53 protein-coding genes (1 of these 53 only partly in view) are annotated in these 55,782 nt (G+C 72.7%); 23 read left to right on the top strand and 30 right to left on the bottom strand.

The window, feature by feature from the left end:
- On the bottom strand, nt 1-577 hold the beginning of the coding sequence (locus ACWPXV_RS04840; RefSeq protein WP_454084165.1) for a M14 family zinc carboxypeptidase. Its footprint begins 1,229 nt before the window's first position; 577 of the gene's 1,806 nt are visible here — the first part of the coding sequence; the start codon lies at nt 575-577; the stop codon falls past the left edge of the window.
- A 253-nt stretch (nt 578-830) separates the two neighbouring features.
- A complete protein-coding gene (locus ACWPXV_RS04835; protein WP_454084164.1) occupies nt 831-2,285 on the bottom strand; it encodes a glucose-6-phosphate dehydrogenase in 1,455 nt (484 codons plus the stop codon).
- Between the two features lie 111 nt (nt 2,286-2,396).
- Between ACWPXV_RS04835 and ACWPXV_RS04830 the strand changes: the two genes are divergently transcribed.
- Complete coding sequence (locus tag ACWPXV_RS04830; RefSeq protein WP_454084163.1) at nt 2,397-3,224, top strand: sulfurtransferase; 828 nt, start codon at nt 2,397-2,399, stop codon at nt 3,222-3,224.
- Here ACWPXV_RS04830 and ACWPXV_RS04825 read toward each other — a convergent pair.
- The 5 genes from ACWPXV_RS04825 to ACWPXV_RS04805 form a co-directional block, all read right to left on the bottom strand.
- Nucleotides 3,184-3,747, bottom strand: coding sequence for a hypothetical protein (locus ACWPXV_RS04825; protein WP_454084162.1), 564 nt, complete (start codon nt 3,745-3,747; stop codon nt 3,184-3,186). The two genes, ACWPXV_RS04830 and ACWPXV_RS04825, sit on opposite strands and share 41 nt — an antisense overlap.
- A complete protein-coding gene (locus ACWPXV_RS04820) occupies nt 3,740-4,072 on the bottom strand; it encodes a hypothetical protein (protein ID WP_454084161.1) in 333 nt (110 codons plus the stop codon). Before ACWPXV_RS04820 ends, ACWPXV_RS04825 begins: the two co-directional genes overlap by 8 nt.
- Nucleotides 3,969-5,465, bottom strand: coding sequence for a hypothetical protein (locus tag ACWPXV_RS04815; RefSeq protein WP_454084160.1), 1,497 nt, complete (start codon nt 5,463-5,465; stop codon nt 3,969-3,971). Before ACWPXV_RS04815 ends, ACWPXV_RS04820 begins: the two co-directional genes overlap by 104 nt.
- A 3-nt stretch (nt 5,466-5,468) precedes the next feature.
- The gene (locus ACWPXV_RS04810; protein ID WP_251302670.1) at nt 5,469-6,188 is read right to left on the bottom strand and encodes an ATP-binding cassette domain-containing protein; all 720 of its coding nucleotides are present in this window, start codon (nt 6,186-6,188) and stop codon (nt 5,469-5,471) included.
- 88 nt (nt 6,189-6,276) lie between these two features.
- Entirely contained in the window at nt 6,277-6,549 is a 273-nt protein-coding gene (locus tag ACWPXV_RS04805; protein ID WP_454084159.1) for a hypothetical protein, read from the bottom strand.
- Between the two features lie 230 nt (nt 6,550-6,779).
- Between ACWPXV_RS04805 and ACWPXV_RS04800 the strand changes: the two genes are divergently transcribed.
- Nucleotides 6,780-7,637 (top strand): SDR family NAD(P)-dependent oxidoreductase, encoded by an 858-nt coding sequence (locus tag ACWPXV_RS04800; RefSeq protein WP_454084158.1) that lies wholly within the window; start codon nt 6,780-6,782, stop codon nt 7,635-7,637.
- On the opposite strand, the gene ACWPXV_RS04795 is transcribed toward ACWPXV_RS04800, so the two are convergent.
- From ACWPXV_RS04795 to ACWPXV_RS04785, 3 genes are read right to left on the bottom strand one after another with little or no spacing between them, the layout of a single operon-like run.
- Nucleotides 7,630-8,508, bottom strand: coding sequence for a carbohydrate ABC transporter permease (locus ACWPXV_RS04795; RefSeq protein ID WP_454084157.1), 879 nt, complete (start codon nt 8,506-8,508; stop codon nt 7,630-7,632). The two genes, ACWPXV_RS04800 and ACWPXV_RS04795, sit on opposite strands and share 8 nt — an antisense overlap.
- Nucleotides 8,508-9,383: a carbohydrate ABC transporter permease gene (locus ACWPXV_RS04790; protein ID WP_454084156.1), complete on the bottom strand. Its 876-nt coding sequence runs from the start codon at nt 9,381-9,383 to the stop codon at nt 8,508-8,510. Before ACWPXV_RS04790 ends, ACWPXV_RS04795 begins: the two co-directional genes overlap by 1 nt.
- Nucleotides 9,380-10,603 carry an ABC transporter substrate-binding protein gene (locus ACWPXV_RS04785; protein ID WP_454084155.1) on the bottom strand — a complete coding sequence of 408 codons (1,224 nt, stop codon included), beginning with the start codon at nt 10,601-10,603 and terminating at the stop codon, nt 9,380-9,382. Before ACWPXV_RS04785 ends, ACWPXV_RS04790 begins: the two co-directional genes overlap by 4 nt.
- Before the next feature lie 572 nt (nt 10,604-11,175).
- Between ACWPXV_RS04785 and ACWPXV_RS04780 the strand changes: the two genes are divergently transcribed.
- The gene (locus ACWPXV_RS04780) at nt 11,176-13,368 is read left to right on the top strand and encodes a DUF222 domain-containing protein (RefSeq protein WP_454084154.1); all 2,193 of its coding nucleotides are present in this window, start codon (nt 11,176-11,178) and stop codon (nt 13,366-13,368) included.
- Between the two features lie 130 nt (nt 13,369-13,498).
- Here the strand turns inward: ACWPXV_RS04780 and ACWPXV_RS04775 are convergent, their stop codons facing one another.
- The 5 genes from ACWPXV_RS04775 to ACWPXV_RS04755 all read right to left on the bottom strand — a co-directional run bounded on the left by ACWPXV_RS04775 (nt 13,499) and on the right by ACWPXV_RS04755 (nt 18,009).
- Nucleotides 13,499-14,566: an LLM class flavin-dependent oxidoreductase gene (locus tag ACWPXV_RS04775; protein ID WP_454084153.1), complete on the bottom strand. Its 1,068-nt coding sequence runs from the start codon at nt 14,564-14,566 to the stop codon at nt 13,499-13,501.
- Nucleotides 14,567-14,593: 27 nt separating this feature from the next.
- Complete coding sequence (locus ACWPXV_RS04770) at nt 14,594-15,208, bottom strand: M15 family metallopeptidase (RefSeq protein WP_454084152.1); 615 nt, start codon at nt 15,206-15,208, stop codon at nt 14,594-14,596.
- A gap of 55 nt (nt 15,209-15,263) precedes the next feature.
- Nucleotides 15,264-16,205 carry a phosphoglycerate dehydrogenase gene (locus ACWPXV_RS04765; protein WP_454084151.1) on the bottom strand — a complete coding sequence of 314 codons (942 nt, stop codon included), beginning with the start codon at nt 16,203-16,205 and terminating at the stop codon, nt 15,264-15,266.
- 276 nt (nt 16,206-16,481) lie between these two features.
- Nucleotides 16,482-17,174, bottom strand: a complete 693-nt coding sequence (locus tag ACWPXV_RS04760; RefSeq protein WP_454084150.1) for a hypothetical protein — start codon at nt 17,172-17,174, stop codon at nt 16,482-16,484.
- A gap of 142 nt (nt 17,175-17,316) precedes the next feature.
- Nucleotides 17,317-18,009 (bottom strand): dienelactone hydrolase family protein, encoded by a 693-nt coding sequence (locus ACWPXV_RS04755; protein WP_454084149.1) that lies wholly within the window; start codon nt 18,007-18,009, stop codon nt 17,317-17,319.
- Nucleotides 18,010-18,209: 200 nt separating this feature from the next.
- Here ACWPXV_RS04755 and ACWPXV_RS04750 point away from each other — a divergent pair, with 200 nt between their 5' ends.
- Nucleotides 18,210-19,454 carry a globin domain-containing protein gene (locus tag ACWPXV_RS04750; RefSeq protein ID WP_454084148.1) on the top strand — a complete coding sequence of 415 codons (1,245 nt, stop codon included), beginning with the start codon at nt 18,210-18,212 and terminating at the stop codon, nt 19,452-19,454.
- Between the two features lie 8 nt (nt 19,455-19,462).
- On the opposite strand, the gene ACWPXV_RS04745 is transcribed toward ACWPXV_RS04750, so the two are convergent.
- Nucleotides 19,463-20,665 carry an MFS transporter gene (locus ACWPXV_RS04745; RefSeq protein ID WP_454084147.1) on the bottom strand — a complete coding sequence of 401 codons (1,203 nt, stop codon included), beginning with the start codon at nt 20,663-20,665 and terminating at the stop codon, nt 19,463-19,465.
- A gap of 252 nt (nt 20,666-20,917) precedes the next feature.
- Here ACWPXV_RS04745 and ACWPXV_RS04740 point away from each other — a divergent pair, with 252 nt between their 5' ends.
- From ACWPXV_RS04740 to ACWPXV_RS04725, 4 genes are all read left to right on the top strand, one after another.
- A complete protein-coding gene (locus tag ACWPXV_RS04740) occupies nt 20,918-21,730 on the top strand; it encodes an alpha/beta fold hydrolase (RefSeq protein ID WP_454084146.1) in 813 nt (270 codons plus the stop codon).
- Nucleotides 21,731-21,815: 85 nt separating this feature from the next.
- Nucleotides 21,816-22,298: a pyridoxamine 5'-phosphate oxidase family protein gene (locus ACWPXV_RS04735; RefSeq protein WP_454084145.1), complete on the top strand. Its 483-nt coding sequence runs from the start codon at nt 21,816-21,818 to the stop codon at nt 22,296-22,298.
- A 158-nt stretch (nt 22,299-22,456) separates the two neighbouring features.
- A complete protein-coding gene (locus tag ACWPXV_RS04730; RefSeq protein ID WP_454084144.1) occupies nt 22,457-23,926 on the top strand; it encodes an MDR family MFS transporter in 1,470 nt (489 codons plus the stop codon).
- Nucleotides 23,927-24,021: 95 nt separating this feature from the next.
- A complete protein-coding gene (locus ACWPXV_RS04725; protein WP_454084143.1) occupies nt 24,022-24,963 on the top strand; it encodes a hypothetical protein in 942 nt (313 codons plus the stop codon).
- A 16-nt stretch (nt 24,964-24,979) separates the two neighbouring features.
- Here the strand turns inward: ACWPXV_RS04725 and ACWPXV_RS04720 are convergent, their stop codons facing one another.
- A complete protein-coding gene (locus ACWPXV_RS04720) occupies nt 24,980-25,258 on the bottom strand; it encodes a hypothetical protein (RefSeq protein WP_454084142.1) in 279 nt (92 codons plus the stop codon).
- Nucleotides 25,259-25,555: 297 nt separating this feature from the next.
- Between ACWPXV_RS04720 and ACWPXV_RS04715 the strand changes: the two genes are divergently transcribed.
- Nucleotides 25,556-25,957, top strand: a complete 402-nt coding sequence (locus tag ACWPXV_RS04715; protein ID WP_454084335.1) for a four-helix bundle copper-binding protein — start codon at nt 25,556-25,558, stop codon at nt 25,955-25,957.
- 114 nt (nt 25,958-26,071) lie between these two features.
- On the opposite strand, the gene ACWPXV_RS04710 is transcribed toward ACWPXV_RS04715, so the two are convergent.
- Complete coding sequence (locus ACWPXV_RS04710) at nt 26,072-26,386, bottom strand: hypothetical protein (RefSeq protein WP_454084141.1); 315 nt, start codon at nt 26,384-26,386, stop codon at nt 26,072-26,074.
- Nucleotides 26,387-26,509: 123 nt separating this feature from the next.
- Between ACWPXV_RS04710 and ACWPXV_RS04705 the strand changes: the two genes are divergently transcribed.
- Complete coding sequence (locus tag ACWPXV_RS04705) at nt 26,510-28,720, top strand: SpoIIE family protein phosphatase (protein ID WP_454084140.1); 2,211 nt, start codon at nt 26,510-26,512, stop codon at nt 28,718-28,720.
- Nucleotides 28,721-28,762: 42 nt separating this feature from the next.
- On the opposite strand, the gene ACWPXV_RS04700 is transcribed toward ACWPXV_RS04705, so the two are convergent.
- From ACWPXV_RS04700 to ACWPXV_RS04690, 3 genes are all read right to left on the bottom strand, one after another.
- Nucleotides 28,763-30,904 carry a DEAD/DEAH box helicase gene (locus ACWPXV_RS04700; protein ID WP_454084139.1) on the bottom strand — a complete coding sequence of 714 codons (2,142 nt, stop codon included), beginning with the start codon at nt 30,902-30,904 and terminating at the stop codon, nt 28,763-28,765.
- A gap of 207 nt (nt 30,905-31,111) precedes the next feature.
- On the bottom strand, nt 31,112-31,645 hold the full coding sequence (locus tag ACWPXV_RS04695; RefSeq protein WP_454084138.1) for an acyl-CoA thioesterase: 534 nt from the start codon (nt 31,643-31,645) through the stop codon (nt 31,112-31,114).
- Nucleotides 31,646-31,664: 19 nt separating this feature from the next.
- Nucleotides 31,665-32,471, bottom strand: a complete 807-nt coding sequence (locus ACWPXV_RS04690; protein WP_454084137.1) for an arginase family protein — start codon at nt 32,469-32,471, stop codon at nt 31,665-31,667.
- Nucleotides 32,472-32,622: 151 nt separating this feature from the next.
- Between ACWPXV_RS04690 and ACWPXV_RS04685 the strand changes: the two genes are divergently transcribed.
- The 9 genes from ACWPXV_RS04685 to ACWPXV_RS04645 all read left to right on the top strand — a co-directional run bounded on the left by ACWPXV_RS04685 (nt 32,623) and on the right by ACWPXV_RS04645 (nt 40,860).
- Nucleotides 32,623-33,726, top strand: coding sequence for an excalibur calcium-binding domain-containing protein (locus ACWPXV_RS04685; protein ID WP_454084136.1), 1,104 nt, complete (start codon nt 32,623-32,625; stop codon nt 33,724-33,726).
- 189 nt (nt 33,727-33,915) lie between these two features.
- Nucleotides 33,916-34,332: a CBS domain-containing protein gene (locus ACWPXV_RS04680; protein WP_454084135.1), complete on the top strand. Its 417-nt coding sequence runs from the start codon at nt 33,916-33,918 to the stop codon at nt 34,330-34,332.
- A gap of 284 nt (nt 34,333-34,616) precedes the next feature.
- Nucleotides 34,617-35,645 (top strand): zinc-binding dehydrogenase, encoded by a 1,029-nt coding sequence (locus ACWPXV_RS04675; RefSeq protein ID WP_454084134.1) that lies wholly within the window; start codon nt 34,617-34,619, stop codon nt 35,643-35,645.
- Nucleotides 35,642-36,067 (top strand): PaaI family thioesterase, encoded by a 426-nt coding sequence (locus ACWPXV_RS04670; RefSeq protein ID WP_454084133.1) that lies wholly within the window; start codon nt 35,642-35,644, stop codon nt 36,065-36,067. The genes ACWPXV_RS04675 and ACWPXV_RS04670 overlap by 4 nt, the downstream gene beginning before the upstream one ends.
- Nucleotides 36,064-37,536 (top strand): class I adenylate-forming enzyme family protein, encoded by a 1,473-nt coding sequence (locus ACWPXV_RS04665; RefSeq protein WP_454084132.1) that lies wholly within the window; start codon nt 36,064-36,066, stop codon nt 37,534-37,536. Before ACWPXV_RS04670 ends, ACWPXV_RS04665 begins: the two co-directional genes overlap by 4 nt.
- Complete coding sequence (locus tag ACWPXV_RS04660) at nt 37,533-38,324, top strand: ABC transporter permease (protein WP_454084131.1); 792 nt, start codon at nt 37,533-37,535, stop codon at nt 38,322-38,324. The genes ACWPXV_RS04665 and ACWPXV_RS04660 overlap by 4 nt, the downstream gene beginning before the upstream one ends.
- Nucleotides 38,321-39,067, top strand: coding sequence for an ABC transporter permease (locus ACWPXV_RS04655; RefSeq protein ID WP_454084130.1), 747 nt, complete (start codon nt 38,321-38,323; stop codon nt 39,065-39,067). The genes ACWPXV_RS04660 and ACWPXV_RS04655 overlap by 4 nt, the downstream gene beginning before the upstream one ends.
- A gap of 1 nt (nt 39,068) precedes the next feature.
- Entirely contained in the window at nt 39,069-39,875 is an 807-nt protein-coding gene (locus ACWPXV_RS04650) for an ABC transporter ATP-binding protein (protein ID WP_454084129.1), read from the top strand.
- Nucleotides 39,876-39,885: 10 nt separating this feature from the next.
- Nucleotides 39,886-40,860 (top strand): ABC transporter substrate-binding protein, encoded by a 975-nt coding sequence (locus ACWPXV_RS04645; protein WP_454084128.1) that lies wholly within the window; start codon nt 39,886-39,888, stop codon nt 40,858-40,860.
- Here ACWPXV_RS04645 and ACWPXV_RS04640 read toward each other — a convergent pair.
- A complete protein-coding gene (locus ACWPXV_RS04640) occupies nt 40,841-41,533 on the bottom strand; it encodes an SDR family oxidoreductase (RefSeq protein ID WP_454084127.1) in 693 nt (230 codons plus the stop codon). The two genes, ACWPXV_RS04645 and ACWPXV_RS04640, sit on opposite strands and share 20 nt — an antisense overlap.
- Before the next feature lie 34 nt (nt 41,534-41,567).
- On the opposite strand from ACWPXV_RS04640, the gene ACWPXV_RS04635 reads away from it, so the two are divergent.
- Nucleotides 41,568-42,215: a VOC family protein gene (locus tag ACWPXV_RS04635; protein ID WP_454084126.1), complete on the top strand. Its 648-nt coding sequence runs from the start codon at nt 41,568-41,570 to the stop codon at nt 42,213-42,215.
- Here ACWPXV_RS04635 and ACWPXV_RS04630 read toward each other — a convergent pair.
- Nucleotides 42,205-43,104 (bottom strand): cytochrome b/b6 domain-containing protein, encoded by a 900-nt coding sequence (locus tag ACWPXV_RS04630; RefSeq protein ID WP_454084125.1) that lies wholly within the window; start codon nt 43,102-43,104, stop codon nt 42,205-42,207. The genes ACWPXV_RS04635 and ACWPXV_RS04630 overlap by 11 nt on opposite strands.
- A gap of 310 nt (nt 43,105-43,414) precedes the next feature.
- Here ACWPXV_RS04630 and ACWPXV_RS04625 point away from each other — a divergent pair, with 310 nt between their 5' ends.
- The 3 genes from ACWPXV_RS04625 (at nt 43,415) to ACWPXV_RS04615 (ending at nt 46,529) form a co-directional block, all read left to right on the top strand.
- Nucleotides 43,415-45,265: a stealth family protein gene (locus ACWPXV_RS04625; protein WP_454084124.1), complete on the top strand. Its 1,851-nt coding sequence runs from the start codon at nt 43,415-43,417 to the stop codon at nt 45,263-45,265.
- A gap of 104 nt (nt 45,266-45,369) precedes the next feature.
- Nucleotides 45,370-45,846, top strand: coding sequence for a hypothetical protein (locus tag ACWPXV_RS04620; protein WP_454084123.1), 477 nt, complete (start codon nt 45,370-45,372; stop codon nt 45,844-45,846).
- Between the two features lie 167 nt (nt 45,847-46,013).
- On the top strand, nt 46,014-46,529 hold the full coding sequence (locus ACWPXV_RS04615) for a Uma2 family endonuclease (RefSeq protein ID WP_454084122.1): 516 nt from the start codon (nt 46,014-46,016) through the stop codon (nt 46,527-46,529).
- A 10-nt stretch (nt 46,530-46,539) separates the two neighbouring features.
- On the opposite strand, the gene ACWPXV_RS04610 is transcribed toward ACWPXV_RS04615, so the two are convergent.
- The 7 genes from ACWPXV_RS04610 to ACWPXV_RS04580 all read right to left on the bottom strand — a co-directional run bounded on the left by ACWPXV_RS04610 (nt 46,540) and on the right by ACWPXV_RS04580 (nt 55,772).
- On the bottom strand, nt 46,540-47,700 hold the full coding sequence (locus ACWPXV_RS04610; protein WP_454084121.1) for a Wadjet anti-phage system protein JetD domain-containing protein: 1,161 nt from the start codon (nt 47,698-47,700) through the stop codon (nt 46,540-46,542).
- Nucleotides 47,697-51,056 carry an ATP-binding protein gene (locus ACWPXV_RS04605; protein ID WP_454084120.1) on the bottom strand — a complete coding sequence of 1,120 codons (3,360 nt, stop codon included), beginning with the start codon at nt 51,054-51,056 and terminating at the stop codon, nt 47,697-47,699. The genes ACWPXV_RS04610 and ACWPXV_RS04605 overlap by 4 nt, the downstream gene beginning before the upstream one ends.
- Nucleotides 51,053-51,748: a DUF4194 domain-containing protein gene (locus ACWPXV_RS04600; protein WP_454084119.1), complete on the bottom strand. Its 696-nt coding sequence runs from the start codon at nt 51,746-51,748 to the stop codon at nt 51,053-51,055. The genes ACWPXV_RS04605 and ACWPXV_RS04600 overlap by 4 nt, the downstream gene beginning before the upstream one ends.
- Nucleotides 51,745-53,196 (bottom strand): DUF3375 domain-containing protein, encoded by a 1,452-nt coding sequence (locus ACWPXV_RS04595; protein ID WP_454084118.1) that lies wholly within the window; start codon nt 53,194-53,196, stop codon nt 51,745-51,747. Before ACWPXV_RS04595 ends, ACWPXV_RS04600 begins: the two co-directional genes overlap by 4 nt.
- Nucleotides 53,197-53,442: 246 nt before the next feature.
- The gene (locus tag ACWPXV_RS04590) at nt 53,443-54,396 is read right to left on the bottom strand and encodes a TIGR03557 family F420-dependent LLM class oxidoreductase (RefSeq protein WP_454084117.1); all 954 of its coding nucleotides are present in this window, start codon (nt 54,394-54,396) and stop codon (nt 53,443-53,445) included.
- A 31-nt stretch (nt 54,397-54,427) separates the two neighbouring features.
- Nucleotides 54,428-55,096 (bottom strand): DsbA family oxidoreductase, encoded by a 669-nt coding sequence (locus ACWPXV_RS04585; protein WP_454084116.1) that lies wholly within the window; start codon nt 55,094-55,096, stop codon nt 54,428-54,430.
- A gap of 58 nt (nt 55,097-55,154) precedes the next feature.
- On the bottom strand, nt 55,155-55,772 hold the full coding sequence (locus tag ACWPXV_RS04580; protein WP_454084334.1) for an alpha/beta hydrolase family protein: 618 nt from the start codon (nt 55,770-55,772) through the stop codon (nt 55,155-55,157).
- Nucleotides 55,773-55,782 lie beyond the last annotated feature (10 nt).

Raw genomic sequence — 55,782 nt, 5'->3', positions numbered from 1 at the left:
TGTTGATCGGCCGGTCCTGGAGCGTGCGTCCGATCTCGACGACGCGGACCCGGTCGCTCAGCTCGTCCAGCTCCTCGGTGTACTCGGCCTCCTCGACGTCCGTGGTGAAGCGCTCGCCGAAGGTCTGCTCCCAGCCGGTGCGCAGACCCTCACCGGGCACGTCGAGGTCGCCCCACTGCGGCAGGGTGGTGTCGTAGACCGGCTCGGAGAAGTCCCCCTCGATGCCCACGCGCCAGCGGAAGCGGTCGCCGGGGTCGAAGTTCGCGTCGGCGAAGGCGGGCACGCTCTGGTCGACCTGGCGGTTGGGCCGCCAGATGCCGGTGATGACCGGCTCGCCGACCGGCTCGTTGCTCTCGTCGACCGGCGTGCGCTCGATCTGGTACTCGGTGATCCCGGGGACCGGCTCCCACGTCAGCGTGGCGAAGCCCATCTCCTGCTCGACCTCGAGCCCGTTCACCGCCGCCTCCTGCACCTGCGCCACCGACGGCGGCGTCGCCACCAGTGAGGCGAGGAGTGCGGCGCCGGCGGCTCCGACGACCGCGATCCTGCGTCTGTCACGTACTGCGGAACGTTGCATGTCTTTTCCTCTTCTGCTCAAGCCTGCGTGGTCAACTCCACGGTGAGAAGAAAGCGCCGTTCACCCCCTCGAGAACGCGGGGACGCGGGAAAAGACGTCGAGGACACCAGGTTCCACACCCCCATGCGGACTGCCGACATTCCGGGGTGCACAGCCCGGCCGCCGTGCGGCGACATCACCACACGGCAACGGCCTACTTTGGCCTCGCAAGGCCCCCCGTTGAGTCGGACATTAACGACGGCGTACCTGGCCGTCAAGGAATGACAGAAGTCTCCGCCTTCGCCGTCGCCGCGGTGGCGGGCGAGCCGGCCGGGTACTCCCCCAGCGGCACCCGCCCCTCGCTCCACGCCGCGAGGACCGGCTCGACGACGCGCCAGCACTCCTCGGCCACGTCACCGCGGACGGACAGGAGCGGGTCGGCCTCGAGGACGCCGGCGAGGACCTCGCCGTACGCGGGCAGCTCCGCCCCGCCGAAGGTCGTCGAGAGGGTGACACGGTCGAGGGACCACGGGTCGCCGGAGCCGTTGACGTCGAGCTCGAGGTCCAGGCACTCCGGGCCCAGGCCGATGCGGACCCGCGCCGGCTGGGAGGTGCCCTCCAGACCGACGGGCAGGTGCGGGACCGGCTTGAAGGTCACGACGACCTCCTTGCGGGTGGGCGTGATGCCCTTGGCGCTGCGGAGGGTGAAGGGCACGCCCTTCCACCGCCAGTTGTCGATGAAGACGGTGACCTCGGCGAGCGTCTCGGTCTCCCGCGAGGGGTCGACACCGGGCTCCTCGGCGTAGGCCGGGACCTCCCGGGCGCCGATGCGGCCGGCGCCGTAGCGGGCGCGGCGGCTGTGCTCCTCGGGCTCGCCCGCGCGGGTGGCGCGCAGCACCTCGGCGATGCGGTCGCGGACGTCGCGGTCCCCCAGCGTGGTGGGCGGGTCCATGGCGACGAGCGCGAGGACGTGGAGGAGGTGGCTCTGGATCATGTCGCGCAGCGCACCGGAGCCGTCGTAGTAACGGGCGCGGCCCTCGAGGGCGAGGTCCTCGTCGTAGACGATCTCGACGCTCTCCACGTGCGTGGCGCGCCAGATCGGCTCGAAGATCCGGTTGGCGAAGCGGAACCCGAGGATGTTGAGGACGGTGCTCTTGCCGAGGAAGTGGTCCACGCGGTGCACCTGGTCCTCGGGCACCAGCCTGCCGACGACGGCGTTGAGCCGCCGCGCGGACTCCCCGTCCGTCCCGAAGGGCTTCTCGATGATGAGACGGGTCCCCTCCGGCAGCCCGATCTCCTCGAGAGCGAGACACGCGCGCTCGGTGACGGCGGGCGGCAGGGCGAAGTAGATCCCGATGGGTCCCTCGCACTGCTCGAGCACCCCGCGCAGCTCGTCGGCCCGGGTGACGTCGGCCTGGACGTAGACGGACTCACGCTCGAGGCGTCGCAGCGTCTCCTCGCCCGGCTCGTGGGCGAGGGAGGGGAAGGCCTCCCACGGCGCCATCTCGATGCTCGGCTGGACGGCGAAGGCCTCGGTGAGCCGCTTGCGCCACTGCGCGTCGTCCCAGTCGTCGACGCCGGAGCCCACGAGCCGCAGCTCCGGGGCGCGTCCGGTGGCGAGCAGGCGACCGAGGCCGGGCAGCAGGAGGCGGCCGGCGAGGTCGCCGCTGGCTCCGAGGACGAGCAGGGTGCGGATCTCCTCGCGGGCGGCGTGGACCGTCTCAGCCATGACTTCCCTTCCGAGCGTGGGCGCCGCGGCAGCGGACACCTGCCGTCCATCATGGCGGGCGGGCGCGCACCTGGCCGCTCGGACGGGCGGGCGCGTGGAAGAGTTGGCGCCATGAGCGCACTCGTGAGCCCGGAGCTGCTGCTGTCCGAGCGTGGCGACCCGCTGCTGCTGGACGTCCGGTGGACGCTCGCGGGCCCCGACCGCGCCGGCTACGTGGCCGGGCACCTGCCGGGCGCCGTCTTCTGCGACCTCGACGCCGACCTCGCGGGTCCGCCCGGCGCCGCCGGCCGCCACCCGCTGCCCTCGCGGGAGACGCTGGCCGACGCCATGGAGCGGCTCGGCGTGCGTCGGGGGCGCCGCGTCGTCGTGTACGACGGCGGGGTGGCGGCCGCCGCGGCGCGCGCGTGGTGGTGCCTGCGCTGGCTCGAGCACGAAGACGTGCGCGTGCTCGACGGCGGACTGCCGGCCTGGGTCGCGGCGGGCGGTGAGCTCGAGGCGGGTGACGTGACTCCGACGACAGGTGACGGGCCGACGCAGGCCGCCGCGCCGTCGTCGTCCACGATGCCGACGGTGACGGCCGACGAGCTCCTCCCCTACGACGGTGTCCTCCTCGACGCCCGCGCCGCCGAGCGCTTCCGCGGCGAGGTGGAGCCGGTCGATACTGTGGCCGGGCACATCCCCGGCGCGCGGTCGCTGCCCACGAGCCGACTCCTCGACCCGGGCGGCCGCTACCTGCCCGCCGCCGAGCTCCGGGCCCTGCTCGCAGAGGCGGGTGCGGACTCCGGCCGCCCGGTCGCCGCCTACTGCGGCTCGGGCGTCACGGCCGCCCAGCTCGTGCTCGCCGCCCACGAGGCGGGGCTGGACGCTGCCCTCTACCCCGGCTCGTGGTCGCACTGGATCACCGACCCGGCCCGCCCGGTGGCGACGGGGACGGACTGACCGGGGCGCCGTCGTCGTCCACGAGCCCCCGGCCCAGGGCCGCGTGGACCAGCGCCCGGCCGTCGCCGAAGACGGGAAGCAGCTGGAGGGCGTGGGCGAGGTGGACGGTGGCGACGAGGGCGTCCACGGGCAGGAGCACGAGCCCGAGGAGCACGCACGCGAGCGGCCCGGCGAGCGCCGTCGTCGCCACCTGCCGCGGCGTCATCGTGCCCACCGGCGTGAGGGACACCCGCCACCGGTCCCGGGCCACGACGACCGTCCGCACCGTCCCCACCCGCCGGAGCACGACGAGGTGCATGGTTTCGTGCAGGACGAAGGAGCCGACGAGCCCGAGCACCGCGACCCTCACCAGCCACCACGCGGCCTGGGCGGTGGCGATCCCGCCCGTCGTCACCGCGACGACCGCGGAGGCGAGGACCGCCACCGCCGCCAGCGCGAGCAGCGGCCACACCTGGGTGACGACGAGCCGCGCGGCCGCCCACACCGGCACGTCCGCGCGCGGGTGGACCCGGACGTCAGGCACCACTGCCCGACTGCGCGCGCTCGCGGATGAGGTCGTCGCGGTAGCGCTTGAGGCCCACGTAGGTGATCTGCACGAGCGCGATGAGGCCGATGCACACCCCGAGCACGACGAGGACCCCGACGGTGTTGTTGATGCCCATCGTCGCGTCGACGCCGCCACCGGTGACGCTCGTGGCCTCGAAGTACAGGGCGCCGAACAGCCCCTCGCGGCGGCCGAGCTCCTCACCCACCGAGAACATGAGGAACAGCAGGCAGAGCACGACGACGGCGAGCGTCAGCAGTGTTCCCCCGACGACGGAGTTGATGACCAGCATTGCCTTCTTCATTGCGTCTCCTCTTCTCGTCCTGACGGATGCCCTCGATCGCGTAGACCACGAACAGGGCGGTGGCGCCGAGCAGACCGGCGGGCACGGGCAGCTGGAGCATCCCGAGCCCCAGTGCGATGAGGGTGAGGACGACCGCGGCGGTCGCGAGTGCGACGAACGCCGCCAGCGGGTTGTCCTTCTCGCTCGGGACGATGATCCCGAGACAGGTGGTGAGCGCGGCGCTGATGAGCGCCGAGAGGACGACGACGACGGTCCCCTCGGCCCGTCCGAACGCGGCCGTGAGCAGCAGGGCCGGCGCCCCGACCGCCCCGATGAGGAGCAGCTGGGGGCGCAGGGACAGCAGGTAGATCCGCCAGGCCGGCTGCCGCTGCCCGGTCAGCTCGCGCAGCGGTGCGGTCGCGCTGAACAGGTACAGCCCGCCGATGGTGAGGGTGCACAGGCTCCACAGCGGGTTGAGATCGGTCGCGGCGAGCAGGTAGCCGAAGAGCGCGACCCCCACGACCGTGCCGATGAAGGTGTGCTGGCTGCGCAGCAGGCACCAGTCGTAGGGGGTGAGGTGCGCCGCCACCCGCCGCGGGAGGCGGATGTCGAGGTACTTCGCGGTGCGCAGGTGCCGGCTGGGCATGACGTGGACGATGACGACGAGCAGCACCGCGCACACGACGACGACGGCGGCCATCGCCGCGCCCAGGCCGGCCCGCTGCGCGAGCCAGGCGATCGCCGTCGGCCACACGAGGGCGCCGCTCGCCGCGGGGTCGGTCATGTGCCACATGAGGTCGGTCATCTGGCCGGCGTAGGCGACGATGAGCGCGAAGATGCCGAGCAGCGCGAGCAGGTCCGCCACCGGCCGGGTCCGCATCGCCGACAGCAGCCGGGTGGCCACCACGTGGCACAGGCTCAGGGCCAGGTAGGCGACGCCGATCGGCGCGAGCATCGAGGTGAGGATCTGCCCGACGGCGGAGGGGCCCATGAGGAGCACCGCGCTCGTCATCACGGGCACGGCCGTCGCCAGGGCCACGCCCAGGGTGATGGCGGCCTCGAAGAGGAGGAACGCGACGGAACGCTCCTTGTTCGTCAGCGGGAGCTGGTAGGTCAGCTCGAGCACGCCGTCGGAGCTGAGGAAGAGCACCTTGACGAAGATGAAGGCGACCATCACCCACAGCACGAGCGAGACCGTCGACGTCGCGAAGAGCAGGTCCCAGACCTCGCGGTCGGCCGAGTAGGGCAGCAGGAACTGCCGGGCGACGGCGGTGAGGGAGACGAGGAGGACGACGGCGGTGCCCAGTGCCGCGAACCGCACCGACCGCAGGCGCAGGGCCCCGACGCTGAGGACGCGCCGGCCGAAGAACGCGAGCAGCATGCGCGCGACGACGAGGGCGTGGGACAGGCGCACGGCCTACCTCACCTCCGACTCGATGTGCTCGAAGACGATCGACTCGAGCGACCCGCCCTCGCGGACCAGCTCCTTCGTGGGGCCGTCGAGGACGAGGAGGCCGAGGTCGAGGAACACGACGTCGTCGGTGAGCCGCTCGAGCAGGGTGAGGTCGTGGCTGCACAGCAGGACAGCGCGGCCGTCCTCGTGGAGGGCGCGCAGCTCGCGCTCGGCGATCCGCATGGCCTCGAGGTCGACGCCGTTGAGCGTCTCGTCGATCACCGTGAGCGGGCGGCGCAGCACGAGTGCGGCGACGAGCTGGGTCTTCTTGCGCATGCCGTGGGAGAAGCCCGAGATGAGGTCGTCGTAGCGGCCCGGCATGGAGAAGTCGCGGAAGTAGGCGCGCGCCCGCTGGTGGTCGAGCGTGACGCCGTAGAGCTTCCCGAGCATCGTGTAGTACTCGCGCGGGCTGAGGAACTCCGGCAGGTAGTCGTTGCTCGCGAGGTAGACGGCGTCCTGCTTGGCCTCGATCGTCGTGTGCTGGTGGCCGTTGACGGTGATCCGTCCCGACTGCGCCTTGAGGAGGTCGAAGACGTTCCTGATGAGGGTGGACTTGCCCGACCCGTTGGGGCCGATGAGGCCGACGATCCGCCCTCTCGGCACGTCGAAGGACACCTCCTGGACGGCGTTGACGACGCCGTCGTAGGAGTAGGTGAGGTCACGGACCTCCAGGACGTTGCTCATGTGCGGCCTCCTTGCGTGGTGGGGCGGTGGGCCGGCGGCAGCACCTCGGCACCCGTGCCGGGGTGCTGCCGCCGGTCCGGTGGCTAGATCAGCGGCACTCGATCCAGAGCGAGAAGCCGTTCTTCCAGGTCATGCCGCCGGTGAAGCGGCGCCCACCGGCCTTGGTGAGGCACCAGATCGCGGCGCCGGCGACGAGGACGAAGCCGAGGGCGAGGAGGACGGCGACGAACACGAGCCACCAGGCGTCGTAGCGGACGACAGCGTTGTCGAAGCGGGTCTTGGCCGTGTCGACCAGGTGGTGCTGCTTCTCGACCAGGGAGGCCGAGAGCTGCGCGGGCAGATCGGTGAGGACAACGGACATGGGAGTTCCTTTCACGTTGAGGCAAGGCTCGGAACCCGGGTGGGCGGTGCGCTGGGGCAGCCGCCTGGTACCAGTCTTCGGCCGGCACGGCCCGTGGGTGAACGGGCCTTTGACTAGACGGCGCTCGACGTTCGTCTACGTGGCCCTCCGCTGGCGGCGGGCAAGGAGTGACTGTTCGATGAGGCGGTGCACGTTCGTCGAGCACGCTCACCCACGCCTACGGAGGCCCCATGCCGGGTAAGACCATCGTCCTCACCGGTGCCAGTGACGGGATCGGGGCGGCAGCCGCTCGCCGGCTCGTCTCGGACGGGCACACCGTCGTTCTCGTGGGCCGGTCCCCGGAGAAGACCCGGGCGGTCGCCGAGGAACTGGGGGCGGACCACTTCCTCGCGGACTTCACCGAGCTCGCCCAGGTCCGGTCCCTCGCGGCCGCGCTTGGTAGCGCCTACCCGCGCATCGACGTCCTGGCGAACAACGCCGGCGGCATCTTCGGGGACAGGGCGCGGACCGTCGACGGCTTCGAGAAGACCCTGCAGGTGAACCACCTCGCCCCCTTCCTGCTCACCAACCTCCTCCTGGACTCGCTGACGGCGAGCGGCGCGTCGATCGTCAACACCTCGAGCGCGGCCGCTCGGCTCTTCGGGAAGATCGACCTCGACGACCTCCAGAACGAGGCGCGGTACTCCGCGAACAAGGCCTACGGCGACGCGAAGCTCGCCAACATCCTCTTCACCAAGGAGCTCCACCGTCGCTTCGGTGCCCGCGGCCTCTCCGCGGTGGCCTTCCACCCCGGGGTCGTGCGGACGAACTTCGCCTCGGACACCACGAGCCTCATGCGGCTCATCTACCGGACGCCCCTGCGTCACCTGAGCGGCGTCGTCAGTCCGGAGAAGGGGGCCGAGCTCCTCGTCCACCTCACCGAGGGCACCCCAGGGCGCGACTGGGTGTCGGGTGAGTTCTACGTGAGGCACAAGATCGCCAGGACCAACCCGCAGGCTTCCGACGCCGCTCTGGCGGCCGCGCTCTGGGACAGGAGTGCCGAGATGGTGGGGCTGGCGGGGTCGCCGTCGTCGTCGTCGGCTACTTGATCGCGCCGCGCGTGACGCCGGAGATCACCCACCGCTGGGCGACGACGTAGACGACGAGCAGCGGCGCCATCGCCATGAGGTAGGAGGCGAAGGCGAGGGTGTAGTCGGCGGAGAACTGGCCCTGGAAGACGTACTGGGCGAGCTGGATGGTGGCGGCGTCGGGGTCGGAGAGGATGACGAGCGGGAGCAGGAAGTCGTTCCACGCCCACACGCAGGTGAGGATCCCGACGGTCGCGTTGATCGGCGCGAGCAGGGGGAAGACCACCCGCCAGAACACGCCCCACGTGCTCGCGCCGTCGATGCGGGCGGCCTCCTCCAGCTCGGCCGGGATCGAGCGGACGTAGGCGGTGTAGAGGAAGACGTTGAAGGACAGGCCGTACACCGTGTACAGCAGGATGAGGCCGGCCTGGTTGTCGAGGCCGAGGATCGCCGCCTGCTTCGCCGCCGGGAGCATGAGCACCGGGAACGGGATGAACAGCGCGGCGATGAAGTAGTAGAACAGCGCCTTGAACAGACGCCGGTGCATCTGGCGCGCGATGGCATAGGCGACCATCGAGTTGGTGAGCAGCGTGAGGACGACGGCGCCCACGGTGATGAGCCCGGTGTTGAGCAGGCGCGCCGGGTAGTCGATCGTCCGCCAGGCCTCGGCGAAGTTGCCCCAGGCCCACTCGGTGGGCGGGGCGAAGCCGGTGCCGCCGAGCTGGTCGGGCGTCTTGAGCGCCGTCACCACCGTGAAGTACAGCGGGACGAGGACCGTGAGGGACACGACGAGGAGCAGGGCGGTGAGCCACCAGTTGACGCCGCTGGGCTTGCGCCGTCGTCGTCCGCGGTTCTCGCGCGGCGGGGGCATGGTGACGGCGTCCGCGGACATCAGGCCGACACCTCCTCGCGCCGCAGGATGCGCAGCTGGAAGAAGGCGAAGGCGACGATGACGATCATGAAGATCACGGCGTTGGCGGTCTGGTAGCCGAACTCGCCGCCCTCGAAGCCGCCGCGGTAGATGAGCACGCCGATGGACTCGGTCGACGTGCCGGGGCCGCCACCGGTCATCGCGATGATCTGGTCGAAGACCTGGAGGAAGTTCTTCAGCGCGAGGACGACGTTGATCGTGAAGAAGCCCCAGATCATCGGCAGCGTGATGCTCCAGAACTGACGCCAGCGGGTGGCGCCGTCGAGGGCCGCGGCCTCGTACAGCTGCTCGGGGACGGTTTGCAGGCCGGCGAGGAAGATGATGATCGTGAAGGCGGCGCCCTGCCAGACCGTCATGACGACGATCCCGATCCACGCGCGCTCCGGGTCCGCGAGCAGCGAGCTGCTCAGCGCGTCGATGCCCAGCGCCTGTCCGATGGAGGGCAGGGAGATGTTGAACAGGTAGGAGAAGACGTAGCCGATGACGAGCAGGGCCAGCACGTAGGGGATGAAGTAGATCCCGCGCAGGGTGTTCTTCAGCTTGATGCGGGCGTTGAGACCCAGGGCAATCGCCAGGCCGATGACGTTGACGAGGATCGTCGTGACGATCGCGAAGCGGAAGGTGAAGAGGTAGGCGTCGACGACGCGTGGGTCCTGGAAGAGCGCCGCGTAGTTCGACAGGCCCACGAAGCTCCACGTCCCGTAGCCGGGTGAGTCGGTAAAGCTGTAGAAGATGCCCTGGAGCACCGGGACGGTGTGGAGGACGAAGAAGAGGACGAAGGCGGGCAGGACCATCCAGTAGTAGGCGCGGTCGATCTTGCGGCCGTCGTTCCTCATTGCTCCTCCACCGCCCCGAGGCCCCAGGTGCGGCGCTCGGCCACCCGGTCCCAGTTGGCGTCGAGCTCGGAGAGGAAGGCGTCGAGGTTCCCGTCGAGGAGGAACTGCTGGAGCAGCGGGCCGAGCGGGATCGCCTGGATGAACTGGTGGTCGGTGAAGCCGACGATCCGTCCCTCGTCGATGTACGGCTGGATGCCGGCGAGGGCGGGGTCGTCGTTCTGCTGGTCCTGCAGGGTGGGGATGGCGACCTGCTGCTCCGCGTACTCCTGGACGACGTCCGGCTGGAGGAGGTACTCGAGGAAGCGCTCGACCTCCTCCTGGTGCGGGCCGTCCGCGCGGGCGGCGAGGACGATGTCGACGCCGGAGACGAGCGTGGTCTGCTCGGGGTCGTCGGTGGCGGGCAGGGCGAAGGACCCGACGGTGAAGTCGGGCTCGAAGCTGCGGATCTGGGGGACGGCGTAGCTGCCGATGAGGAGCATCGCGGCGTCGCCCGCCGCGAAGGCGCGCGTGCCCTGCTCGTAGCCGTAGGCGGCGGGGTCCGGCTGGGTGAGCTCGAAGAGCTCGGCCTGCTTCTCGAAGGCCTCGCGCCAGCCCTCCTGGAAGGTCACCTCCCCGGCGAAGCGGTCCTCGAAGAAGCTCTCGGGCTGGGTCTGGGCGGTGATCGGTGCCATGGGTGCCTGGGCGGTCCAGGCGTCGGCGAGCATGGCGAAGTGGGGCACGATGCCTTCGCCCTCGAAGTACTCCGCCGTCTCGAGGAGCTCCTCCCACGTGGTGGGGACCTCGCGGCCGTGCTCCTCGAACATCTCGACGTTGTAGAGCGCGCCGGAGGCGTTGGCGGCGAAGGGGATGCCGTTGACGGCGCCCGGCTCGGTTGCGCCCAGTGCCTGGACCACCTCGACGTACGCCTCCTGGGCGCCGTCGAGAAGAGAGCTGCCGGCCCAGTCGTGGAAGACGCCGGCCGAGGCGAACTCCCCGAAGGTGCCGTTGGCGTTGAAGGTGAGGACGTCGGGCGGGTCCTCCTTGACGAGCCGGATCCGCATCGCGGTCTCCGCGCTCGGCACGTTGTCGACCGTCACCCGGACGTCCGGGTTCTCCTCCTGGAAGCGGGCGGCGACGTCGGAGAAGAACGCCGTGGCCTCGGGCTTGAACTGGAAGAAGACGATCTCGACCGGCTCGTCCGCGGACGCGGCGCACCCTGCCAGCGCGGCTGCTGCGCTCACGGCAGCAGCGAGTCCGGCAGCCCTCGCCAGTCCTGTCCGGCCCATCTCGGCTCCCCTCGGCAACGGTGCACAACGAGGTGGCACACATGGTGGCACTGGGGACTGACACCGGCGAGCCGGGCCGCGGCCGACGGCGTGGGTCGGGGTGGCGGGACACGCGGCGGTCGTCGTGGGGGCCTGTTGACCGTCCGCCACCGGCCGCCACTCGGCCAGCCTCCGGCGAGGTCACCATCCGTGCCTGCACCCGACACCCGAGCCGTCGCCATCCGCACCGGGCTCACCGTCCGCCGTCGCCGGTCGGACGCGGCCATGCCCCCGCCGTCGCGGTCCCGCACCGGCCCCCGCCGTTGCCATCGACACCCGGCCCACCACCCGCCGTCGCCACCCGCACCGGCCCACCACCCGCCGTCGCCACCCGCACCGGCCCACCACCCGCCGTCGCCACCCGCACCGGCCCACCACCCGCCGTCGGCCCTACCTATCCCCGCCAAAGGCACCGCCGCCGTCGAATGTCAGAGGTCGGTGAGAGGGTTCGAGTAGTGAGGTTCTCGCCGTGACGGGGAGGTGACGAGATGGACCTCGAGGGGGACGGGACCGAGCCGGAACGGCAGCCTGACGCGGTCGTCCCGGCGCCGGCTGAGCACCGCGAGGAGATGCTGCCCGGCGACTGGAAGCCGGTGCCCGAGGCCACCACCACCCCTCTCCCTGTGCCCAGCGCGGCCGACGAGCTCTTCGGTCCCACGGGGTCGACCTCCTGGCCCACCGACCGCCTCGCCGAGCTGCTTCCCGTGGAGGGAGCACTCGGCGACTACCTCGCTCCCCTACCTCCCGGCCCGCGGCTGGGCATCCTGCTCGCCGCGATCGATCCCACGGAGGTGGACGAGTACTCGCTCGTGGAGCTGACGGCGGCGTACAAGCGGATGGAGTCCTACGCCGCGGCGCAGGCGGTAAAGGTGGCGGCGGAGCTGGCTGAGCGACCGGCACTCAACCCCGACTGGCCGGGCACCCTCCGCGGCCGAACCCGGGGCGAGTGCCTCGCCGGCCACGAGCTCGCGATGCGGCTGAAGATGAGCAAGGTTGCCGCGACCCGGATGGCGGCCAGCGGTCGGGCGTTCGGCAACCTGCTGGAGGCCACGGGCGAGGCACTGGAGCAGGGCCTCATCGACTACCCGCGATCGCAGGTCATCTTCACCATGCTCGATGGTCTGCCGCCGGAAGTCGCCCTCGCCGCCCAGTGGGAGGTCATCGAGACGGCGCCCGGCCGTACCCTCCGGCAGCTCAAGGACGACCTCGAGAAGGCGGTCATCTCCGTCGACCCCGAGGAAGCGGACGCCCGTCATCGGGCCGCCCGTCAGAAGCGCACGGTCTACCACCCGCGGGCGCTGCCCGACGGCATGGCGAGCCTGACCGCCGTCCTGCCTGCGGCCGACGCCGTTGCCGTCGACCTCACGCTCGAGAGCGCGGCCCGCGCCGCCAAGCACGCGGGCGACGGCCGCACCATCGACCAGTTGCGTGCCGATGCCTTCTCGCTCATGGCGTACGGCGCCCTCGCCAACGGGTACATCGGGGTGCTTCCCGAGCAGCAGCTCGCCTCGGCGGCGGCCGCGGGAGCTGACGACGGCGCAGCTGGCGTGGCGGAGCCGACCGCAGCTGGTGGTGAGGTGCCAGCAAGGCGTGTGGCCGATCCGCCGTCCGGTTCGAAGGGGCCTTGTGTGCCCGCAGACGAACTACCGCGCGGGTCCGAGGGGCCAGGTCTGTCCGCAGATGAATCGGCGCCCGGGTCCGAGGTGCCAGGTCTGCCCGCAGACGAAGCGGCCACCGACTCCGACGAGCCACCTGCGCCCGGGGCTGGTGCCGCGGAGGCGAAGGCAGCCCCCGGCCCGAAGCGAGCCGGACGAAGGAAGGGCACCGAGGTGCCCTACGGAGCGGCGCCGCCGGTCCCAGGGCAGCGTCTGCCCGGTGGCCGGCTGCCCGCGGTGCGTCTCGGCACCATCGGCGGGCTGCCCGTCGAGGTCCGCCTCAACGTCCCGCTCGCCGTAGCACTGCCTGACCTCAACGCTCCGGCGCGCAACGCGCTCGAGCGGGATCCCGAGCCGGTCGCCGAGCTTGAGGGCTACGGCCCTATCGCCCCCGAGGTCGCCCGGGCGCTCGCCGCCGGCGGTCAGTGGCGGCGGATCGTGAGCGACCCGGTGACCGGGCAGGTGCTCGACGTCGGCCGCACCCGGTACGAGCCGCCCGCCGCCATGGCAGACCTCGTCCGCGAGCGCGACCGGACGTGCATCGAGCCGAGCTGCTCGACCCCGGCCCGCCACTGCCAGCTCGACCACATCTACGAGTGGCAGGACGGTGGGGAGACCTCGGTGTGGAACCTCGGACCCCAGTGCACCCGCGTCCACGCCGTCAAGAGCCAGGGCGGGTTCACCGTTGCGCGTGCCTCAGACGGCACCTACGCCTGGACCACCATGACCGGCCACGGCTACCTGCGGCGCACTGACGGCACGGTCATCCCGATGCCGCGCGAGACGGCAGCTGGGCTGCGCCGCATCGGCAAGGAGATGCGCCGCACCGGCAGTAGCGTGCCCGCCGAGGTGGTCGACGCGGTTCTGGCCGAGGTCGCCGCGGGAAGCGCCGTGACTGGCGCATGGACGCCACCGCCGTTGCCCCAGCGCTCGTTCCCGGCATGGGGCGACGGTGACGCCGGCCCGGGGTTGGGCGACAACGCGGCCGGCCCGGCGTGGAGCGCCGGAGAAGAGCCTCCATTCTGACCTGATGGGCACGGCGACCGACCAGACGACGGGCCGCTGATACGGGACCGTAGGCGGGACGGGCACGACGACTGACTCAGTGACGGTCAGCCGCCACGGGCCGGACGCAGGACCCCGCACCTTGCACGCCTCAGCCCGCGAGCAGCTCCCGCACCCGCGGGATGACCTCGGTGCCGTACAGCCGGATCGCCTCGAGGCTGTGGCGGTGGGGCATCGGCCCGTTGCTGTACTTGAGGTCGAAGCGGCTGAGCCCGAGCTGGCGCACCGTCTTCGCGATCTTCTGAGCGACGGTCTCGGGTGAGCCGGCGAACACGGCCCCGTTCTCCACCTCCATGTCGAACTGCATGCGGGTGGTGGGGCCCCAGCCACGCTCGGCGCCGATGCGGTCACGGTTCGCCTTGAAGTGGGGGAACATCAGCTCGCGCGCCTGCTCGTCACTCGCGGCGACGAAGCCGGGCGCGTGCACGCCCACGGGCAGCTCGGGCTGACCCAGCTCCGTCAACGCCCGGCGGTAGAGGTCGGCGAAGGGCACGAACCGCGAGGGCTCCCCGCCGATGATCGCGAGCATCATCGGGATGCCGTAGCGCGCCGCGCGGACCACCGACTCCGGCGACCCGCCCACACCGATCCACGTCCGCAGCGTCCCGGCCTCGGTCTTCGGGTACACCTGGGCGTCGCGCAGCGGGCCGCGCACGGTGCCCTCCCAGCTGACCGCCTCCTCGCTGCGCAGCAGCGCGAAGAGGTCGAGCTTCTCGGAGAAGAGCCGCTCGTAGTCGGACATGTTGAGCCCGAACAGCGGGAATGACTCGGTGAACGAGCCACGGCCCAGGGTGACCTCGGCGCGACCGCCGGAGACGCCGTCGAGGGTCGCCATCTTCTCGTAGACGCGGACCGGGTCGTCGGAGCTGAGCACTGTCACGGCGGTGCCGAGCAGGATCCGGCTCGTCCGCGAGGCGATCGCGGCGAGCACGATCTCGGGCGCGGAGATGGCGAAGTCGTCCCGGTGGTGCTCGCCCAGGCCGATGGCGTCCACGCCCACCTCGTCGGCGAGCACGCCCTGCTCCACGACCTCGCGCAGCACCTGGCCGAAGGAGCGCGGGCGGCCGTCCTCGTCGACGGTCATGTCGCCGAAAGTGTCCAGACCCAGTCGGACCTCGTGCGCGGGCAGGACGGGCTGAAGATCAGGAGTGGTGCTCATCCGGCCACGGTAGGCGATCGCCCGGGGCTACGGGGACTGCACCCGGTCGGGGTAGTACGCCCAGTGCCAGGTCTCCCGCGGGGTGTCCTCGACGAAGCCGTACTTCTCACCGTTGGCACGCATCCAGGTGAGGGCCTCACCGTTGAGGTGCAGGTCCACCGCCCGGCCCCAGCCGTGGTTGCTCGTGCCCGGCACCGCGGCCAGCCCGCCCTCGTTGTAGAGGCCGAGACGGTCGACGAGCTCGAGCTGCCGCTCGTAGGTGCGGTAGGAGTCGTTGATGCCGATGTCCACGCCGTCGGCCTTGGCGTCCGCGAGGAGCTTCTCGAAGTTCGCCGCCGCGGGCGCCCACATGCTGTGACCGGTCGCGCCGATCGGGGCGAGCGCCTGCGCGGGGATCTTGCCGTTGTCGTACATCGCGAGGTCGGTGGGCACGCCCTTGGCGTTGAGCACACCGGTCGGAGCGGCGGCAGCGGGGGCCGCGGCTGCGGCTGCGGTGACCGGCGCGAACTCCCCGGTCGCCTGCGTGAAGAGCCGGTCGAAGGTGCCAGCGGTGTCCACGGTCGCCGGTGGCGGCGTCGACAACGCCGTCAGCTGCGCCTGGATCCCCGCGATCCGCTGGGTGATCGAGAGCACCCCGTCCATACCTGTCTCCCCTCGTCCTCCGATCTATCGGCAGACCGAGCGGAAGCTTGAGGCACTACCGCTCGACGACGTTGCGCAGCTCCCGCCCCTCGACGAGCGCGCGCAGGTTGTGGGCCACGAGCTCGTCGGCGCCCACCGGTCGGCCACCCGCCGCGTGCGGGGTGATGATGACGTTCGGTGCGTCCCACAGCGGCGAGTCCTCGGGCAGCGGCTCGACGGCGGTGACGTCCAGTGCCGCGCCCGCGATCGTCCCGTCGATGAGAGCGGCAAGAAGCGCCTCCTCGTCGACGGTCGAGCCGCGCCCGACGTTCACGACGTAGGCGTGCTCCGGCAGCGCGGCGAGCCGCCGCGCGTCGAGTGCCTTCTCCGTCGCCGGCGTGGACGGCAGGATCATGACGAGCACGTCCGTCCGCGCCAGCTCCGCCTCGACGTCCTCCTCGGCGACCACCTCGAAGCCGGCCCGCTCCCCCGCGCTCCTCGCCACGCCCCGCACAGTCGCGCCGTGCGACTGGAGCACCGGCGCGAGGGTCTGCCCGATGTTCCCGAAGCCCCACACGAGCACCCGAGCCCCGATGAGCGTGGTGACCGCGCCCGCCGGGTGCAGCGGCTGGACCCCGCCGATCCGGCGGTCCCACCGGTGGGCGACCTGTGCCTCCGCCGCCTGCGGCAGGCGCCGCAGCAGCGCGAGGACCAGCGCGAGTGCGTGCTCGGTGACCGTCGGGCTGTGCAGCCCCGCGCCCGAGGTGATGACGACGTCGTCGGGGAAGCCCGCGGCGAGCACCGAGTCCGGCCCGGCGGCCAGGGACTGCACCCAGCGCAGGTTCGGCATCTCCCCCGCCACCTCCGCGAGGTGCTCCCCGGAGCCGCCCCACACGACCAGCGCCTCCGCATCGCGGTGCTCGGGCGGCACGGGAGCCGACGCGTCGTACGTGACCGCGTCGACGCCGTCGGGAAGGGTCGGGTCCAGCGGCAGCGAGTCGGGCAGGAGGATCTTCACGGCGTGGGCTCCGTCGGTCGGTGGGGCGGGGGCTCCGTCCATCATGGACGACGGCGCAGCGCCCCGCCGGAGCCGCCGGTCGCCAGGGCCGCCGGTCACCAGTAGGGCGGCGGTCACCAGTGCCGCCGGCCGAGAGTAGGGCGCCGGTCGCAAGTGCCGCCGGTCGGCCGTGCCGCCAGCCGCCAGTGCCGCCGGTCGCCAGTGCCGCCGGTCGGCCGTGCCGCCAGCCGTCAGTGCCGCCGGTCGCCGGTGCCGCCGGGTCCCCCGTGCCACCGGTCACCAGTAGGGCGGCACGACGTGCTCCTCGTCCACGTAGGGCCACTCGGGTGCGGCCGGCCCCAGGACGGTGATGACCCAGCGGCCGGCGTCGGAACGGGCCTCGTCCCATGTCACCTCCGCCCCCAGGTGCAGCAGCCGGTCCACCCGGAGCTCGATGAGCGCGAAGGTCAGCCCGCGCTTGACCACCTCCCGGGTCACCCGCGACATGAGGTCCTCACCCGCCACGCCCCCGGCCAGCGCCAGGGCGTAGCAGATCCGCACGAGGTCCTCACGGTCCAGTCCCGGGATGCCCGTGAGCGCGGGCGGGTTGATGACCGGCCGCGGCGGCAGCTCCTCCAGGGTGACGCGCTCCCAGTCGTAGTCGGGCTCCTCGAGGTGCTCGCGCAGCATCCGCATGACGCGGTCCGGCGGGGCCGAGCGCTCGGCCGGTGGCAGCAGCCGCCTGGCCTTCATCAGCGTCGGGTTCCGTGAGCGCCCGAGGCGCGTGGCGACGTCGTCCATGTCGGTGACGCCCTCCCGGGCGGCGGCGAGGATCTCCTCGTACTCCGCGTCCGTCCACGGCTGCCCGGCGTTCGGCGGTTGCTCGCGCGCGGGCGCCGGGCGCCGCGGCCAGACCGTGAGCGGCTCCTCGAGGGCAAACCCGACGTCGCGCTCCCACGGCTCCATGTCCTCCACGGGCGTCTCTGCCATGAGCGTCTCCCCTCCGTCCCGGCCCGCGGCTGCGGTGCCACACCGAGGATCGCCCGCAGTCAACGGCAGGCGCGCCCGCCCTCCACAGGCCGCGGCGAGGCCAGGACGCCAGGCCGCTCTGTGGAGCACCCAGGCGCGAGGCTCAGACGGGCAGGCGGCGGGAGAGGAAGTCGGTCGTGAGCCGCCACGCGTCAGCACTCGCCCGCTCGTGGTGGAACAGCGGGTGCGGGTTGTCGAAGGCGTGGCCCGCGCCGTCGTGCAGGTGGAGCTCCACCTCGGGCCCGGCGACCGCCGCGCGGATCTCCTCGACCGTCTCCATCGGGAGGTAGGCGTCCGCGGTGCCGAAGTGGTGCAGGCTCGGCGCGCTCACACGGTCCGCGAGGCCGAGCAGCTGCGGCAGCGCGGAGCCGTAGTAGGAGACGAGCACGTCGACGTCGGTCACGGCCGCCACGTTGAAGGCCACGCCCCCGCCGAAGCAGAACCCGAGCACCCCCACGCCGCCGGCCACCTCCGGCCGCGAGCGCAGCGCGCCGACGGATGCGACGGCGTCGGCCACGGTCGTCTCCCAGTCCAGCTGCGCCTGCAAGGCCATGCCCTGCTCGAGGAACGCCTCGCTCGACTCGTCCACGCCGCCGTCCGCACGCCAGTACAGCTCCGGCGCCAGCACGACGTACCCCAGCGCGGCCAGGTCCGCGGCGCGCGAGCGGATGTACTCCGACACCCCGAAGATCTCCTGAAGCAGCACGATCCCCGGCCCGGTTCCCGACGGCGGGAGCCACAGCTGGGCGGGCATGTCACCGTCGGGGACGCGGACGGTGGTGGTCGCTGCGGTCATGCCGGTCACTCCCCTGGGTCGACGCCGCGGCCTGCGCCGGCCGCGTCACCACCCTATCCACGGGCACCGCCGCGGCAGCGCGGGAGGACCTTGGTCCCGCATCCGGCGGTCGAGCCGGTCCCTAGGGTCGGGGAGGCACCGGGGGGCTGCCGACCGCACCGCCTCTCGCTGTCGCCACGGACACGACACGAGGGGACACCATGACCGCACAGCTCGAGATGCCGACCGCCACCGTCGAGGAGCGCCTGAGCCCGGAGCACGAGGCCGTCGTCACCGCCACGCTGCCGCTGGTGGGCAGCAAGATCGGCGAGATCGCACCGACGTTCTACCGCCGGATGTTCTCCGCCCACCCTGAGCTGCTGCGCGACACCTTCAACCGCGGCAACCAGGCCCAGGGCGCCCAGCAGAAGGCCCTGGCGGCCTCGGTCGCGACTTTCGCCACCCTCCTCGTCACGCCCGGCTCCCCCAGCCCGCGCGAGCTGCTCGAGCGCATCGGGCACAAGCACGCCTCCCTCGGCATCACCGCCGAGCAGTACCAGGTGGTCCACGACCACCTCTTCGCCGCGATCGTCGAGGTGCTGGGCGAGGACGTCGTCACGGCGGAGGTCGCCGCGGCGTGGGACTCGGTCTACTGGATCATGGCGCGCACGCTCATCGCCTTCGAGGCGGAGCTCTACGCGGGCGCCGGCGTGGCGCCCGGGGACGTCTTCCGCACCGCGCGGGTCGTCGAGCGCGTCGAGGAGTCCACCGACGTCGACTCCTTCGTGCTCGCCTCCCCGGACCCCGGCCGGCCGCTCCCGGACTTCGTACCCGGGCAGTACGTCTCCGTCGGGGTGACCCTGCCCGACCGCGCGCGCCAGCTGCGTCAGTACAGCCTGTCCGGCCCCGCGGGCACCGGGCGGTGGCGCCTCACCGTCAAGCGCGTCACCTCCACCGCCGGCGACCCGGCCGGTGAGGTCTCCTCGTGGCTGCACGCGAACCTCCACGCCGGGGACGACCTCCAGGTGACGCTGCCCTTCGGCGACCTCACGGTCGAGCAGGCCGGCAGCGGGCCGGTCGTCCTCGTGTCGGCGGGCATCGGCCTCACCCCGATGCTCGGCATCCTCCACCACCTCGCCGAGCGCGAGGCCGGCCGGCCAGTCACCGTGCTGCACGCCGACCGCGACGCCGACGACGCCGCTCTCGTCGACGAGCTCCGCGCGGTGGTGGGCCGGCTGCCCCGCGCCGACCTGCACACGTGGTTCGAGCGGGGCACCGCCCCCGGTGCGCGGACCGGGTTCATGGACCTCGGCACCGTCACCCTCGACCCGGCGGCCGAGATCCTCGTCTGCGGCCCGAACGAGTTCCTCCAGGCGGTGCGGGTCCAGCTCGAGAAGGCCCAGGTGCCCTCGGCACGGGTGCACTACGAGCTCTTCGCCCCCAACGACTGGCTGCTGCCCGCCTGAGCCGAGCGCTACGCGGCGGCCGGGACCGGCTCGGGCTGCTGCGCCGTCGTCGTCGTCCGTCGCTGCCGCAGCTCGAGGAGCGCGGAGGCGCCGAGGAGGACCAGGCCGACGACGGCGAGCGCCGCACCCACGAGGTTGGGGGCCCGCAGGCCCGCGCCGGCGGCGATGACGGCGCCGCCCAGCCACGCGCCGATCGTGTTGGCGATGTTGAAGGCGGACTGCACACCGGCGGAGACCATGGTCGGCGCGCCCCCGGCCTGCTCGACGATCCGCATCTGGATCGCCGGGCCGAGGGCGAGGCTGCCGAAGCCGAGGAGGACGAGGAGCACGACGGCGACCACCGGGCTGTCGAGGAACACGGTGAGCGCGAGGAGCACGGCGATGACGAGGACGAGCCCGCCGGTGAGGCTGGCGAGGGTGCTGCGGTCGGACATGCGCCCGCCGAGGAAGGAGCCGGCCGTCATCCCGACGCCCACGAGGACGAGCACCCACGGCACCGAGGACTCCGCGAGCCCCGAGACGTCGGTGAGCATCGGCGTCACGTAGCTGTAGCTGGCGAACAGGCCGCCCAGCCCGAAGATGACGACGGCGAGGGTGAGGAGCACCTGCGGGCGCGCGAAGGCGGCGAGCTCCGCGCGCAGCGAGCCGGCCGCGGTCGTGTCCCGCTCACCGCGCGGCGCGAGGAGGGCGACGGCGACCGTCGCCACGACCCCGACGAGCGCGATCGCCGCGAAGGTCCAGCGCCAGCCGAGCTGCTGGGCGATGAAGGTGCCCGCCGGGACCCCGATGACGTTGGCGACCGTGAGGCCGAGCATCACCGTGGCCATCGCCTGGCCGCGGCGGCCCGGGGCGACGAGCGAGGCCGCGACGAGCACCCCGACGCCGAAGAACGCGCCGTGCGGCAGGCCGGTGAGAAACCGCGTGGCGAGCAGCGCCTCGTGCGTGGGGGCGAGCGCGGAGAGCAGGTTGCCGAGCGTGAAGAGGACGAGCAGCCCGACCAGCGTCCAGCGGCGCGCCAGGCGCACGGTCAGCGCGGTGAGCAGCGGCGCACCGACGACGACGCCGATCGCGTAGGAGGACACGTACTGTCCCGCCGTCGGGACGTCCACGCCCAGGTCCGCGCCGACGATCGGCAGCATCCCCATGATGACGAACTCGGTGGTGCCGATCCCGAAGGTGCCGAGCGCGAGGGCGAGGATGGCGATGGGCACAGGCAGACTCCTCGGTGACACGGGAGAGCCGGCCGGGAGGGCGCCGGGCCGCGGTCTGGAGGCACGCGGCCGACGGCGTGACGGCTCGCCGTCAACACTACGAGCGCGGCCGCCCGCTCCGCCGCCCGGACCCGGCCTGCGAGACGAGTGATGCGTCACCCCTTCCGCCGCGAGCGGGCCGGTGGCAGGCTGTGCCCCGACCACGGCAGCCGGCCGTGCCCAGCGCGGCTGCCTCGAGGGAAGGGGAGCTCCGTGGACCACGTGACGTCGCAGGACGGGACGACGATCGCCTGCCGGAGCGTGGGTGAGGGACCGCCCGCTGTCGTCGTCAACGGGGCGCTGAGCGAGCACTCCTCCGCGCTGCCGCTCGCGCAGGCGCTGGGCGGCGACCTCCGGGTCACGGTCTACGACCGGCGCTCGCGCGGGCACAGCGGGGACCTGTCCCCCGGCGTCGAGGGCGCCGTCGAGCGGGAGCTGGCGGACCTGGCCGCGGTGGTGGAGGCGGCGCTCGGCGCGGCGGGCGACGACGGCGGGAGCGGGGTCACGGTCATCGGCTCCTCCTCCGGCGGGCTGCTCTCGCTGGCCGCCGCGGCGACGGGTCTCCCGGTGGCGCGGGTCGTCGTCTTCGAGCCGCCGCTCGCCACCCCGGACTTCCCGCTGTCCGCGCCACCGGACCTGCCCGAGCAGCTGCACGGGCTCGTCGGTGAGGGGCGGCGAGGTGACGCCGTCGCCCTCTTCCTCACCTCCGCCGTCGGACTGCCCGCCGCGGTGGTGGCCCAGATGAGGCAGCTGCCGGGCTGGGCGGAGCGCGAGGCGCTGGCGGCCAGCACCGTCTACGACACCGCGCTGTCGCGGCGCTACCCGGAGGTGGCCGCCTTCGGAGCGATCGACGTCCCCGTCCTGGCCCTCCACGGGGAGGGGACGTGGCCGATGCTCCGGGCCTCCGCCGTCGCCGTCGGGGAGTCCTTCCCCCGCGGCCGGCACCGCGCGGTCGCGGGCGCCGACCACCGGCTGGACCCGGACGCCGTCGCCGCGGCGGTGCGCGAGCACCTCACGACGGCGTAGGGCACCTCCGGTCGCGCGGCCCGGCAGCGCGTGTTTCGGTGGGAAGGTCCCGGCCGTGAGGGCCGGCTGCCCACGAGGAGGACACATGACTGACGAGGGAATCAAGAAGGTCGCCGAGCTCATGAAGGACGCTCGCATCGCCATGCTCACGACGGTCGACGCCGACGGGCGGCTGGTGAGCCGGCCGATGGGCCTGCAGGAGGTCGAGTTCGACGGCGACCTGTGGTTCTTCGCCGACGACCGCTCCGACACCGTCTCCGAGGTGGCCGCCAACCCGGCGGTCAACGTCTCCTTCAGCTCCGGGGACTCGTGGGTGTCGGTGACCGGAAACGCGTCCGTCGTCCGCGACCGCGCGAAGTCCGAGGAGCTGTGGAACAGCTTCGTCGAGGCGTGGTTCCCCGACGGCCCGGACACCCCCGGCGTCGTCCTCCTCAAGATCGACACGCACGCCGCGCAGTACTGGGACACCCCCGGCGGCAAGGTCGTCCAGCTCTACAGCATGATCAAGTCCAAGGTCGCCGGTGAGCGCTACGACGGCGGGGACTCGGGCACCGTGCAGCTCGACTGACAGCAGCGCGGCGGAGTGGGACGGAGCACGGAATAAGGCTCCGTCCCACTCGCTTGTTCGACATAGACTCGGCCGCCGGTGCGCGAGGTTGCCCCCGCGGGAGTGACCGAGCGCCGTGGGACCGCGTACGTCACGATCCCACGTCCCAGGAGCTGCCCATGAGCGTCGACGAGCGCACCACCCCCGCCACCACCGAGGCGGAGGAGGAGATCCCCGGCCAGGTCAAGCTGGTCATCGGCATCCTGCTCGTCGCCTCCTTCGTCATGATCCTCAACGAGACGGTCATGAGCGTGGCGATCCCGCGCCTCATGGAGGAGTTCACCGTCACGGCGGCGACGGCGCAGTGGCTGACGACGGCGTTCATGCTCACCATGGCGGTGGTCATCCCGACGACGGGCCTCATCCTCACGCGCTTCTCCACGCGCTCGGTCTTCCTCGCCGCCATGGGCACCTTCACGGTGGGCACCGCGCTCGCCGCCGTCGCCCCGGTCTTCCCGGTCCTCGTCGCCGCGCGCGTCATCCAGGCCAGCGGCACCGCGGTCATGCTGCCGCTGCTCATCACCACCGTGCTCACCTTCGTGCCGGTCTCCCGCCGCGGCCGCACGATGGGCCTCATCTCCATCGTCATCGCCGTCGCACCCGCCGTCGGGCCGACGTTCTCCGGCTTCATCCTCGCCAACCTCGGCTGGCGCTGGATGTTCCTCACGGTGCTGCCGATCGCGGCGATCGCGCTCGTCGTCGGCGGCTCGCTCGTCAAGAACATCACGACGCCGCGGGCCGTCCCCGTCGACGTCCTGTCCATCGTGCTCTCCGCCGCCGCCTTCGGCGGTCTCATCTACGGGCTGAGCAGCATCGGTGAGGCCACCGAGGGCGGGGCTGCGGTCTCCCCGGCGGTCCCGCTCGTCATCGGCGCGGTGTCCCTCGCACTGTTCACGCGGCGCCAGCTCGGCCTGCAGCGCGAGGACGCCGCCCTGCTCGACCTGCGTCCCTTCCGCTCGCGCACCTTCACCGTCAGCCTCCTCATGATGCTCATCTCGATGGGCGCACTGTTCGGCACGCTCATCCTGCTGCCGATGTTCCTCCAGAACGTCATGGGGCTGACGACGCTGGAGACCGGGCTCGTCCTCCTGCCGGGTGGGCTCACCATGGGCCTCATCGCCCCGCTCGTGGGCCGGCTCTACGACCGCATCGGGCCGCGCCCGCTCGTCATCCCGGGCTCCGTCGTCGTCGCGACCGCGCTGAGCCTCATGACCCTGCTCTCCGCGACCAGCGCCACGTGGCACGTCGTCGCCATCCACGTGCTGCTCAGCATGGGCCTCGGCTTCCTCATGACACCGCTCATGACCTCGGCGCTCGGCTCGGTGCAGCCGGCGCTGTACTCGCACGGCAGCGCCATCCTCAACACCCTGCAGCAGCTCGCCGGCGGCGCCGGCACGGCGCTGTTCATCACGGTGATGACCACGCGCACCGCGGCGGGCGTCACCGAGGGCCTGGGCGCGGTCGAGGCGCAGGCCGGGGGCATCCACGACGCGTTCCTCTGCGGCGCGGCGCTGGCCGTCGTCGCCGTCGCGTTCTCCTTCCTCGTGAGGAAGCCCGCGAACGAGGTCCCCGCGACCGCCGGCCACTGAGGGCTCGGGCCCGCGCCCCCTCCCCTCGCCGACAGCCGGATTCCTCCGCCACGCCAGCTCCCCTGGTGTCGGTGGCGGCTGCCACACTGAGGGGCATGCCGAAGAAGAAGCGCCGTCCCCGTAAGCCCGCCGCGCGACGCCCGGCGAACCGGCGTCCGGCGGGCGGCTCGCTCGGGACCAACGTCATCGACTACGCGGTCGAGCAAGGGGTGGACGTCTCCGACCCCGAGCAGCTGGCCGCGTACATGGAGACGTACAACTCCCTCCCGCTGGAGGAGCGCGTCATGATCAGTGACGGGCTCTGGCGCGAGGACACCGGGGCGGACGGCGACCTCGACGACGACGTCCTCCTGCCGCCGTTCCTCGACCGGATGCCCGACGACGAGACGATGGAGTCCGTGCTCGCCGACGTCGACGAGCACGCCCTCTTCGTCGACGCGCCGCTCATGCGGCGAGCCGACATCCTCATGCGCGCCATCGGGTCCGCGCACCCCTTCGACCCTGACGAGGGCTTCGGGCGGGCGACGACGCTCGAGCTGCTGGAGAAGTTCGGCTACGACGCCGAGGAGGACGTCGAGACCACGTGGGACGCCCCGCCGGTCAGCGCGCTCGTCGCCGGGCTGGTGGGCGGCGGGTTCCTCGAGCTCCGGAGTGGTCAGCTCGTCCCCGCGGCCGGCGTGGCGCCCTGGGCGTGGCCGGACGACGCCCCCGAGGAGCGGGTCGTCGTCGGCCGCATCCTCTACGCGACGACCCTGAGCGCGTTCTTCGAGGAGCAGGACGGCGTTTCCGCAGCGATCGCGCCGCCGCTCACCGCGATGGCGCTCATGTCCGCCGTCGCCCCGGACGGGCTGCACGTCCCCGAGGCCACTGACGAGCGGGACGACTACGAGGAGCTGCGGCTCGCCGTCCGGGACGATCTCCTCGCCCTTGAGGACATCGGCGTCGTCACCCGTGAGGGTGACACCTTCTACGCCTCCCCGGTCCTCATCACGGTCCTTCCGGCGGTGATCGAGGAGATGGAATCCACCCGGGGGTGACCGTGCGCCGGGAGCGTCACGGGCGGATCGTCACCTCGACGGGCTCACCGGAGACGACGTCCGTGGTGATCGACGCCCGGCCCTCGGGTGCGTCGGCCGGCACGGTCACCTCGACGGTGAAGGCGCCGTCCTCGTCCGCGTCGACGCGGGTGAGCTCCACGGGCTCACCGTCGTCGGGAAGGAGCTCGACCGTGATCCCGCGGTAGGGTGACGCCGCCTCGCACGACTGGTGCCCTGTGTCCTCGTCCACGCTGCAGCTGTCCGCACAGCCGTCCATGAACGCGGTCCCGCTCAAGGTCAGCTCCTCGCCGCGAGCCACCGATGCGGGCTCCACCCGGAGGATCGCGGCCTCACACGCGGGTGCGCTCGATCCCACGGTCTCCTCGGCACAGGCCGCGACCGGGATCGCGACCAGCACGAGCCACCCCGCAAGCTTTCGACCGCTGCTCTCCATCACTACCCCTCCAGCGTGCCGCGGGCTGCGGCCGTGGAGCTCGACCGTAGCGTGCGGGTGCGGCTGGCCGGTGTGGTTTGTAGCGTCGAGGAGCGGGTGCGCGACCCGGCGCTCCCGAGCCGACCACAGGAGGACGCGATGAGGACCGCCGAGATGATCGCCAGCTCACCTGCCCGGACGGGAGTCGACCCGGAGCTCCTGGCGCGCACGATCGACGCGCTCGTCGCCTGCGCGCAGACCTGCACCGCCTGCGCGGACGCGTGCCTGGGCGAGGAGATGGTCGGCGAGATGCGGGCCTGCATCCGCACCGACCTCGACTGCGCCGACGTCTGCGAGGCCACCGCCCACGTGCTGTCCCGGCAGACCGCGTACAACGCCGACGTCACGCGCGCCCTGCTCCAGGCGTGCATCCAGGTCTGTCGCACCTGTGGCAACGAGTGCGCCTCGCACGCCGACCACCACGAGCACTGCCGCATCTGCGCCGAGGTGTGCCGCGCCTGTGAGCAGGCGTGCGCGGAGCTGCTCGCCGCCATCGGCTGAGGACGGGCGTCCGGGGAAGGCCGGCTCTCGGCGGTGGGTGGCGTCGGCGGGACCTCAGCGCTCGGCGCTACGGTCGGCGTCGCGCCCTCGCCGGGAGCGGGGCCCGTCCGGCTGTCAGCGGGTGCGGACCAGGTAGTCGAGGGCCTCGGCGGCGCGGAGGACGCCGCCGAGGAAGATGGTGAGGCCCACCGCCGCGACGAAGCACCCCAGGACCACGGCGCTCGCGCTCCCCGTCGTCTCGGCGTAGCTGAAGTACATGAACAGTCCGTACACAAGGATGCCGAGACCGACGATGGTCACCGAGATGCCGCCGACGAGGTGCGTCGCGCACGGGTCGGGCCTCCTCACCGTCGTCGCCGGTGCCTCCGTCGTCACTGTCGTCTCCGCCGTCACCGGTGTCGCCGTCGTCTCCTGCTGCGCGTCGTCCATGTCTCCCCCTCCTGCGAACCGGGCGCCCTCGCCCTGCGCCCAAGTGTGGGGGACGGCGCCGCTTCCCGGGACGGCTTTGCGACCTGGCAGACTGAGGCTCCACCCGCGAGGAGAGAGACCTGCATGACCGATGACCTGGCGCTGGCTGCGGACGTCCCCGTCGACCTCGACAACTGCGCACGGGAGCCCATCCACGTACCCGGCTCGGTCCAGCCGCGCGGTGTCCTCCTCGCCCTCCACGACGGCGTCGTCGTCCAGGCCTCGGCCAACACCGCCGAGCTCCTCGGCCGGCCCGTCGACGACGTCCTGGGCCGCAGACTGGACGAGGTCGTCGGCGCGAGTGCGGCCGCCGTCGTCGCCGCGCACGTCCAGCTGCCCGGCGACGTGCGCGACCGCAACCCCGTGCTCGTCCACCTGCCCGACGGCGGTGCCTGGGACGCGATCGTCCACCACCCGCCCGGCGCGGAACAGCTGCTCGTCCTCGAGCTCGAGGTGGCGGAGGGGCCGCGGCCGCTCGCCTACGCCAACACCTTCCAGCTCGTCCGCGGCAGCCTGGGCGAGCTCAACCGCGCCCGCTCGCTCGAGGAGCTCTACAACGTCGCCGCCCGCGAGGTCCGCGACCTCACCGGCTTCGACCGCGTCATGGTCTACCGCTTCGACGCCGACTACAACGGCGAGGTCGTCGCCGAGGCCAAGCGGGCGGACCTCAACGCCTTCCACGGCCTGCACTACCCGGCCACGGACATCCCGGCCCAGGCGCGGGCGCTGTACGAGCTCAACTGGATCCGGCTCATCTCCGACCTCGCGTACACCCCGAGCCCGCTCGTGCCCCAGCTCAACCCCGTCACCGGCGCGCCCCTCGACCTCACCTACGCGACGCTCCGCTCCGTCTCCCCCATCCACGTCGAGTACCTCCACAACATGGGCGTGACCGCGTCGATGTCGATCTCCCTCCTCAAGGACGGGACGCTGTGGGGGCTCATCGCCTGCCACCACTACTCCGGCCCGCACGCCCCCTCCTACGGGGCCCGCGCCGCCGCGGAGTTCCTCGGCTCGGTCCTCTCCCTGCGCCTCATCGCCCAGGTCGAGGAGGACCGGATCACGGCCGCGCGGCGGGTGGCGCACGACCTCGCGGGCCTCGTGGCGGCGAGCCGCGACGAGGACCTGCCGCTCACCGAGGCGCTCGTGCAGCAGCCCGCGCTCCTGTCGGTCATGGAGGCCGACGGCGTCATCGTGCGGGCCCAGGGCCGCACCGCCCGGGTGGGGATCGAGCCGGACGACGCCGACGCCGTGCTCCGCTGGGCCGCCGGCACCGGCGAGGAGGTCGTCGCCACCGACTCCCTCGGCGCCGCGGTGCCCGACAGCCCGTACGCGGGCGCCCTCGTCGTCAACCTCGCCGACGGCGACGCGATCGCCTGGCTGCGCCGCGAGGTCGCGACCGCCGTCGACTGGGGCGGCGACCCGCACAACAAGGCCATCGCCCGTCTCGAGGGCGACGAGGTCCGGCTGTCCCCGCGCAAGTCCTTCGAGCGGTGGCGCGAGGTCGTGCGCGGCTCGAGCCTGCCGTGGACCGAGGACCAGGTCGACACCGCCACCCTGCTGCGGCGCCACGCCGTCGAGGCGCTCTACCTGCGCGGTCTGGCCGACAGCCGCGCCGCCGAGATCCTCCACCGCTCCTCGCTGCCCACGGCCCTCCCCCGCGCCGCGGGCTGGTCGATCGACGCGCGCTACGCGCCGGGCGACGGCGGACGCGTGGGCGGGGACTGGTACGACGCGCTGTGCCTGCCCGACGGCCGGCTCGCGATCGCCGTCGGGGACGTCGCCGGGCACGGCATGCCGGCGGCCTCGGTCATGGGGCAGATGCGCAACGGGCTGCGGGCGCTGCTCGTCCGCGAGAGCTCGGCGGCCGCCGCTACGCTCGGCCTGGACACGCTCGCCAAGCGCACGATGGCCGGGGAGATGGCCACCCTGCTCCTCGCCGTCATCGACACCGTGACGGGCCGGATGGAGTACGTGCGCGCCGGGCACCTGCCCCCGCTCCTCCTGGGCGCGGACGGCAGCGCCTCCTGGCACACCGACCCCGGCACCCTGCCCATCGGCTACGGCCGGGGCGAGCCGGCCACCGAGGTCGTCGAGATCCCCCACGGCGGCGGCGTCGTCCTGTTCACCGACGGCCTCGTCGAGCGGCGCGGACAGCCGCTGCCGGAAGGGCTGGAGCGGCTGCGCCACGCCTTCAGCGGGCCGGTCGCCGGGGACCTCGACGCGCTCATCACGGCCGTCCGCGACCCGCACTCCGACGACGACGCGACCGCCGTCGTCCTGCGCCGCACCTGACCGGTCCGCCGGCCGGGGTCTCCCCCGGCCGGCGGCCCGCGGTCAGACGGTGGCCGGGGCGGGGGTCAGCGCGTCGGTGAGGAGCGCGACGAGCATCTCCACCTGGACGTCGGCGACGACCTCCTCGTCCGACCCGTCCAGCGCCCGGGCCGCGAGGCCGGCCTTGGAGCCGATGAGCTCGGCGATGCGGGTGTCGAGGGTCTGGGCGGCGATGATCCGCCAGGCCGTCACGGGCTCGGGCTGGCCGATGCGGTGGACGCGGTCGATCGCCTGGGTCTGCTCGGCATCGGTCCACGACAGCTCGGCGAGCACGAGGTTGGACGCGACCTGGAGGTTGAGTCCCACGCCTGCCGCGGTGAGCGAGCAGACGGCGACCGAGACCTCGGGGTCGTTCGTGAACGCGTCGATGTTGCGCTGCCGGGCCGTGGAGGTCTGGTCCCCGCGGATCGAGGCGAAGCGGATGCCGCGCTGGGTGAAGAGCTCCTCCGCGGCGTCCATGACGTCGATGTGCTTGGCGAAGAACACGACCTTGCCGACGTTGCGCGCCAGCTGGGCGGCGTAGTCGGCCGCGGCCCCGCCCTTGGCCGAACCGAGCTTGCGCATCATCGTGAAGACGTTGTCCTCGGACTTCTTCTCCGAGGTCCTCGTCGTCTCCCACACGGCGACCTGCCGGACGAGCTCGTGGTCGATGCCCTCGACGACGTTCTCCCCGTGCCGCACCTCCAGCGCCTTCTGGTAGCGGGTGACGAGACGGCGGGCCAGGGCCCGCTCGGCGTCGCGGATCGAGCGGCCCGCGGCGTCGTCGAGCTCGACGAAGACGTCGGCGATGCGGCGGGCGGGCAGGTCGGCGGCGACGTCGATCTTGCGACGCCGCACGATGCCCTGCTCGATGACGGCGCTGCGGGCGGCGGCGTAGAAGCCGCGGTCCGAGGGCACCAGGCCGGTCTCCTCGAGCGCCTCCATGAGGTCCCCGAGCGGCTTCTCGTCGTCGATCCAACCGAGGAACTGCCAGATCGCCGTGAAGTCCTCGATGTCGTTGATGAGCGGGGTACCGGTCAGCGCCATGAGGAGCGGGGCCCACGGGCGCGAGCGCAGCTGCTCCGAGAGGCCCAGGACGTGCTGGGAGCGCTGGGACTTCTTGTTCTTGATGAAGTGCGCCTCGTCGACGACCATCCCGCGCACGCCGAGCTCAAGGCTCCCGAGCCAGCCGACGTGCCGCTCGAGGATCTCGTAGTTGATGACGATGATGTCGGCGAAGGCGTCGATGTCCTCACCGTCGCCGTGGACGACCGTGGCGCGGTGGGCGGGCGTCCAGCGCTCCGCCTCGCGCGCCCAGTTCGTCTTGACGACGTTGGGCACGACGACGAGGAGCGGGTAGGCGTCGGCGGCCTGCGCGGCGAGCAGCGCCTGCGCGGTCTTGCCCAGGCCGGGCTCGTCGGCGAGCAGGAAGGTGCGGTGGCCCTCGGCGGCGGCCTCGACGAGGCGGGACTGGTGGGGCATGAGCTTGAGCCCGGGGGGCACACGGGTGCCGTTCGGCGGGGGCAGCGTCATGCACGCGGCCTCGCCGCCGTACTCGAAGGAGCGCAGCAGCGGCTCGATGAGCTCCCAGCCGGCCAGCCTGCGCGGGCGGGCCGGCGGCTTGCGCACGGCGTCGTAGTCCGGCTCGAGGAAGGGGTTGGCCATCTGGCGGGAGACGACGGCCTGCGGGACGACCTGGCGCTGCTCGACGGCGGAGGGCTCGCGGGCCTCCTCGGCCTCGGGCTCCTCCTCCTCGGGGACGTCGAAGCCGGCCTCGAGGAGCATCTCACGGCGCAGCTCGCGGGCCTCGGGCGAGACGATCGCCTCGTCGGCGATGAGCGCGAGGAGGCGCGGGTCGCGGGCGGCGGTGACTGCGAGGATCGTGGCGATGCCGTCGAGGCGCTTGAGCTCCTCGCCGCGGCGGGCCTCGTTGAGCGTCGTGTCCGCCTTGAGGCGGGCCCGCTCCTCGCGCACGAGCAGCGCGATGGCCTGGAACTTCGTGCGGGTGGAGGGCACCACCCGCTCGCGCGTGACCGCACCCTCGACCTCGCGGACGGCGCGGGCAAGCACGGGGATGATCCCGCTGTTGTCCTGGTGCTTGCGCTTCTGCGTGCTGCGCGGGGCAGTACGGCGAGCGCCCGACGGGCGCTGGGCTCCTCGAGCCACTGACTCCTCCTCCGGAGTGACGACACACATCGCGGCGGGACGGCCCACACGCAGCACCCGGGGCGACGGACGTCAGATGGTCCAGTCTCGCCGAGAGTCTCGCTGCAGCAGGTCCGCCACCGGAACAACCCGGTCGGCTGACCACCGCGACGCCCTCACCCTACCCCCGGACCTCGGCCGTGCCGCGTCCATTCGGCGTGGGCGATCTCACGCCCCGCGGTGGGCGACGTCGACGGCGCGTGCCCAGCGCACGACGTCGTCGGGGATCTCCGGCGAGGCGAGCTCGGCGCCGGCGAGGTGCGCGACGACCTGCGGCGCGGGCACCCGCTCCCCCGAGCCGCGGGTGAGGAAGCGCCCGGCGACGACGCCGCGTGCGCAGCGCTCACCCCGCCGGGTGAAGACCTGCTCGAGGTAGACGACCCGCTCGTCCCAGCCGACGACGCGCGTGGTGATCTCCACCCGGTCCCCCAGCCGCAGGGAGCGGCGGTAGGTCATCGTCGACGCCGCGACCACCGGGTACCAGCGCTTCTCGTTCAGGCGCGGGAAGCCGCCGAGGTCGGCGATGTAGTTGCTGCGGGCCACGTCCATCATCTGCAGGTAGGTGCCGTTGTTGACGTGGAGGTAGAGGTCCAGGTCGGTGGGCAGCACCCGCAGGGTGGTGGTCGACGGCGCGAGGACGTCGAGGCCGATGGAGCGGCGCGGCTTGGCGGTGGCGAGGAGCAGGTGGAGCTGGCGGGACATGCCCGCACGGTACACACCCTCACAGGGCGCTGATCAGCGGCTCCACGGTCGCCAGGATGGTGGCGACGGCGCTTGCGTCCGCCGGCGTGCCCGTCGCCTCGAGCTCAGCCATCTCCAGGCCGGCGACCCGGTCGGGCCGCAGGGCCGCGAGGATGGCGGCGACCTGTCCGGGGAGCAGGCCGCCGGGCACCCGGTAGGCGGCGGGGACCGCGCCCGGCTCCAGGACGTCCCAGTCGATGTGGATCCACACCTCGCGGTCCCCGACGACCTCCCGCACCCGCTCAGCGGTGCTCGCGCTGGGGTCCAGCACCCGCACCCCGTGCGTGTCGAGGAGGTCCTGCTCGGCGTCGTCGATGTCGCGGCCGCCGACGATGACGACGCCCCGCGGGTCGAGCCCGGCGCCGTGGCCGCTGTCCCACAGCCCGCACCCGGCCGCGACGACCATGCCGCCGAGGTACCCGGACCACGTGGTCGCCGGGGTGTTGAAGTCACCGTGCGCGTCGATCCACAGGACGACGGCGTCCGGGTGGTGCCGCGCGACGAGGGGCAGCGTGGCCAGGCTGGCCGCGCAGGTGTTGGCCACCATGACCGGGATGCGTCCCGCCGCGAGGCTGTCCGCGACCGCGTCCCGCAGGCCGGAGAGCGTGGCGGCCGCGGCAGGCAGCGCCTCGCTCCAGTCGTCGGTGAGTGCCGCCGACGGCTCCCCGACCACCCGGAGCGCGCGGCCGGTCCGCTCGGCGAGGGCCTCGGCGGTGAGCAGGGCGCCGGGGATGGCGCCGGCGGTGCGGTCGGCGACCCGACCCTGGGACACGACGAGATCGATCACGTGGGCGCTCCTGCGGACGGCGGCGGGGACGCCCGAAGGGTAGGTCCGAGCGGCTCGCCGGTGACTCCTCATCTCACCGCCCACGCCGCCGATCGTGCGGGTGATGCGGCCGCGCAACCGGTGCCCGCCGCGCCCCTCCCGGAAGGCCGCCATGTCCGACGCCCTCACGTTCCTCCGCGATCACAAGGTCGGCATCGGCGTCGTCACCGCCGCCCTCCTCCTCGCCGGCGGCGCCGCCGTCGCCGGCAGCCCGGAGACGGTGACGTCGGTCGCGGCCGTCGTGGACGGCGAGACGATCGACGTCGTCGTCGACGGCGAGGAGCAGCGGGTGCGCCTCCTCAACGTCGCCACCCCCGAGGAGTGCCTCGGCGACGAGGCCACCGCCTTCCTCACCGAGCGGCTCCCGGCCGGGACCGAGGTGGACCTCGAGCTCGACGAGGAGCGTCACGACGACGCCGGCCACCTGCTCGCCGGTGTCATCGAGGAGGGCTCGCTCGTCAACGAGGAGATCGCGCGCGCCGGCCTGGGCGTCGCCGTCGTCGAGGAGCCTAACCGGCGGTTCTACGACGCGGTCCTCACCGCCCAGCAGGCCGCCGAGGTCGAGGGCCTGGGCCTGTCCTCCGAGACGGTCGAGTGCACGGTGCCCGCCCAGGTGCTGACCTACGGCGAGCAGGTGACGGAGCTCGAGGCCGCCGTCGGGACCGGCACGATCGCCGAGCTCGACGGCTGGTCCACCAGGGCGGCCGCTGCTGCGGCCACCGGCGCCGCCCTCGTGACGTTGCTCGACGGCGACGACACGGCCTTCCCACTCGTCGCCTACACCGGTGAGCACTGGACGCTGCGCGAGGACGTCGAGGAGTGGAACGCGCGGGTCGTCGCGGTCGAGGAGACCATCGAGACCGAGCGGGCCGTCGAGGAGGAGCGCATCGAGCGCGAGGAGGCCGAGCGGCGCGCGGCCGAGCGGCGCGCGGCCGAGGAGGCCGAGCGACGGGCCGCCGAGGAGGCCGAGCGCGAGGCCGCCGAGGAGGCGGCACGGGAGGCCGAGGAGGCCGCCCGGGCGGAGGAGGCGGCCCGCGCCGAGCGGGAGGCCGAGCGCGCCGCGGAGGCCGAGGAGACGTCGTCGGGGTCCGGCGGGAGCGCCTACTACGAGAACTGCACGGCGGCCCGCAACGCCGGCGCCGCGCCGGTCTACGTGGGCCAGCCCGGCTACGGCAGCCACCTCGACCGCGACGGTGACGGCGTGGGCTGCGAGTAGGTGACCGGCCCGGCCAACCGCCTCACGGCGAGTGGCCGCTCGAAGCGGCTCGTGTTGGAGCCCGGGGGTGTGAAACCGGGCCGGTCGCCTGGTCCAACCACGGACCTCGCCGCCGCATTCCCGGATGCGGACAGTGAGCTCCCGGCTCACCCTGGACGTGACCGCAGACACACCACCAGGGAGGCCGCCATGGCCGGGACCGTCGCAGAGAGCATGACCCCCAACCCCACGACGATCGAGGCGAACCGCACCGTGCGGGACGCCGCCGAGCTGCTCGCGTCGGGTGACGTGGGCGCCGTCGTCGTCGTCGACGCCGGCGAGGTGGTCGGGATCGTCACCGACCGGGACATCGTCGTGCGCATCGTCGCCGCCGGCCGCTCCCCCGAGGACCCGGTGCGTCAGGCGTGCAGCCAGGACCTCGTGACGACGACGCCCGACGCCGACGCTGCCGAGGCCGTGCGCCTCATGCGCGAGCACGCGGTGCGGCGCATCCCCGTCCTCCAGGGCAGCAGGCTCGTGGGGATCGTGTCGATCGGTGACCTCGCCGTCGACCGCGACCCCACCTCGGCCCTCGCCGACATCTCCGCGGAGGAGCCGAACACCTAGACCGTCGTCGACCACGTGCCGGACGGTGAGCAGCCGCCCGGGCCACCGTCTCGTCGCCTGGACCCGGTGCCGTCGCGCCTCGGACGCTGTGGGACCATGATCGACATGTACCGACTGCACCTGACCTCGCGGAGGCACATCGACCTCGCGCGGGTGCACACGATGATCTGTCGGTCCTAGGCGACACGGCACCCGGCCGCCCAGACGGACCGCCTGCCGACCTCTCTGTCGCCCTCTCTCACGTCCGACGTGTGCAGCAGCAGCCTTCAGGAAGGACCCCGGCCTTGACCCAGACGATGCGTGCCCTCGTGCTCCGTGAGCACGGGGAGCTCGACGCGCTCCGCCTCGAGGACGACTATCCCCGCCCCCAGCTGGTGGCCGGGCACGTCGTCGTCCGTGTCACCGCGAGCTCGTTCAACTACCACGACATCTTCACGGTCACCGGGATGCCGGGGATCCGGCTGCCGCTGCCCGTGGTCATCGGCCTCGACGTCGTCGGCGTCGTCGAGGAGGTGGCCGACGACGTGACGGGCTGGCGGCCCGGCGACCGGGTGCTCGTCCACCCGCTCGACTCCGCCGGGAAGCTCATGGGTGAGCAGCGCGACGGCGGGATGGCCGAGTACAGCCTCGTCGAGGCGACCCAGCTCATCGCGATCCCCGACGGCGTCACCGACGTCCAGGCCGCGGCGCTGCCCGTCGCGTACGGGACGGCACACCGCATGGTCGTCGGCAAGGGCGCCATCCACGCCGGGGACAAGGTCCTCGTCCTGGGTGCCTCCGGCGGCGTGGGGACCGCGTCGATCGTGCTCGCCAAGCAGCTCGGCGCGCACGTCGTGGCGGCCGCCGGTTCCGACGAGAAGGCCCAGCGCCTGCTCGAGATCGGCGCGGACGAGGTGCTCAACTACCGCGAGGTCGACTTCTACCAGTGGGTCAAGGAGCACTACGGCAAGCCGGCCCGGTGGAGCGACGAGACCGGCATGGACGTCGTCATCAACTTCACCGGCGGGGACACCTGGCACCCGACGCTGCGCAGCACGAAGCTCGGCGGGCGCATCCTCGTGTGCGGCGCGACGGCCGGCTTCGACCCCGTCGAGGACCTGCGCTACATCTGGTCCTTCGAGCTGCAGATCATCGGTTCCAACGGCTTCGACACCGAGGACTTCGAGGCCCTGCTCGGCATGGTGGCGGCCGGCACGATCGACCCGCCGGTCAGCGACGTCCTGCCGCTGTCCCAGGCCGTCGAGGGGCTGCGCAAGGTCCGCGACCGCGAGGTCCTCGGCAAGGTCGTCGTCACCCCGGGGAGCGCGGAGTGATCACCACGGCCGAGCTCGAGGAGCGCATCCTCAGCTCCCCCTTCCACCGGTGGCTCGGGCTGCGGGTGGTCTCGGTGAGCGCGCAGGAGCTGCGGCTGAGCGCCACCTGGCGCGAGGAGTGGGAGAACGGCACGACCGCGCGGGTCACCCACGGTGGCATCCTCGCCGCCCTGCTCGACCTCGCCGCGGACTGGGCGCTCGTGGCGAGTCAGGGCGCCCCCGCGCCGACCATCGACTTCACCACCCACTTCCTGCGGGCGGCCGCCCCGGGCGACCTCCTCGTCGTCGCACGGCCCGTCAAGCTCGGCCGCTCACTCACCGTCGCGGAGGCCGAGGTGCTCGACGGCGCCGGCAAGCAGGTGGCCGTGGGCCGCGGGACCTACGCGAGCTTCGCGCCGAGCACCACGGGATCGCGATCATGAGTCGTAACCAGGGCGACCGGATCATCGGTGACCGCCCCGACACCCCGGCGGTCATCGGGGTGACCGCCGAGGGCAGCACAACCCTGACCTACGGCGAGCTCGAGGCCGCGGTCCAGTCCCGGGCCGCGCAGCTGCACGCCCTCCTGCGTCCCGGCCAGACCGTGGGGATCCTCGCCCACAACTCCCCCGAGTGGCTCGTCGCCTTCTACGCGGTCCAGCGCGCCGGCGGCGTGCCGGTCCCGGTCAGCCACAAGATGCCGGCGGAGACCCTCGGCTACGTCCTCGAGGACGCCGCGGTGACGCTGCTCCTCGTCGACGACCGCACGCGGGGGCTGGTCACCACCGACGTCCCTTCCCTCGACCTCGACACTCCTGCCCCGCCGTCGTCCTTCACCAGCGTGGTGCCCGACCCGGGTGACACGGCGATGATCCTCTACACGTCCGGCTCGACCGGCCGCCCCAAGGGCGTCCTGCTGTCCCAGGCGAGCCACCTGTGGGTCATCGACCAGACGGCGCGGACGGTGGAGCCAGGAAGCACGCGCGTGCTCATCTCCGCCCCGCTCTACCACATGAACGCGCTGACGAACTCGCAGCGCTCGCTCGCCTCCGGCGCGACGATCGTCCTCCTGCCGGGGTTCCAGCCCGCTCTGTTCGTCGACGCGCTCACCTCCCACCACGTCACCGAGCTGAGCGGCGTGCCGCCGATGTTCGCCATGCTCCTCCAGCGGCCCGAGCTGCTCGAGGGCCGCGACCTCTCCTCCGTGCGCGGCATCTACATGGGCTCCGCGCCCGCGGCCCCGGCGCTGTTCGACCAGCTCCGTGCCACCTTCCCCAACGCCGAGATCGCCTTCGGCTACGGCACCACGGAGTCCGGGCCCGTCGTCTTCGCCCCGCACCCGGGCGGCCTGCCCACGCCCGACGGCTCGGTCGGGGTCGCGAACCCTGCCGTCGAGCTGCGCCTCGTCGACGGCACCGGGCGGCCCGTCGAGGGCCGCGGCGTGCTGGAGATCCGCAACCCGGCACTGCTCACCGGCTACCACAACCGGCCCGACGTCGCCGTCCCCGTGACCCCCGACGGCTTCCACCACACCCGCGACGTCTTCCGCGTCGACGAGAACGGCTTCTACTTCTTCGCGGGTCGCGAGGACGACATGTTCACCTCCGGCGGCGAGAACGTCTTCCCGCGCTCGGTCGAGCAGGTCCTCGAGTCACACCCCGCCGTCGACCAGGCCGTCGTCGTGCCCGTCCCCGACGATGTCAAGGGCGCCAAGCCCGTCGCCTTCGTCACCCTCCGGCCCGGGACGGAGGCCAGCGAGCAGGAGCTCAAGGCGCACGTCCTCGAGCACCTCGAGCCCTTCGCCCACCCGCGCCGGGTCTGGGTGCTGGAGGACATCCCGCTGTCGAGCACGAACAAGGCAGACCGGGACGGCCTCGCCGCCCGCGCCGTCCGGCTCCTGGAGGCCCCGTGACGGCCGTGACGGCGGCGCGATGCGAGTCGCGGCTCCAGGCCGTGGCCCTGCCCGCGGCGGTCGTCGTCGGCCTGCTCGCCCTCCTCCAGCTGCTCTCCGTGACCGACGTCCTGCCCCGCAGCTACGCCCCGCCGCCCACCGAGGTGCTCGTCGCCCTCGGCCGGCTCCTCGCCGGCCCGGCGCTGTGGGCCGACATCGGCAGCACGCTTGTCGGGTGGGCGGTCTCGCTGGGGATCGCGGTCGTGCTCGGGACGGTCGTCGGGATGCTGCTCGGCAGCGTGCGCTGGGTCCAGTGGCTGCTCACGCCCGTCGTCGAGTTCCTTCGCCCCATCCCCTCGATCGCGCTCATCCCGCTCGTCGTCCTCACCATCGGTGGCGCACGAGACGGCGCGGTGTTCCTCGCCGCCTACGCCGCCGTGTGGCAGATGCTCGTCGCCGCGATCTACGCCACCGGCGCCGTCGATCCGGTGGCCCGCGACACCGCTCGTGCGTACAACCTCTCCCGCGTGCAGACGGTCCGCTGGCTCACGCTGCCCGCGATGGTGCCCGGACTGGTGACCGGCGTGCGGATCGCCTCGGCGACCGCGCTCATCATCACGGTGACCAGTGAGATCCTCCTCGGCGGTGTGCCGGGTCTGGGCCAGGGGCTCAACCTCGCCCGCAGCGCCGGTGACCTCACCCGGATGTACGCCTACGTCGTCGTCATCGGGATCGTCGGCCTGGCGATCAACACGGTCCTCACCGTGCTGGCCAGGCGTGTCGTCGGCTGGCAGGGGGCACGCCGATGAACCGCCGCACCCTGCTCGGACTGCTCGGCGCGGTGCTCGCCCTCGCCGTGTGGTGGGCGACGTCGGCCGACTCGACCAACCCCTACTACCCGCCGCTGCCGCGGGTGCTGGACAACCTCCTCGAGTACTGGCTCGGCGGGGCCGGCACCGAGCACCTCGTCGACAGTGTCCGCAACCTCGCCGTCGGGCTCTCCGTCGCCGTCGTCCTCGGGATCGGGCTCGGCATGCTCGTCGGCCAGGTGCGGTGGCTGGACCGGGCGGTCGCCCCGACCTTCGAGTTCGTCCGCGCGATCCCGGCCACCGCACTCATCCCGTTCGCGATGGTTCTGTTCGGGCTGGGGACGTCGATGAAGATCTTCATCATCGCGCTCGGCTGCTTCTTCCCCATCCTCCTCAACGTCATCGACGGCTGCCGGCAGCTTCCCGCCACGCTGCTCGACACCACCCGCAGCTTCGGGATCACCGGCTGGTTCCGCCAGCTCCATGTCGTGGCCCCGGCGATCTACCCGCGCGCCGCAGCGGGCATCCGCATCGCGATCCCGCTCGCGCTCATCCTCGTCGTCACCAGTGAGATGACCGGCAGCCGCATCGGGATCGGGTTCGTCCTGTGGACCGCGCAGACCAGCTTCAACATCGTGGCCGTGTGGGGGGCGATCCTCCTGCTGGGGATCCTCGGCCTCGTGCTCAACCTGCTCTTCGGCGCCGTCGAGCGCCTCACCGACCGTCGCTACCACCGGGCCTGAGATGACACAGACACCACCGATCCTCCACGTCGACCGGCTCGCCAAGGACTACGGCTCCTTCCGCGCCCTGGACGACATCACCTTCGACGTCGCCGCCGGCGAGTTCTTCACGATCGTCGGCCCCTCGGGGGCGGGCAAGACGACGCTGCTGCGCTGCCTCACCGGCCTGCTCGAGCCCACGGCCGGGACCGTCGAGTACCAGGGACGCGCGGTGAGCGGCGTGCCGCGCGAGTTCGCCGTCGTCCTCCAGGACTACTCGCGCTCGCTGCTGCCCTGGTACAGCGTCGAGAAGAACGTCGCCCTCCCGCTGCGGGCCCAGGGCCTCGCCAAGGCGGAGATCGCTGAGCGCACCGCCCGGGCGCTCGCCGACGTCGGGCTCGGGGACGCCGCACGCAAGCACCCCGGCGAGCTCTCCGGCGGCATGCAGCAGCGCGCGGCGATCGCCCGCGCCATCGCCTACCGGCCCGAGGTGCTCGTCATGGACGAGCCGTTCGCGTCGGTCGACGCCCAGACCCGCGCCGACCTCGAGGACCTCGTCCTCACGCTCCGCGAGGAGTTCGGCATGACGGTCGTCTTCGTCACCCACGACGTCGACGAGTCCGTCTACCTCAGCGACCGCGTCGCCGTCGTGTCCAAGTCCCCGAGCCGCATCACGACGGTCGTCGACATCGACCTGCCGCACCAGCGGGACCAGATCGCCACCAAGGAGCTGCCGCGCTTCAGCCAGCTGCGTTCCGAGGTCTTCGCCGAGATCCGCAACCGCGTGCGTGACGTGGACGGACCCACCAGCCCCGAGTACGTCATCTGACGGAGGAACCATGAGAGCGCGCACGACAACCCTCGCCCTGGCGGCGACCACAGCCCTGCTCCTCGCCGCGTGCGGCGGCGGCGGGGACGAGCTCGAGGCCGGCGAGGACGGCCTCACCCCGCTCACCGTCATGCAGATCCCGACGATGGACGCCGGGCCGCTCCACCTCGGCGTCGAGGAGGGATTCTTCGAGGAGGAGGGCCTGGACGTCGAGGTCCGCATCGCCGAGGCCGGCTCGGCCATCGTCCCGTCCGTCGTCAACCAGGAGAGCCCTATCGGCTACGCGAACGCGGTGAGCGACCTCCAGGCCATCGACCAGGGGCTCGACGTCAAGTTCGTCGCCAACTGCTGCGCCGTGGGGGCGGACCCGGAGGCGGACACGTCCCGCATCTTCGTCCTGCCCGACAGCGAGATCACCGACGTCGCCGGCCTCGCGGGCGCGAACATCGCGGTGAACTCCGTGAACAACCTCGGTGACCTCACCATCAAGGTGGCCCTGGAGAACAACGGCGTGGACACCTCGGCCGTCGAGTTCACCCCGATGAACTACTCCGACATGCCCGCCGCGCTCGAGCGCGGGGACGTCGACGCGATCTGGTCGGTCGAGCCGCACCGGGCGATCTCCGAGAGCCGCGGGTTCACCCCGCTCATCTCGAACTTCGTCGAGTCCTTCCCGGACACGACGATCGGCTACTACATCACCAGCGGGGCCTTCGCGGAGGCGAACCCGGAGATCGTCGCGTCGTTCCAGCGCGCGATGGACCGCTCGAACGAGTTCGCCACGGAGAACCCCGACCGGGTGCGCGAGACGATCGTCGAGAACCTCCAGATCGACGCCGAGCTCGTCGACGAGACGAACCTCCACGTCTTCGCCCCCGGGCTCGACGAGGAGAGCGTCAAGGTGATCGCCGCGGCCGCAGTCGAGCACGGGATGATCAGCGAGGAGCCGAACTACGAGGAGATCTTCATCCGCCCGGGCGAGTGAACGGGGTGAGGACGAGCTCGGGGATCTCGACGTCCCCGGGCGCCGTGAGCACCGACCGGATGGCGGCGGCCACGCTGGCCGCCGCCATCGCCGTCGTCGGGTCGAAGTCCCGGCCGGCCTGCTCGTGGATGCGGCGCTGCATCCCCGTGTCGGTCCGGCCGGGCAGGACGCTGGTGACCCGGACACCGGGCTCCTCCACCCGCAGCGTGTCCGCGTACGCGCGCAGCGCGGCCTTGGACGCCGCGTAGGCGGCCCAGCCCGGGAAGGCACCGAGCACCGCGGTGGAGCTGACGAACACCACGTGCCCACCGCGGCGACGCAGCACCGGCAGCAGCACGCGGGTGAGCTCGACCGGTCCGGCGAGGTTCGCGGCCAGGACCACCGCGAGCCGGGCCGGGTCGAGCTCGGCGGCCGGGGCCACCCCCTCGACGCCCGCGCAGTGCACGACGGCGTCCACCTCGATGCCGGCAACCCGCTCGGCGATCGCGGACGCGTCGGCGAGGTCGAGGAGCAGCACACGAGCGCCCGGCAGCTCCGTCTCGAGCCGCACGACGTCCTCAGCGCGGCGTACGGTCAGCACGAGCTCGTGGTCGGTGAGGGCGTCGGCAACGGCGCGGCCGATGCCGCGGGCGGCGCCGGTCACCAGGACACGGCGGGCAGGATCAGGAGTCATCGATGAGCAGCCTACGCACGACCGGAGGAGAACCATGATCGTCCCCGCCACCCTCGACCACCTCCTGTGGGCCGTCCCGGACCTCGCCGTTGGCGTCGCCCACCTCGCCGGGCTCACCGGCGTCGAGGCCGTGCGCGGCGGCTCCCACCCGGGGCTCGGCACCGCCAACCACCTGCTCGCCCTCGACGTGCCGGGCACGACCGGTCAGCGCCGGACCTACCTCGAGGTCATCGGACCCGACCCGGAGCAGGGCCTGCCCGCGGACCGGGTGGGTCTCGGCGTCGGGCAGGTACGTGAGCCCTCCCTGCACACCTGGGCCGTGCGCCCCGCCGACCTCGACGAGACGGTCCGGGACGCGGCAGCCGCGGGTGTGGACGTCGGTGAGGTGAGGGCCACCGAGCGCACCACCCCGGACGGACGGCTGCTGCGCTGGCGGATGACGCCCGGCGCTGGTGGCATCCGCCCCTTCCTCATCGACTGGCGCGACACGCCGCACCCCGCCGAGGGCGACCTGCCTGCGCTCAGCCTGCTCGAGCTGTCGGCGGAGGCCCCCGACGTCGCCGCGGCGACCCGCATGCTCGCGGCGCTCGGCGCGCCGCTGACGGTGACCGCGGGGCCGAGGGCCGTGCTGCGCGCGGTCCTCGACACCCCGCGCGGCCGGGTGGTCCTCGCTACCGCGTGACCTTCCCGGTGAGCGCGGCGACGGGCTGGGTGAAGACCGGCTTGGCCACCACCCAGGCGGCCACCATGAGCGCGAGCGCGATGCCGAAGTAGACGAGGCCGAGCCAGCTGCCGTCGTTGCGGGCCGCGAACATGTGGTTGAGGTTGCCCTGCGCGTCCGTGGCCAGCACGAGGGTCACGTGGACGACGGTGAAGGCGACGAAGTACACCATGAGCGGGAAGTGCAGCGCACGCGCCAGGCTCATCGGCACGAAGCGCCAGCTCGCCGGCCACACCGGCGACATCCGCAGGCCGGTGATCAGGGCGAGCGGCGCCGCGATGAACACGGTGACGAAGTACGACAGCACCTGCAGCGCGTTGTAGTTCACCCAGCTGCCGTGGGCCGGCCAGTCCAGCGACAGGTACTGGATCCCGACGGACAGGGCGTGCGGGAAGACGTCCCAGCTCGTCGGGACGAGCCGCATCCAGTGCCCCGTCACGATGATGAGGACGACGAAGACGAGGCCGTTGAGCACCCACAGGAGGTCCGCGGCGAGGTGCAGCCACAGGTTGAGGCTGATGCGCACCGGCTTCCTCCCGCGGGCGGCCTTCTTCGGCTGCCAGTGGCCCTTGGGGCGCTGGGTGGTGCGGATGAGCCAGCCGCTGCGGACGATGAAGACGAGGAGGAAGGCGTTGAGGAAGTGCTGCCAGCCCACCCACGCGGGCAGCCCGACCGGCGCCGCCTCCGGCAGCTCGGTGGTGCCCGGGTAGTCGGTGACGAAGCCCGCCACTGCCGGCAGCTCACGTAGCCAGCGCGCCACGAGCACGACGACGACGAGCGCCACCAGCGCCGCCGGAACCATCCACGCCAGCTGCTGACCCCGGCTGCGCGCAGCACCCTTTGACGACATGCCTCACCCATTCCACGACTGACCGGCCAGGGGCTCCCGAGCCCGTCCCACAGCCTACGGGCAGCACGACTCTCCGCCCGGACGACGACGCCGTACCGAGGCTTGACCAGTCCGTGGGGCTATACTGATCTTTTCCCCGCCGGCACCAGCCGGCGACGGCCGGCACGGAGCGGACCCGCAGCACGAGGAGCGCGCGGTCGCCCGGCGTCCCGCGCGGACCCACCGCCCGGCCCCTGCACCGCGCCGCGGTTCGAGCTCGCCCGACGGGCAGAGCTCACCGCGCGCACTGACAACAAGAGAGGCGGTTCCCGTGCCCCGACGTACCCGAGCACTCGCCGGATTCGACCCGTCCTTCGTCGTGGAGGACCACGGCCGTCCCGGCGCCCACGAGCTCAAGCACACCGTGGACGCCGTCGGCAACGAGCTGCTGCTCTACCGCGACACCGTCTCGCGCCGGGAGCGCGCTCGTGACCGGGCCGCCGTGCTCGGCAGCCGCGTCGTCTCCGCCCTCCCCCGCCGCCTGAGCACCGGGCTCGCGCGCCGGGTCGCCCGGGCCCAGACGCTCGGCCCCCGGACCGGCGCGCAGCTGCGTCCCCTCGCCCGCGAGGCGGCGCGCGGCCGCGCCCACGGGCCGGCCGACGTCGCCCGCTACGACAGCGCGACCGAGGAGGCCACGCGCCGCGAGCAGGTCCTCGCGGTGCTTCGCGCGGCCGGGGTCGGCGCGACCGTCATGCCCGCGGGTGCGGGCAAGCCGGCCGCCGTCGTCGTCCGTCGCAGCGACCGCGCGCGGGCCGCCGCCGCCCTCGCCGCGGGCCTGGACGGCACCTGGCGCGTCGTGCCGCTCGACGCACGCGGGGCGCGTCCCCGCGCTCTCAGCGCCCGCCGCCTCGCCCGGGCCGTCACCAGCCGTGACGGGTTCCGGGTCTTCCGCGACGTCCCCGGGCCGGCGCGCCCGCTCATGGGGCCGGAGGTGGGTGTCGACGTCGAGACGTGGCCGGAGACGGTCTCCACGCCCACCGGGCCCGGGGAGCTCCCCTCGGAGACCGACGGCACCCTCGTCGCCCCGCGGCGCCAGGCGTGGACCACGCACCTGACCGCCGCGCAGTGGCGGGAGGCCACCGCGACCGGGTCGGTCGACGTCGGCCCGCTGCCGCACCTGTTCGAGCCCACCGGCCCGATCGACGTCGTCTACACGTGGGTGGACGGTGACGACCCGGAGTGGAACGCCGCCCGGCTCGCCGCCCTCGGTGTGCCCGCGGACCAGCGCCACACCCACGAGGCGACGCACACGGCGCGGTTCCGCTCCCAGGACGAGCTGCGCTACTCGCTGCGCTCGCTCGAGATGTACGCCCCGTGGGTGCGCCGCGTCCACATCGTCACGGCCGGGCAGGTGCCGGACTGGCTCGACACCGACCACCCCCGGGTGCGCGTCGTGGACCATCGCGACATCTTCACCGACCCGGGCGTCCTGCCGGTGTTCAACTCCCACGCCATCGAGTCCCAGCTGCACCACATCCCGGGCCTCGCCGAGCAGTACCTCTACCTCAACGACGACGTGTTCTTCGGCCGGCCCGTCTCACCGAGCCTGTTCTTCCACGGCAACGGCCTGGCCAAGTTCTTCACGTCCTCCGCCCTCATGGACGCGCGCGGGCACCAGCCGGACGAGTCCCCCGTGACGAGCGCGGCGAAGAACAACCGCGCCCTCATCGGTGAGGTCTTCGGCCGGCAGGTGACCCACCTGTTCCAGCACACGCCCCACCCGCAGCTGCGTTCGGTGCTGCAGCACATGGAGACCGAGCACCCGGAGCTGTTCGCCCAGGTCGCGGCCTCGACCTTCCGCCACCCGGACGACCTGTCGATCAGCTCGGCGCTGCACCACTACTACGCCTACGCGCTGGGCAGGTCCGTGCCGGGGCGCCTGGCGTACCTCTACCTCGACCTCGCCCACCCGCGTGCTGCCACCCGGCTGCGCCGGCTGCTGCGGCGCCGGGAGTTCGACGTCTTCTGCCTCAACGACTCCCCCGCCGTCGGCGAGGTGGGCCGCGGTGAGCTCCTCGGCGACTTCCTCGAGAGGTACTACCCGGTGGCGTGCACCTTCGAGCTGCCGGTGGGCACCGGTTCCCCGCTTGAGCAGCCGCTGACGACGGCGCAGGTCGCCTAGCCCCGTCCGGCCGACTCCCCACGGCCTGTGCAGCCGGCGAGCGGCACGGCGTGATCGGTGCGAGCCTGCCGTCAGCCGCAACGGTCGACGGGAAGGAGCACGGGATGGCGAAGGACGACGAGGACGGGCGGAGCAGCAGCACGGTGGTGCGCGGGTTGCGGAGCACGGTCGGCCGGGAGAGCACGACGTTCGGCTTCTCGATCCTCGTCACCGTGAGCTTCGGGATGCTCCAGGCGACCGAGGGCACGCCCGACGCCGGGATGCTCTTCCTCTTCGCCACCGGCGCGGTGCTGTCCTTCACCCTCCTCGAGGCGGTCCTCTCCCGCGGTTTCCGGCGGCCCATGCCGCAGCACCGCAGCCACGTCCTGGCCGTCGGCACGAGCCTCAACATCGTGTCGGTCCTCGGCGGCCTCGGGGCGACCTGGCTCGCCGGCACGCTCATGTCCCACTCGGCCGTGTGGGCGCTGGCGCCCTTCCTCGCCGGGGTCGTCTACCTCCTCCTCGAGAGTCTCGAGACGGCACTGGGTGAGCGGGTGCTCGCCGCCGCGGGGGCCGAGGACGCGGACGACGTCGAGCCCTGAGGGTCTGCCGCCGTCGCGAGTGCTGCTGATCTGCACCGAAGTCCCGCGGCACCCGCCCTGAGCGACAGCTGTCCCGGCGTGTCGCGCGCGTGTCGCGGACTTGTGCGCAGATCAGCGACGGCCCCGGTACTCCACAGCCGCGCACGGCGCTGCCCTGCACCGCCCGGGTGTGGAGAACCCGATCGGCTCCCCGACGACGGCCTCCAGTACGAGCTGCTCGACGGGCTGCTGCTCGTGACACCGGCACCCGTGCTGGCGCACCAACGAGCGATCCCAACCTCTACATCGTCCTCCGCGCCGCCTGCCCCGCCGGGTACGAGGTCTTCCTCTCCCCCGTCGACTGGAGACCGGACCGGCGCACCTCGCAGCAGCCCGACCTGCTCGTCGTCCGCAACGAGGACGTCGCGACGCAGAACATCACCGCGCCACTCGTCCTCGCCGTCGAGGTCCTCTCCCCGTCCACCCGCCGCAAGGACCTCCTGCTCAAGCGCTCGAAGTACGAGGAGAGCGGGGTCCGGTCGTACTGGGTCGTCGACCCGGCCGAGCCGTCGCTGCTGGCGCTGGACCTCCAGGAGGGTGCCTACGTCACGACGGCGCACGCGCGCGCGGCGGAGCGAGCGGCTCTCGCCACTCCCTTCCCGGTCGACGTCGTGCCGGCCGAGCTGGTCCGCCCCGCGCCCTGAGACGCCTCGGTCAGGCTTCCATCTCGGCGAGGGCGGCTCTCAGCGCGTCGACGCTCGCGTCGAGGTCGAGGCGCTCCTGCTCCAGGCGCACGTCGCCCTCCTCCCGCAGCAGCGCGAGGGTGGCATCCTCCTCAGCGGTGAGCCGCGCGAGCGACGCCCGGGTGGGCTTCGGCTCGGGCACCCAGAGGTCACGGTGACTCTCGAGCGTGGGCCGGTCCATCAGCACGGACTCCACCTGCGGGCAGTGGCTGCGGAAGCGGTCGAGGATCGCGAAGCCGTGACTGTCGAGGTCTCCCCAGTACAGCAGCCGCGACTCGGTGACCCACCCGACCCTGGCGAGCCTGTCCACCGCGTGCCCCGAGCCGTGGACGACGACGACGCCAGGCAGCGACGGCAGCGCCACCAGGGTCTCGAGGTTCTCGACGACGAGCACCGCATGCGGGATCACGGTGAGCCGAGCGAGCTCTTCCACGGGCGCGCTCACGTCGCTCAGTCCGCCGGGTCCCAGGCCGACGTCGAGAAAGCGCACCCGGACGAGTTCCGGTGGCGAGGCGAGACCAAGGTCCGGCCGGCCGGTGATGGCCCGGTGCAGCCCCGTGACCAGCCCGCGGTGCCGCTGGGTCCACTTGGTGTCCACGCCGCGCACCGGCAGCTGCCGGATGTACGCCCCTGAGGAGGGGTGGTCGACGAGCCAGCGCAGCACCTCGCGCAGCCGGTCGGTGTCCGCCTGCGGGAGGGCTGCCAGTGTCCCGGCGCTGGTGCGCAGTGCCCGGGCGAGTGCCTCACCGCCGTCGGTCGTGCGGCCGCGCCACTCCTCCACCACACCGGCGACGCGCGAGGCCACCACCCGCCAGTGCGCCTGGCGCCCGGCGAAGGCGGCGAGCTCCGCGGCATCGGTCACCGTGAGGCGGACGGGGACCTGTTGGGTTCCCAGGCTTGGCCACCGACGCTCCTCCCAGACCACCCGCACGACGCCGGTCTGCCGCCAGGTGGCGACCCACTCCGCCGCGGCGCCGGGATCGCCGAGGGCGACCCGCTCGACGGGCGGGTGGAGCGGAATGTCGAGCCCGACGGCGTCCTCCTCTCCCATCGCGGCCGCGACTGCCCACGTGGCGTATGAGCGCTCGTACCGGATGCGGGCCCGCTCCCGGGCCTCGGACACAGTGATCACAGCTCGAGCGGCAGGGGGGCCGGCTCGGCGGGCATCTCCTCCACACCCTCCGCGTCTGTAGAAGCCGCACCGGTCATCTCGCCGATGGAGACCGTGGCGACCGAGGAGTGGCGGTGGTCCGGGCAGGTGGCCAGCCCGATCCCACCGACGTAGTCCTCCAGAGTCTGCAGAAGCTTGAGCGGCGTCGCGAGGATCATGTGGAAGCCGAACTCCGCGAAGATGTCCATCGCCATCCGGGTGAAGGAGGTGTCGGCCTTGTCGAAGGCCTCGTCCATGACGACGGTGCCGTAGCTCGGCAGCTCCTGTCCGTCCTCGGCAAGCTGGTAGCGCAGTGCCGCCGCGAGGCAGAACACGACGAGCTTCTGCTTCTGCCCGCCGGACAGGCCTGACCCGGAGTCGTGAACTGCGAGCACCTGGCGGTCGGCATCGATCTCGTGGGCGACGAAGCGAACGTGCCGGCGGGTGTCCAGGCACAGCTCCTGCCACGTCCGGTCACCGTGCTCCGAGGAGGCGAGCCTCCGCATGACCCTGGACATCACCGCGAAGGCGGCCTCCGCCTCGTCGCGGTCACGCATTCCCCAAGACCCTGTCGTGATGGTGGCGAGGTCCTGGAGAAACTCCTTGGCGACCGCCGAACGGTTGTCGGTCACCTTGATCTCGAGGAAGCGCCCCACGTCGAAGTGCGAGCGGCGCAGGGAGGCGTTGACCGGGGCGATCCGGTCGCGGATCTCCTGCGGCGCTCGGCGGATCTCGTTGGCGAGCTGAACGACGTTCCGCTGCGACTGCTGCTCGAGCAGCTCGAAGAAGCGGTCCTCGAACTCGGGCAGCCGGTCAGCGCGCAGGCGGCCGAGGATCTCGAGGTAGCCGCTCCGGTCCCCGACCTCGGCGGTGAGGTCCCCGGCGAGGGCCGGCCACCGGCCACGGAAGTCCCGCACCACGGCGGTGATGGCGTCCTCGGCTCGCCGGGCGGCGGCCTGTGCGGCGTCACGTTCCTCGACGAGCTCGCGTGTCACGGTGTTCGCCACCCGGTCGATGGTGTCGTAGGTGACGGTGCGACGGGTTCGGGCCGCGTGGAAGCGGCGCTCGAGCTCCTCCTGATGGGCGACCGGGACGGCCGTGGAGGAGTCCTCGGTCTCGGCGAGGACCTTCTCGAGGTCGCGCAGGTGCGCGCGGACCGCGGCGACGGCGTCGCGCCGCTCCTGCTCCGCCTCCCGCGCCTGGACGAGGACGTGCTCTGCGCGCGCCGCCTCGAGCTCGGCGGCCTGGAGGTCGCTGTTGCCCCGGCGCAGCTCCTCGAGTGCGGCGCGGCTACGGTCCAGCGCGGACCGGGCCGCCGCGACGTCCATGGTCGACCAGTCCCGCTGCTCCAGGCCGCGCAGCATGAAGGCGCGGTCCCCGGCTGACCGCTGCTCCCTGTCCAGCCCTCCGAGCCGCTCCTCGTGGGCAACGAGCTCGTCCTTGACCGCGCGCAGCTCGTCGAGGAAGAGGTCCATCTTCGCCGCGTTGTCGAAGCCGAGGACCCAACGGGAACGATCGTCCACCCGCGAGCGGTCATCCTTCTCGTACCGCGTCCGACCGCGCTTGACCTGGCCAGCGCGGGTGACGGCGCGGTCGTGGGCGTGGAGCTCGGCCGGGTGCTCGACGCAGGCGTAGTCGTAAGAGGCGGCGAGGGTGGCGTGCAGCCAGGCCGCCATCGGGCCGTCTGCCACTTCGACCCGGTGCACGAGGGACAGCTCCGTGCGGACGGGGCGCGGTGGGTCCACCCGCGCGGGCACGCTCTCCATCGACAGACGCGTGCCGAGGTGGTGGGCGTCGGCCGCCGCGACGACGGCGTCCCGGTGCGTCGCCGGCACGAGCAGGACGGTGGCGAGCGGGTGCAGCACCCGCTCGGCGGCACCGGTCCAGTCGGCGTGCTCGGCCCGGACCTGGAGCAGCTCTCCCGCAAAGGGCAGCGTGGCCGGCGACAGGCCGGTCTCTCGGCAGATGAGCGCGCGGGCCGCGAGGCGCCGGGCACCGAGGTTGGAGCGCACGCCGTGCAGGGCCGCCAGCTCGGTCTTGAGGGCAGCCTCGCGCCGTCGCAGATCAGCCGCTGCGTCGTGGAGCGCGTGTGCCTGCTCCCGCCGGCGGGCAGCGGCCTCGTCCTCACGGTCCGCGTCGGCCCGCGCCGTAGCCCGCAGCTCCTCGAACTCGGCGAAGCTCGTCGGCATGGCGACGCCCACCCTCTGGAGGTCACCGGCGAGCTGGTCACGAGCGGCGACGGCAGCGGCGAGGCGCTGCTCGCCGCTCTCGACCGTCAGGCGCTGGAGCTCCAGCGCGCTGCCACCGCGATCCGCGACGACTCGGCGAGCGACGTCCACGGCCGCCTGTGCCCTCCCGGTAGCGGCAACGGTCGACGCGAGGTCGTGCTCTGCTGTGCCCAGCTCTGCGGCGGCCTGGTCGCGGGCCTCCTGGGCGAGGGCACGCTTCCACGTGTCGCGGAAGGGCTCCAGCGCGGCCCCCAACGCACGCGTCTGCTCCACGGCGGCGACGTGCTCGTCGTACTGCGCGGCATGCTCCACGAGCGGGCCGAGCAGCTCCACCTGGGTCCGTGCCTCCACGACGTGCGCGTGGGCCTGGGCCAGCTCGGCGAACTGCTCGACGGCGGTCTGCGCCAGTGCGCGGGTGCGCGGCTCGTCGAGCATGAACGTGCGGAAGAGGTCGTCGAGGTTGTCGAGGCTCTTGGCGCCCTGGGTCTTGTGGAGGAGGACGAGGGCGTTCTCCCCCGAGATGCCCAGGAGTCGGCAGAACCGGGCGGCGAAGACGGAGTGCCGGTCGGTGACCACGGCCCGCGGCCAGGCCGCCTTGATGCGGCGCACGTCCAGGCCGTTCTCGACGTAGGCCTTGAGCTCGAGGAGGTCGACGGGCTCCTGGTGCAGCAGATGGAGCTCGGAGGCGTCCGCGGCGCTGCTCGCGCCCCGCCGCAGGTGGTAGAGCTTGACCAGGGTCACCACCTTGCCGGTGCCGTTGCCGTACTGCAGGAGGATGCCGCTCCACGTAGCGCCGCGGCGCAGGTAGTCACTCACCACCTCGCCCGTCTCCTCATCCGCGTGCCGGCGCCAGGCACCGCGGACGTAGCTGACCGTGGTGCGGTCGGCGCGCCGAGCCGCACCGTCGGCGGCCGCGGCGTTGAAACGCAGCTTCGCACGCGGCACGAGGACCGCCGCGACCGCGTCGACCAGGGACGACTTGCCCGAGCCGGAGTGGCCGGTGAGGAGGAAGCCCTTGCGCGGGACGTCGATGCGGTGGTGCCCGTGGAAAGTGCCCCAGTTGACGACCTCGATGCGCTCCAGGCGCCACTGCCCTCGGTGGGTGGTCATTCGGACGTCCCCTGCTGCTCGGGTGCGGGCTCCACGGACACTCGTGCGCCGTCGTCGTCGTGGCGGGTGAGGAGGCGCTCGAACTCGCTCTGCACGGCGGCAATCTCCTCGGCCCCGAAGACGAGGCGCAGGACAGGAGAGATCTCGACGCGCCCCTCGGTGCTCGTGCGCTGGAGGATCCCGTACTTCTCGAGCTTGGTCCAGGAGGCGTTGATCCGCTTGGCGAAGCCGGCGGGATCAGCGTCGTCACGGCCGCGGTAGACCTGAAGCTGGTCGGCCACCTCGTCTGCGCCGACGATCACCCGCTCACCGCTGCCCGCCTGGAGGAGCAGCTGGCGAAGGTGCAGCACCATGGCGGTGTCCATGAAGGTCATCGCGGCGGCGCGGACGACACGCGGCGCCTCGACGCCGTCTGGCTCGGCGTTGCGGACGAAGGCGACCTCCGCCTCGGTGTCGAGGACGAGCTCGAGGAACAGGTCCGCAAGCCGGGAGCGGATCGGCTGCTCGTCACCGAGCAGCGCGCTCCACAGCTGCGGGTGACGGCGGGCCGCGAGGTACGGGCCGCGGAGCAGCTGGACGAGCGCCCGGCGCGAAGCCAGGTGCAGCGTGCCGGTGTCGCCGTCCCAGAGCGCGCCGGGCGGCGCGCCGGCCGTGGGGTCGGGCTGGGTCATCGGTTCGATCATCTCGCTCATGCGACCTCAGAGGTGAAGAGGTGGACGGGCACGGTACCGCTGCGGGCGACCCCACCGCTCGAGGTCCACGCGACGCGCTCCTCACCGCCGACCTCGGTGCCGTGCTTCTCGGCGAGGACGAGCAGGCCGACGACGCTGGCCACTCCCTGGGTGGCCGGCCGGGCGACGAGCACCTCGCCGATCGTCGATGGTCCATGCTCGGCCAGAACGGCGTTGACGTTCTCGACGAGCTCCTTGACGTCGATCTCGGAGACACGGACGGCGTCACGCAAGGCCGCGACGTCCACGGGGGCGGGCTCGACGGTCGTCACGTCCTCGGTGACCTCCGAGTCGGCCGGGTTGTGAAGGCGGAGCACAGCCACGGAGTCCAGGGGGACGGAGGTGAGGTCGAGGTCGACGCCGACATGGTGAAAGGGGCGGACGTGACCGCTGAGGTCCATTGCGGTGCGCAGCGTCTGGCGCAGCAGGCGGTGGATCCGGCGGTCCTCCTGCAGCTCCTGGCTCTGGACGAAGCGGCGGAGGCTGCGCGAGAAAGCGGTCATGACCTCGTGAATCTCACCGCTCGCATCCTGCAGGCTGGGCAGCAGCCGTCGCAGCCGGCGTGCCTGCTGTGGCGTCAGCGCCCCGGCGAAGGAGCGCTCGAGCACCGCGGAGACGTGGTCCTCGAGCTCGGCGCTGCGGACAGGGTCGAGGATGAGGGAGTAGAACCCGGCGAAGGTGCGCCCGGCGTCGGAGGAGGCGAGGTGATCCACACCCCGGAAGACGTCCTCCAGGACTGCGCCGCGGGACAGCTCCTGCTCGACGAGCTTCTCGCGAAGGGACCGGTTGAGCTGCTCCATCTCGGTGCGCACGCGCGCGAAGTCAGCAGGCAGCTCCTCGGCGAGGGCGAGGACGTCGCGGGCGCGCTCCAGTGCGCGGTCGGCGTCGAGGATCTCGAAGTCCCCGGCCGCGACGCGCTCGATCTCGGCGTCGAGCCGGTCACGCTGCTCACGGAGCGCCCGCAGGCGGCTGGTGGCGTCCGGGTCGGTCTCCACGGCGAGCTCACGGACCTGCGCGAGGATCGTGCTGAGGCGGGACTCGGTGACGGTCTGCCGGCGGTCGGCGAGCTGGCTGACGAAACGGATCGCGGTCAGCGCTCCCTCGGAGAGCTCGAAGACCTCCTCGCGGGTGCTCTCCGCCGCCCGGCGGACGAGGAACCCGGCGTCGCGCCACGCGGCACAGTAGTACTGGGCCGTCTGCGGCAGCTCGAAGCCGTGGTCGCGCAGCACCGCGAGGTCCTCGTCCACCTTGCTGAAGAGCACCGGGGCAGCCAGGCGCTTGTCCTCGCCGCCCAGGTGCTCGCCGAGGATCGCGATGGCGGGGGCAGCGTGCTGCGCGCGCAGGAAGACCCAGGCGGGGTGGTCGGCACTCAGGCGCTGTGCCGCGAGCGCCGTGCTCAGCGTGCTCACGGCTGCGACTCTACCCAGCCGGTCCGACAGTGCGGCAAAGCTCAGACATCGGTGAGCAGCCTCGACGCACTCCTACCGCTCGCCGCGGCTCTCGTCGACGAGCTCGACGGCGGACCTCCCGTGCTGCCTCGGCGCGGGAAGCGCCGGACGGGGGCTCAAGGGCGGTTCCACCCGTCCTTCAGCGAGCAACCGCTCCAACGGTGAGCGACCGTCAGGCGGCTCGATGGTCACCACCGCTGCCCTCGGTCAGCCCAGCAGCCGCGGCCGCAGCTCGGAGCCGAAGAAGTCGAGGAACGCGTCCGGGTCCGGGCCGACGTTCATCGTCACGACGTGGTCGTAGCCCGCGTCGGTGAACTGCCGGATCGTCGCGAGGTGCCGCTCGACGTCTGGACCGCAGGCGAACTGCTCGCGCACGTCCTCCTCCCGGACCGTCGCCGCGGCGGCGTCGAAGTTCACCGGGTTGGGCAGCTCGGACATCACCTTCCACCCGGTGAGCGCCCAGCGGCTGGTCTCCAGGGCGTGCGCGGCGGCCTCGTCCTCGGTGGCGGCGTAGGCGAGCGGCGCCTCGGCGTAGAGCGGGCCGTCCCCTCCGGCGCCATGGAAGGCCTCGATGAGGGAGGGGTCGGGCTCGGTGACGAAGAGGCCGTCGGCGAGCTCCCCCGCCAATCGGGCAGCCTGCGGCCCACCGCCGGCGACGGCGATGCGCGGCAGCTCCTCGGGCAGGTCGAAGATGCGCGCGTCCTCGAGCTGGAGGTAGCGCCCGTCGTAGCTCTGGTAGCCGCCCTGCCACAGCAGCCGGATGATCTCCAGCGCCTCGCGCAGCATGTCCTGACGCACCGTCGCGGAGGGCCACGGCTTGCCGACGACGTGCTCGTTGAGCCGCTCGCCCGAGCCGAGACCGAGGGTGAAGCGGCCGTCGGAGATGAGCGCCGTCGTCGCCGCGGCCTGCGCGATCACCGCCGGGTGGTAGCGGAAGGTCGGGCAGGTGACGCCGGTGACGAGGCCGATGTGCTCGGTGCGCGCGGCGATGGCGGCGAGGACCGACCACGCGAAGGGGCTGTGGCCCTGGTTGTCGAGCCAGGGGTGGAAGTGGTCGCTGATCTCGACGAAGTCGTAGCCGACCTCCTCGGCGCGGACGGCCTGGCGGATGAGCTCCTGGGGCCCGTAGGCCTCGGCGGCGAGCTTGTAGCCGAGCTTCATGACGGTCTCCTTCGCGGGTGGTTCGGGCTGGTCAGTGGCCGGCGGCGCGCCGCACGAGCGCGGCCATGGCGCCGGTGTCGTCGCTGTCGACGACGGGAACCTCGTCCTCGAGGTGGAACTCGATCCCGGGGTTGTGGACGTCGGAGCCGTCGGCGAGGAAGAAGTGCGGGCTGCCCTGCACGTCCTCGCGGTGGGTGCGGTAGTCGCGCATCATCGGCCCGCGCGCCCGGCCGTCGTCGAGCGCCTCCCGCAGCGCGTGGGCGTCCACGGAGGGGCAGGACCCGGCGACGTCGATGATCTCGTAGAGCATGCTCACCGTGCGGCTCTCGGCGAACAGCGCCCGCCGCAGCGCGAGGTCGAGCTCCTCCGAGGCGGCGGGGCCCTGCGCCTTCGCGGCGTGGACGGCCTCGTTGGCGAGCAGGGTGGTGACGGGCCACTCCGACTCCTTGCCCTGCCACGTCCGGAAGCCGAAGTCGGGGGCGAGCTCGGCGAAGACGGGCACCTCGCCGGAGACGAAGTCGAGCGGCAGCGGGAAGGCGTTGACGTCCTCGAGGAGGAAGAGGCGGTGGTCCACCCGCACCTCCTCCTCCAGCCCCGCCTCGGCGCGGGCCGCGTAGAAGCGGTGCAGGGCCAGGGTGGCCCACCCGCAGGCGACGTCCGAGTAGAGCACGATCGTCCCCGGCTCCACGTGGATGGGCATGGCACGTCCTTCCGTCGGCTTCCCGACGAGTCTCACCCGAGGCGGGCGAGCGGGCATCTCACGACGACGGCGCGAGCCCGGTCAGCCAGGTGCGGACGGCCTCACCGATGGCGGGCTGGTCCTTCTTGAGGCTGTGGTCCCCGGCGACGACGACGACGCTGCGGCCCGGTCCCTCCGGCGGCATCCCGAAGGCGTCACGCTCGCCCTGGACGACGAGCGTCGGCACGCCCGCGCCGTCGAGCTCAGGCAGGCGGCTGGGCCGCTCCGCCTTGCCCGGCGGCTGGAGCGGGAAGGCCAGGCACAGGACGCCGACGGCGCTGAGCGGCTGGGCCGTGCGGCACGCGACCCGCGCCCCCGAGGAGCGTCCGCCGACGACGAGCGGCAGGCCCGCGCCGGGGCCGTCGAGCAGGTGGCGGACGACGTCGGTCCACGCGGCGTCGAGCTGCGTCGCGGGCGCGGGCGCCCGGCGGCCGGCCACCCGGTAGGGCTGCTCGACGAGCGCGACGGCCCAGCCGAGCTCGGTCGCGACCGTGGTCGCGGTGCGCAGGTCCGGCGCCTCGACCCCGCCCCCGGCCCCGTGCCCGAGCACGAGCAGCCCGCGGGCGTCCGGGGCGCGGTGCAGGTGCACCCGCGCCGGCCCGTGCGTCGTCTCGATCTCGAGGGTCTCGCCGCTCACCGTCCGATCG

This window comes from Georgenia sp. Marseille-Q6866 (genome assembly GCF_965111665.1).
Note: the sequence above shows the minus strand (reverse complement) of the source record. Positions and strands in the feature narration are given on the sequence as shown.

Excerpts from the sequence above, each read along its gene's own strand:
- ACWPXV_RS04820 (WP_454084161.1), bottom strand. The coding sequence starts at position 4,072 with ATGAAGAAGGCAATGCTGGTCATCAACTCCGTCGTCGGGGGAACACTG.
- ACWPXV_RS04635 (WP_454084126.1), top strand. The coding sequence starts at position 41,568 with ATGATCGTCCCCGCCACCCTCGACCACCTCCTGTGGGCCGTCCCGGAC.
- ACWPXV_RS04650 (WP_454084129.1), top strand. The coding sequence starts at position 39,069 with ATGACACAGACACCACCGATCCTCCACGTCGACCGGCTCGCCAAGGAC.
- ACWPXV_RS04755 (WP_454084149.1), bottom strand. The coding sequence starts at position 18,009 with ATGACCGCAGCGACCACCACCGTCCGCGTCCCCGACGGTGACATGCCC.
- ACWPXV_RS04645 (WP_454084128.1), top strand. The coding sequence starts at position 39,886 with ATGAGAGCGCGCACGACAACCCTCGCCCTGGCGGCGACCACAGCCCTG.
- ACWPXV_RS04730 (WP_454084144.1), top strand. The coding sequence starts at position 22,457 with ATGAGCGTCGACGAGCGCACCACCCCCGCCACCACCGAGGCGGAGGAG.
- ACWPXV_RS04770 (WP_454084152.1), bottom strand. The coding sequence starts at position 15,208 with ATGGACGGGGTGCTCTCGATCACCCAGCGGATCGCGGGGATCCAGGCG.
- ACWPXV_RS04655 (WP_454084130.1), top strand. The coding sequence starts at position 38,321 with ATGAACCGCCGCACCCTGCTCGGACTGCTCGGCGCGGTGCTCGCCCTC.
- ACWPXV_RS04705 (WP_454084140.1), top strand. The coding sequence starts at position 26,510 with ATGACCGATGACCTGGCGCTGGCTGCGGACGTCCCCGTCGACCTCGAC.
- ACWPXV_RS04665 (WP_454084132.1), top strand. The coding sequence starts at position 36,064 with ATGAGTCGTAACCAGGGCGACCGGATCATCGGTGACCGCCCCGACACC.
- ACWPXV_RS04775 (WP_454084153.1), bottom strand. The coding sequence starts at position 14,566 with ATGAGCACCACTCCTGATCTTCAGCCCGTCCTGCCCGCGCACGAGGTC.
- ACWPXV_RS04585 (WP_454084116.1), bottom strand. The coding sequence starts at position 55,096 with ATGCCCATCCACGTGGAGCCGGGGACGATCGTGCTCTACTCGGACGTC.
- ACWPXV_RS04760 (WP_454084150.1), bottom strand. The coding sequence starts at position 17,174 with ATGGCAGAGACGCCCGTGGAGGACATGGAGCCGTGGGAGCGCGACGTC.
- ACWPXV_RS04600 (WP_454084119.1), bottom strand. The coding sequence starts at position 51,748 with ATGAGCGAGATGATCGAACCGATGACCCAGCCCGACCCCACGGCCGGC.
- ACWPXV_RS04835 (WP_454084164.1), bottom strand. The coding sequence starts at position 2,285 with ATGGCTGAGACGGTCCACGCCGCCCGCGAGGAGATCCGCACCCTGCTC.
- ACWPXV_RS04680 (WP_454084135.1), top strand. The coding sequence starts at position 33,916 with ATGGCCGGGACCGTCGCAGAGAGCATGACCCCCAACCCCACGACGATC.
- ACWPXV_RS04725 (WP_454084143.1), top strand. The coding sequence starts at position 24,022 with ATGCCGAAGAAGAAGCGCCGTCCCCGTAAGCCCGCCGCGCGACGCCCG.
- ACWPXV_RS04750 (WP_454084148.1), top strand. The coding sequence starts at position 18,210 with ATGACCGCACAGCTCGAGATGCCGACCGCCACCGTCGAGGAGCGCCTG.
- ACWPXV_RS04790 (WP_454084156.1), bottom strand. The coding sequence starts at position 9,383 with ATGAGGAACGACGGCCGCAAGATCGACCGCGCCTACTACTGGATGGTC.
- ACWPXV_RS04795 (WP_454084157.1), bottom strand. The coding sequence starts at position 8,508 with ATGTCCGCGGACGCCGTCACCATGCCCCCGCCGCGCGAGAACCGCGGA.
- ACWPXV_RS04685 (WP_454084136.1), top strand. The coding sequence starts at position 32,623 with ATGTCCGACGCCCTCACGTTCCTCCGCGATCACAAGGTCGGCATCGGC.
- ACWPXV_RS04710 (WP_454084141.1), bottom strand. The coding sequence starts at position 26,386 with ATGGACGACGCGCAGCAGGAGACGACGGCGACACCGGTGACGGCGGAG.
- ACWPXV_RS04715 (WP_454084335.1), top strand. The coding sequence starts at position 25,556 with ATGAGGACCGCCGAGATGATCGCCAGCTCACCTGCCCGGACGGGAGTC.
- ACWPXV_RS04605 (WP_454084120.1), bottom strand. The coding sequence starts at position 51,056 with ATGACCACCCACCGAGGGCAGTGGCGCCTGGAGCGCATCGAGGTCGTC.
- ACWPXV_RS04695 (WP_454084138.1), bottom strand. The coding sequence starts at position 31,645 with ATGTCCCGCCAGCTCCACCTGCTCCTCGCCACCGCCAAGCCGCGCCGC.
- ACWPXV_RS04590 (WP_454084117.1), bottom strand. The coding sequence starts at position 54,396 with ATGAAGCTCGGCTACAAGCTCGCCGCCGAGGCCTACGGGCCCCAGGAG.
- ACWPXV_RS04640 (WP_454084127.1), bottom strand. The coding sequence starts at position 41,533 with ATGACTCCTGATCCTGCCCGCCGTGTCCTGGTGACCGGCGCCGCCCGC.
- ACWPXV_RS04805 (WP_454084159.1), bottom strand. The coding sequence starts at position 6,549 with ATGTCCGTTGTCCTCACCGATCTGCCCGCGCAGCTCTCGGCCTCCCTG.
- ACWPXV_RS04810 (WP_251302670.1), bottom strand. The coding sequence starts at position 6,188 with ATGAGCAACGTCCTGGAGGTCCGTGACCTCACCTACTCCTACGACGGC.
- ACWPXV_RS04630 (WP_454084125.1), bottom strand. The coding sequence starts at position 43,104 with ATGTCGTCAAAGGGTGCTGCGCGCAGCCGGGGTCAGCAGCTGGCGTGG.
- ACWPXV_RS04780 (WP_454084154.1), top strand. The coding sequence starts at position 11,176 with ATGGACCTCGAGGGGGACGGGACCGAGCCGGAACGGCAGCCTGACGCG.
- ACWPXV_RS04620 (WP_454084123.1), top strand. The coding sequence starts at position 45,370 with ATGGCGAAGGACGACGAGGACGGGCGGAGCAGCAGCACGGTGGTGCGC.
- ACWPXV_RS04830 (WP_454084163.1), top strand. The coding sequence starts at position 2,397 with ATGAGCGCACTCGTGAGCCCGGAGCTGCTGCTGTCCGAGCGTGGCGAC.
- ACWPXV_RS04735 (WP_454084145.1), top strand. The coding sequence starts at position 21,816 with ATGACTGACGAGGGAATCAAGAAGGTCGCCGAGCTCATGAAGGACGCT.
- ACWPXV_RS04800 (WP_454084158.1), top strand. The coding sequence starts at position 6,780 with ATGCCGGGTAAGACCATCGTCCTCACCGGTGCCAGTGACGGGATCGGG.